A 57,671-nucleotide genomic window follows, 5' to 3' on the forward strand; every position below is an offset into this window, starting at 1 on the left:
CCCACTTCTTTAAAGCATAGAAGGTCAGTGCAATGCACTGACCCCCGCTCTGCTAAAGCACTAAATCTCCGTCACCCCTTTTACGATCTCCATACGTATCAAGACTTCGCACTTCTGATGCTTGTTCCCCCGCTTCTTTAAAGCATAGAAGGTCAGTGCAATGCACTGTGCACTGACCCCCGCTCTGCTAAAGCACTAAATCTCCGTCCCCGCTTTTACGATCTCCATATGTATCAAGACTTTGCAATTCTGATGCTTGTTCCCCCACTTCTTTAAAGCATAGAAGGTCAGAGCAATGCACTGACCCCCGCTCTGCTAAAGCACTAAATCTCCGTCCCCCCTTTTACGATCTCCATACGTATCAAGACTTCGCACTTCTGATGCTTGTTCCCCTGTTGCTTTAAAGGACAGAGGGGCAGTGCAGAAAAACTAACCTCATCGCAAGCTCTAGTGCAAAAAAAACAAACCTCATCACAAGCTCTAGTGCAGAAAAACAAACCTCATCACAAACTCTAGTGCAAAAAAAACAAACCTCATCACAAACTCAATCCAAATCACCCCCGCCCAGGTTGACCTCCATCCCGAAATGCGTTTTACTTAAGAGTATTGAAGAAATTTAAAAACAGATAGGTGAGAAGATGTCTATAAATCGAAATGCACCGTGCCCTTGCGGCAGCGGGAAAAAATATAAGAAGTGCTGTTTGTCGAAGGAGAATGTCGTTCAGCTGACGGAAGTGAAGCAGGAGCGGTTTATTCAGCAGAAGCAAGAGCTGATTTATATGATGAGTAAGTTTTTTCAAAAACAGTACAGCCGTGCAGATATGCATACGTATTTGATGGAATTCAGGAAGCGGACGGAGAATACGGTTCCCGGGCATATGGAGGATCCGTTCTTTGAGTTTTGGCTTTATTTCCTTCGGAAGCTTGAGAATGGCAAACGGGGTGTGGAGTGGTTTTATGAAGAGGCGAATGGCAGGCTGAATCGCGAGCAGCAGCATATGATTCAGACATGGATTTCCTCTAAGCCCCGCCTGCTTCAGGCCATTGATGCGTCTGAGCAATCCATTGTTTTTGAGGATCAGTTTACAGCTGAGACTTTCCAGGTGGTGCGGTCCAAGGAGAATTCCGGGGACTTTATTCCTTGGTATGGAACGCTTTCTATTTTAGAGCCGTTTGAAGATCAATATTTGTTCCATGGCTTACGGGCGTTTACGACTCCTCAAGGCTTAAGAGCGGCGGTTTCCAGAGCACAGGAACTGATGGCGGCAGAGAGTCTTTCCCACGGGGAGATTCTCCAGGATTATTTCCTTGAGCTGATGGCAGAAATTGTTCAAAAGGAACAGGGACATGCCGGCAGCCAGGAGAGTAAGACACTTGAGCAGGTCGAAGTGACGTATAATGTCCAGAATGAGAAGGCGCTGCTTGACTTCTTCCAACAGCATGATGAGTTTCTCATTGACCGCTGGGGTGAAGAGAAAATGGTGAGCTGGTCGGGAAATTGGAAAACGTTCAGGGATAGCGAAATGACGGGTTCGGCTCTAGTTGGGGATGTGTTCGGAACGATGGAAGTCGTTAATGGAATGTTAACTTTCTCCTGCATTGGCTCTGAGCATGCGGAAGGATTTAAATCGCTGATGAAAAAAACCGGAGTAGCGCTTTCGTATATGGATCAAACGTCCAAATCGATTACTCTTCCATTCAATGCGGAAATCAGCAATATGGTGTTCCTTCCTGAAGAGGCATCAGCTGAACGGTTCGGCCCTATTTCCCAAGCCTTTCTGAATATGGATGCGGATCAGAAAATTCCTGCTTATGATAACCTCTCTTTAAGAGAAATGGTTCAAAACGGCAGGAAAGCGGACGCCGAGCACTGGCTGAAAAATTATGAGCATAACTTTTCAAAACAAATCGAGGACGGCGATCTGACGCCGGATTTCAATACAATCCGCAGAGAACTTGGACTGCCGCTTTCTCCTTTTGTAACAGGAGGCGAATCCCGCACTTCCTCCCTTGAACCGGCTTCCGCGCCAAGAAGAGGCACGGAAATTAATCAGGAAGATATTCCATATTATGAGGAATTAGGTTTCCGGCCGGATACGGTGAACAACTTCTACGCTGAGGATCTCATGACTTTTTACAAAGAGAAATCGGCCGGCAAGTCTGCCAATACGGTAAGGAAATACCGCAACAATCTTCTTGATCTGCGCGATATTTTAGAACAAAAATCGCTTACACAGTGGAGCAGCTGCGACCAGACGTTCTGGAAACAGGTATTCGAGAAGGATCTTTTTGCCCTTTACACTTATACAAGCATGACCCAGCAAAAAGAGTTTGCCAGCACGATGAAAACACTGGCAAAATGGATTGATGACCGATATGATACATCGCTTTCACCGCTTGTTGCGGAAGCCATTGTGAAAACAGAATTTGTGTAAAAGGAAACCCTCTGCTTATCGGGCAGAGGGTCTTTTTGTATATTCCATTCCCGCACACACGGCAATTCCGAGAGCATAGGCCGCGAGATCGGTCCAAAGAAAACCGTATCCAAGGACAAGACCGCCGAGGCCTGTATTTCGGAGCTCATTGATCCATGATGCCTGATAGAGCTGGCTGCATTCGGTGAGCAGACAGTATCCGGCTGACAGAAACGCAATTACCATCGTTCTTCTTCTGCTGAAAACAAAGGCAAATCCAAGAAAAATCATTGCTGCCCAAAGTGCATCGCCAAGCCAGAAGTTGACGAAGCCCGGCAGGAAGACAGCGAGTTTCCTGGATAATAGGCCAAGTCCGATGACGGTAACAAGAAAAATGGCATAGAGCAGACGGTTTCGTTTCATCCTGCTTCTCTATTCCATATTTTCGACATCAGCTTGAAGGACGCCGGGCTGTTTTCTGATTTCATAGAAGATGGCCGTTGGACAATTCTCTGCTTCAGAAATGACGGAGCAATAAACAACAATCGATGCAGGCTCTTCCTTAATCCGGACCCGTTTTGTCCCGAGTCCCTTTTCTCTCAGGAATTGCAAAAGATTAGTCAGATCGGTGTTTTTTTCTGCATAAATCTTCACCTTGAATTCCTTTTGCTTTAAGCGCTTGATTCCAACCTTCCCAAGAGCGAGCGGGATAATCCGGACACCGAGGAAGATAAAGATGACACCGGCAAGTGCTTCAAAGTAAAAGCCTGCTCCGATGGAAATTCCGATGGCTGCCGAGGCAAAAACGAGGGCTGCGGTTGTTAATCCAGAAATCACTTCGTTGCTTCTCCGCAAAATAACTCCGGCTCCTAAAAAACCGATTCCGCTTAGTACATACGAAGGGATTCTTCCCGGGTCCATTGGCCGGGTATAGGCTTCAGCATAAAGAAAAGATGATTCATATGAGACAACGGTTAATAAACAGGCCGTAACGGATACGATGAGGCATGTTTTTAAACCGAGAGGCTTTCCTTTTAATTCCCGTTCCAGTCCAATGATAATTCCGGCAATTGCAGCACAGCTTAGCTTCAGCAGGACATCCAAATGAATGGACTCAACGATTGCTTCTTCCATTTTATGACCTCCTACTTGTTTCCTCTTTATTTTAGGATATCCTGCCGGTAATTTAAACGGGTAATCAGAAAACGGCTGGATATTTCGCCATCCGTAAGACTTTTTCCTTATTTTGTATATTTTGGTTGAATAATCTGAATTCACAGAATATAATTCGGGTAAGTTAGGAACCTTTACTAACCAACCTCAATGACCCTCTGAATAACGATGATGCTGCCCATTAACCTTAAAGGATAAAAAGCCCCATGAAGGAGACGAGAGATGAAGCCGATTCAGCTGGGCGGGATCGCCTACGTAAAGGAAAGGAATAAGCGATTGATCCTCCGGTGTGTGAAGGAAGAAGGTCCTGTTTCGAGGAGTGAGATTGCAGATCGTCTGCAAATCAGCAAGCCGACGGTCTCTGCTTTAGTGGAGGAGCTGCTGAGGGAAGGATGGGTTCAGGAAAGCGGGATCGGCCATTCCGGTTTACAGGGTGGACGCCGGCCGATTGAGCTTCTGTTTAATAACAGGGCTGCCTATGTCATTGGAGTGGATATCGGCGGGACGAAAGTAAGGACTGGAATTTGCGATTTGTCCGGCAAGGTTGTGGCCGTCGATGAGTTCCCGACCCAGACTCATCTTCTGTCGGGGATTTTAACCGCATTGGAGCTTTCAGCAGCCAAGCTCATGCGGGAACTCGGGCTAGTTCCAGAGAACATTCTCGGAATGGGGATCGGTGCGCCCGGGATGACCGATGTAAAGAGAGGGATTGTCCTCGATGCCCCAAGCCTCGGATGGAAGGATTACGAATTAAAGAAGCAGGCGGAAGCCATTTTTCCATGGCCTGTGGTGATTGATAATGATGTGAATGTAGCGGTGATTGGCGAGCAGTGGATTGGAGCGGCTAAAGGTCTCCGGAATGTAGTCCTGATTTCGATCGGCACAGGAATTGGCTGCGGGCTGATTATTCATGGCGAGCTCTATAGAGGATCGACTTGGGCTGCCGGTGAGATTGGCTATATGATTACGGATAAAACCAAAAGCCAAAGTGAGAACCTGCCTGCTTATCATAAGGGCTACGGATTTTTAGACCGGTATACGGGAGGCCCTTCCATCGTGCAGAAAATGGAGGCCGAATTAAAATCAAAGCCCGGTCACTTTCTCTCCTCTTCCCCGTTTACGGCTAAAGACGTTTTTCACGCTGCACAGCAGGGCGATGAAACGGCTCTGGGCGTTGTTCATGAGGTAGTTGATCATATCGGCTTTGCGATTGCCAATATGATTTCAATTATAAATCCGGAAGTCGTGCTTTTAGGAGGTGGAGTCTCAAAAAGCGCTGACTGGTTCATGCCGCGAATTAAGGAAATCATCACAGAATACGCATCCGTTTCTGCCCCGGTCAAACGGACAGCTTTTGCAGAAAACCTGGGGGTTGTAGGAGCGGTGTCTCTTGTATTAAGAGAAATTGAAAGCGCTTTAAAAGTGATGTAAAGGAGAGATTGGCTGATGAAACGATTGTTTGCTTCTGCTGTATCTGTCGTGATGGCCGCTTCACTCATTCTGCCCGCAAGTGCAAAGGAACAAGAATCCGACCCGGACCTCTGGAGTACACTGAAACCTCTTGGTACGATTGTCAGCTTTCTCAATACAGGAGCCCATCCGGATGATGAGCGAAGTGATCTGCTCGCCTACCTTTCAAGAGGAAAAGGCGTACGGACCGCAAGCCTCATTGCCAACAGAGGGGAGGGCGGGCAAAACGAAATCGGCGAAGAACTCGGAAATGCCCTTGGCATCATCCGGTCCAGAGAGCTCATTGAAGCATCGAAGGTAACCGGGGTGAAGGTGTACCATCTTAGCCGGAAGCCGAGTGATGAGATTTATGACTTCGGATTTTCCAAATCGAAGGAAGAGACCCTTTCCAACTGGGGAGAACAGACTGCCTATGAGCGAATGATCCGCCTGATCCGCACCTGGCGGCCTGACGTGGTCATGCCCTCTTTCCTCGATGTCGATACGGAGCATGGACATCACCGGACAATCAATTATCTGACCCTGAAGGCATTTGAGGATGCTGCTGATCCAGACATTTTTCCTGAACAGCTGAAAGAAGGGCTCGAACCGTGGTCCATTAAAAAGCTGTACCTCCCTGCGGATGCCAAGACCGCTACCACTTCGTTTGAAATTGGATTGATGGATGAGGTTTACGGAAAAACGTATCCTCAAATCGGCGAGCAATCGCGCTTCCTTCATAAGAGTCAGGGGATGGGCCGCGACCTTCCTGCAGAACCAAGATCCATCCACTTGAAGCTTACGAAATCCAGAACCGGACTGGCAGAAAAAGAAAGCACACTGTTTGACTCCATTCCTTACAATTTCACCGAATACGCCGATTCCCTTTCAAAAGAGCGGGCGCTTGCCGGCAAACTCGAAAAGCTTCAAGACCGTTTAGACGCTCTGATCGAACAGTATCCAAACCGTTCAGCGATTGCTGAGGAGGTATACCCAGCCCTCGATCAGGTACGATTGCTTGAAAAGCTGACAGACCGAAGCAAGCTTTCCAAAGAACAGAAAAGCGACCTTCTTTTCCGTCTGGATGTGAAGGAAAATCAGCTGATGGCTGTTGCGGCTGAAGCATCAGAAATAACCGTGAAAACAACGGTGAGCAATCCCGCGCTTGTACCCGGAGGATCTTCCCGCGTTCAAGTGAAGGTGACAAACAGCGGCAAGGAAACCATTAAAAACCTGAAAACCGCCCTCCGCGTTCCGCCGGAATGGAAGCGGACAGGAAGGACAGGAAAAACCAAACTGAATCCCGGTGAAACGGCCGTCTTCACTTACTCCATTACCGCATCAAGAAACTCATCCTACTACAATCCTTACGACCCATCCATTTTAAAAGCAGCCGTTTCCTTTCAAGTAAACGGAACCGATTCAGGCATTCTTTCAGAACCGGAAGAAACGGTTGCCGTACTGCCTGCCGTATCCATCAAAAGCGATCCGGACAGTCTTGTCATCAATACCGCAAAACCGAAATCATCTGTTGAAGTTAAAGTGACAGCCAGAAATCATACGGCCGGAAAAGAAAAGGCGGCGTTAAGCCTCGAGGTTCCGAGCGGGTGGAAGGTCACGAACAACGATCAGAAGGTCTCTTTTTCAAGAAAAAATGAAGAAAAAACCGCCGTCTTTACCGTACAGCTGCCGTCCGGCATAAAGGAAGGCAATTATGTATTGAAGCCTGCTGCAGAGGCGGACGGCCAAACCATCAGCACGACCGTTCAGGATATCGCTTATCCACACATCGGCACCTTTTATTCCTTATATGAAGCCGGAACGAAAGCGGCGGCTTTCCCGCTTGAATTTGATGCAGCGAAAAAAATCGGGTATGTGGAGAGCGGCTTTGACAATGTATCCGGCAAATTGAAAGCGGTCGGAATGAATATCACGAGCCTTGAAAAAGGACAGCTCGAGATGGCTGATTTAAGCCAGTATGACACCGTCGTCATCGGAATCCGCGCTTATCTCTCAAGAGAAGACCTTGTGAAAAACAATCCGAAGCTGCTGGACTTTGTGAAAAACGGCGGACACCTTGTCGTTCAATACCATAAGCCGGAGGACAAATGGAACCCGGACTCCTCCGCTCCATACAAGCTTGTCATCGGCAGTCCGTCGATCCGCTGGAGGGTCACGGATGAAAAAGCCAAAGTCACAATGCTTCAGCCGGAGCACCCGCTCTTCAATGAACCGAACAAAATTACAGACCGGGATTGGGAAAACTGGATTCAGGAGCGCGGTCTTTACTACCCAAGCAGCTGGGCAAGCGAATTTAAGCCATTTGTCCGCATGGCCGACCCAAATGAAGCCCCATTCGACGGAGGGATTTTAATGGCGGACTACGGGAAAGGCAGCTATCTGTATACAAACCTTGTCTGGTACCGCCAAATTCAAAGCAATGTTCCGGGAGGCTACCGGATCTTCACCAACCTGATCGATTATTCAAGAAAGTAAGAGATAAAAAGGTTCGGGGGGATTCCGTCCCCTCTTCCCTTCACTTTAACGGATGAGGAGTTGACCCATATGGGCAGAAAAAAGGCGTGGACGTATACAGCAGGTGCAGCCATGAGTTTATCCTTGATACTGAGCGGCTGTATGGCCGGGGGACAGTCGGCAAAAACAAACGGCGAAAAAAAGCCGGCCAATGATTTGGAAGAAAAAGTGGTGATCTATTCCCCGCACGGCAAGGACATCCTTCAGGAATTTGAAGAAAAATTTGAAGCCGAGAATCCGAATGTGGATGTCGAATGGCTTGATATCGGTTCGCAGGAAGTACTGGACCGGGTTCGTTCCGAAAAGAAAAATCCGCAGGCAGATGTGTGGTGGGGCGCTCCTTCTGTTATGTTCAGCCAGGCGAAGGCCGAGGATCTTCTCGAACCGTATGAGCCAAAGTACGCGGATGCACTTGGAGAAGAATTCCATGATCAAGACTGGGCCTGGAGCGGAACAAGCCAGACTCCCGAAGTCATTATGTACAACACGAAAAAATTGAAAAAAGAGGACGCTCCAAAGGATTGGGATGAGCTGCTTGATCCAAAATGGAAGGATCAGATTATTATCCGCTATCCGCTTGCTTCCGGGACGATGCGGACGATTTTTTCCGCGATGATCTACCGCGATTATACAGAAGCAAAGGATCCGAAAGCCGGGTATGAATGGCTTCAGAAGCTGGATGCGAACACGAAGGAATATGCAGCGAATCCTGAAATCATGTACAGCAAAGTAGCCAAAGGAGAAGGAAATCTATCCGTATGGGCCATGCCGGACGTTGTCATGCTGAAGGAAGAGAAAAACTATCCGTTTGACTTTATTATTCCGGAAAGCGGAACACCGGTTTTAACAGAAGGGATAGCGGTTGTGAAAAACGCCAAGCATCCAAAAGCAGCGAAGGCTTTCTATGAATTCGTCAACTCGAAGGAAGCAAACAAAGCGCTAGCTGAAAAGCACTACCGGATTCCGACAAGAACCGATATCGAGGATTTGCCGGCATGGATTGAAGAGACGAAGATCAAGCCGATGGAGATCGACTGGAAAGTATTCGAGGAAAAATCCGACGAATGGATGGAATACTGGGACAACAACATTAAGAGCAAGGAAAAAGAGCAAAAAGAGTAAGGCTCACAGAATAGGGGGAGCAGCATATGTCATCCGTTACGCTTAAGCAGATCACAAAATCCTTTAAAGACTTTCATGCAGTCAAAAGCTTAAATCTCGAGATCCAAAAGGGGGAATTTTTCACCTTCCTTGGTCCAAGCGGCTGCGGCAAAACGACGACACTCCGGATGATCGCCGGTTTTTATTATCCGACGACCGGTACCGTTTTCTTCGGAGACCGGGATATGACGAAGGTGACGCCGGAGAAGCGCAATACGGGAATGGTTTTTCAAAACTACGCGCTGTTCCCGCATATGACCGTTTTCGAAAACGTCGCTTTCGGCCTGAAGGTACGGAAGCTTTCCAAAAGCGAGATTAAGAGAAAAGTAGAAGACGCACTGGCGAAGGTCCGCCTGGAAGCTTTCATCAGCCGACAGGTCAGTCAGCTGAGCGGAGGACAGCAGCAGCGGGTGGCTCTTGCCCGCTCCCTTGTTATTGAACCGGAAATTCTTCTTCTCGACGAGCCGCTAAGCAACCTCGATGCACGTCTTCGGGATGAAATGAGGACAGAAATTCTCCGGCTGCAGCGTGACTACAGCATAACCACCATTTATGTGACCCACGATCAGGTTGAGGCTCTAACGATGAGTGACCGGATTGCCGTCTTCAATTTCGGAGAGTGCCAGCAGGTCGGAACGCCAAAGGAAATCTATAACCATCCGGCTAATGATTTTGTCGCGTCCTTCATTGGCGAGACGAATCTTATCCCGGTTGAATATCAAGAATCACAGGCCGGCGTCCTTCAATTTGTATGGGAGGAAAACAGGGAGCAGCAGCTTTTTGCCGATTCTTCTCCGGGGCTTAAAGAAACGGAGCCGCTATCCGTTTCCATCCGTCCCGAAGCGGTTGAAGTACTTGATGAACCTCCGCTGAACAGACGGAATGCCTACAAGGGAAAAGTAGAGATGGCCCAGTTTACAGGCGCTTCTCTTAATCTGTTTATTTCACTCGGCGGGCGGGTCATTCAGGCCGTTCTGCTGAACAATCTGGCACGAAGAGAGCCGCAGGAAGGCGATACGGTCTGGGTAAGGTTCCCTGAACAGCACTTGCGCATCGTGCCCCGCGTTCTAAAGTCTTCAGCCGGGAGCAAAATCTCATGAAAAACCGGGAACTGCGGTTCACTTTTATTCTGTTGATTCCTGTCGCACTCGTCTTGTTTGCCTATGTGCTTTACCCGTCGATCCGGACTTTGATCGAGAGCTTCTATTATAAAGGCGCGCCCGGTTTAAAAAACTATGCCGCCTTTTTCAACCCGGAAAGTCTGTCGAATTTAAAGGCATTATGGAACTCCGTCTATATCTCGCTGCTCAGCGTGCTGCTCTCTGCCTTAATCGGTGTGCCTCTTGCCTTTATTTTTAACAAGTATGACTTTCCCGGCCGGAGCTTTTTCGCAAGTGCCGCCATCCTGCCGATTGTCCTCCCTTCTCTTGTGGGGGTGATGGCCTTTATGTTTCTATACGGAGAATCCGGCCTTGTTCCGAATGCCATCAAGGATGTATTTGGGCTAAAGGAGCTACCTTTCAGCATCGGCGGGGTGTCAGGCATTCTCATTGTTCACGCCTATACCATGTATGTGTACTTTTATATGGCTGTATCCAGTACCATCCGAGGAATTGATCCGTCTCTTGAAGAGGCGGCGTACAATCTGGGAGCGAACCGCTTTACCGTCTTTACACAGGTAACCCTCCCTTTGCTTACACCGGCCATCGTCGGAGCTTCTCTGCTTGTGTTCATGACATCGATGGCGTCCTTCAGCGCGCCCTTTCTGCTTGCCGGGGGATTCCGTGTACTGAGTCTGCAAATCTACTTTTCAAAGGTAAACGGCAATCTGCAGATGGCGGCTACCCAGGCTGTCATCCTGTCCATAGTTTCCATCTCCTTTCTTTTGTTTATGAGGTGGTACCAGAATCGCCGCGATTACCGGATGGCATCTAAAGGAATCGGCGTCCACAGAAGTGAAATCAAAAATCCGCTGCTGAAGTGGACCATGGTCGCGGCCGGCGTACTCGGCGTGATCGCGCTGCTCCTGCCGCATGCCACCATCCTTGTTCTCTCGCTTGTGCCAGACGGAACATGGACGTTCCAGACGTATCCATCGGTCTTTAATGTTGAAAACTATCTGTTCCTGTTCACCGAACCGAAAATATGGGATCCGGTGCGGAACAGTTTACTATTGGCCTTTGCCGCAACGGCCGGAAATCTTGTATTCGGGGTGCTCACCTCTTACGTTCTCGTGAAACGGAAATTCATCGGGAAAAACCTGCTCGATATTATGGTTATGCTTCCTTGGGCTCTCCCGGCGACCGTTGTCGGGATGAACTTGATTCTTGCTTTTAATGAGCCTAGTGTTTTTACCTTTGGGAACATTTTAGTCGGAACGTTCTGGATTTTGCCGCTCGCTTATTTCACCCGGCATATTCCGCTCGTCGTAAGGTCCACGAACGCGGCACTCGAGCAGCTCGATGATTCTCTAGAGGAAGCAGCCCGAAATCTTGGCGCCAAATGGTTCTACTTATTCCGGCGGGTCATTCTGCCGCTTGTTATGCCGGGAATCCTGAGCGGAACGCTGCTCGCATTCGTGCAGGCCGTTGGGGAATTTCCGACCTCTGTCCTTCTGTACACGATCAGCAACCGGCCGATTTCCATTGAAATTATGAACCAGCTCCGTATGTTCAACCTCGGGCAGGCAGCTGCCTACGGCATGATTCAAATCACCTTGATCGGGCTTGTGCTTTTCATCTCCAATAAATTCTTTGGCGTGAAGGCGGAACGGTCTCTTTAATCTCAAAGGAGGAAAAAAAGCAGTGAAATCCAAAGAAGAGTTCATTCTTTCAGAAGGAAGCCATTTTCCCGGCAAAACATACGAGGAGCACCTGCTGAGACACGTGTTCAATGATCAAAGAGACTACCTCTTCAATGAAATGTTTGCGATTCACCGGGCGCATGTTGTCATGCTTGCGGATCAGGATATTCTGAGCCGAAAGGAAGCCGGGCAGATCCTTGCCGGGATTGAAAAGGTCCGGCAAATTGATTACCGGAAATTGAATTATGATCCGCTGTTTGAGGATTTATTCTTTATGATGGAGAGCAGGCTGAGCGAGGAAATCGGGGCGGACCTCGCCGGGAAAGTCCATATCGGTCGAAGCCGGAATGACATGGGGGTAGCGATGTACCGGCTTGTTCTGAGGAAGCATCTTCTCACCCTCCTCCAAAGCGCCCTCCTTCTCGGGGACGGCCTGCTGGAACAGGCAAAGGAGCACGCTGAAACGGTCATGACGGCCTACACGCATACACAGCCGGCCCAGCCGACCACGCTCGGTCATTATCTGCTCGCGATCTACGACGTCCTTATGAGAGATATAGACCGCCTTTGGCAGGCATACAAGGGAGTGAACCGTTCTCCTCTCGGAGCTGCCGCCCTCTCCACCACTAGCTTTCCGATCAGCCGCAGCCGGGTCGCCTCTCTCCTCGGATTTGAAGGACTTGTGGAAAATTCTTATGACGCTATAGCCGGGGCCGATTATTTAATTGAAACGGCAACCGCGGTTCTGACGCTCATGACGAATTCCGGACGATGGATTCAAGATTTGCTTCTTCAGGCAACACGGGAATTCGGTGTTATCCGGGTCGCGGATCCATACGTCCAAATCAGCAGCATCATGCCGCAAAAACGAAATCCCGTCTCCATCGAGCACTCCCGCTCCCTCGCAAGCTCAGCGGCAGGAGAAGCCATGTCGGTCATTCAAATGATCCATAACACGCCGTTCGGTGACATTGTCGACACCGAAGACGATCTTCAGCCGCACCTGTACCGAAGCTATGAAAAAGCATCTCGTGTCATGCAGCTCATGCATGCAGTCATCCGGACGATGGAAGTTGATACCGACCGGGTCGGGAAACGCGCCATGCAATCGTGCATCACGATCACCGAATTATCCGATGTTCTGGCCCGGGACAAAGGGGTGCCATTCCGTAAAGCCCATCAAATTGCGAGCTTAATCGCCCGGGAATGCACCGACGCCAAAAAAGAACTGCAGGATCTGCCGCTTCAAAAGGTGAATGAATGGATTCAGAGCATCACGCAAGCTTCCCTTTCCCAGGAAGAATGGGACGGAATCGTTAGCCCCATGGAATTTGTGAAAAGAAGAAAAATTAAAGGAGGGCCAAATCCCGCGGAAGTGGAGCGGATGATCACGGAGCGGGAAAAGACGCATCTGCACCATCAGGCCGGGCTGAACACCGCACGTTCAGCTGCAGGGGATGCGGAAATGCGGCTGAACGGGGCTGTGAAACAAATCATTCAGGGATGAGCCCGTCTCATCCCTTTTCTTTTTGGCCCGATACTTGGTATGCTTAGCAAAACAACCGCTGGAGGAATCAGGATGAGCCCATACAAAGCACTGTTCCTGGATATAGACGGAACGATCGTAAAACCGGACGATACAATCGATGAATCAACGAAAACCGCCATAACCGAAGTTCAAAAGAAAGGGCTGACTGTCGTCCTTGCAACCGGCCGGCCCCTTCATGAAATCTCGCCTATCGCGGAGGAACTGCAGGTCACCTCGTTTATCGGCTACAACGGAGCATACGCGATCCATAATGGCGAAGATGTCTTTAAATGGACAATGACCCGGGAAGACGTTCAGTATTTTATCATAACGGCTCAAAATAAAGGCCATGAGCTCGTCCTCTACACACACGATAAGAACCTCTTCACCTCACCCGATTCACCGAGAACAAAGCAGTTCATGGACAAATTGCACTTAACCAAAAACGAAACATGGTCAGACGCGGTTCTGGATGAGATTCTAGGCATAACCGTCCTTACAGACAGCCCGAATGGCTCCATCCACTACCAAACCGGCCGCATTCATCTGTCACAGGTCAATGTAGAAGAGCTGTACCACTGCTTTGACGTCATTCGGGAGGATGTCAACAAAGGCGTAGGCGTTACCCATTTCCTCCGGCAATTAAATCTGCCGGCAAAGACCGCGATTGCCTTCGGCGACGGGATGAACGACAAGGAGATGCTCTCTTCTGTAGGCGAAGGATTTGCGATGGGAAACGCCCATCCGGATTTGTTTGCTTATGCGAAGCATCGGACGGCGGAAGTGACGGAGTCGGGGGTTTATGAGGGATTGAGGTATTTGGGGTTGGTGGATTAGCTTTTTTTGTGTTTTAGGATGGACAATATTTTAAGGAAGCTTCTCCTTTAATTAGAGTATATGAATTACGAAAAAACTTTGAATGGCCTATAGCCAAATGCAGAAGCATCAAAAGAAAGTAGTTCCTAATGAAACTTACTCTTACTAAAAGACTTCCTTGTGCACAACAATTATCTAAAAGAAGCTTAACTTTATTAACATCTAAAGGAAAATACTCGAGGGTATAGACCGAATCATATATGTTTTCTATATGATTGAATAGGGTAGATACTGAATTAGAATTATGTATTTATTTTCCAAACTTAATTGAATTAATTTTTATGGAGGGAAAAGAATGAAGATTAAAAATGCGTTAGTTGCAACCGGATTATCATTAGGTCTGTTAGGCTCCACTTATGCTGTAACTGAAGTTATTTCCCCAAACGTAGCACAAGCAAAGTCTGTAAAAACGATTGCTGTGAATACAGTCCAGATTAATACAAAAGGAATTGAAAATTTTTACTCCAGAACATTTACCGTACGAAAAGGGATGTGGCTGTATGTAGATTCTTCTAAAATGCAGGGATATCCTGATGTATATATTTATCAACAAAATAAGTATTCAGATAAGCTGGTATGGAAAAAAACAATACCGGATGGTAATGCCAGCGGTATGTATGCTCAATTTGGGAAATTAAAACAAAGAGTTTATGTCAAACCCGGTAATTATTATATGGGATTAAAAAATTCGATGAAAGGGACCAGAGCTCAAGCAACTGTGAAGCTTAAGTTACAGTCTTATTAAGAAAACAAACTTAAATTTAGATCCTTCTAAATACGTGAGATCCTATAAAACACCTTCGAAATGGTTAAAGCATTACCTCTAATTTCGGGGTGTTTTTGTGTGCCTGAAACCTATATACAAGAGCTTTAACAGGTTTAATAACTCATCACCATCGCTAGTTATAAGATAATTGGATGCTACAATAAATATTCCTAAAGTTATATTTTCCTCTAAAAACGACAGATTTCCCCCGTTCTCTGCCTGTTTTTTAGGTAAAACGACCATTTTCAAAATAATCAATATATTCAAACAAATGATAGGATAAAAGGTGTAAGAAGCATACTCAGGCAAAGGAGGGACTACATATGAAAATCGTTGTTCGTAAATCCGAGAAGTTAGCTCCTACTCAGTACAGACCGCCTCATACTTCTTGATTCAATTAAAAAATGAACAAAAAGATAGACCATTCTATTCATTAGAAATGGTCTATTCTTACTTCGATAAACATGACCAGCGGCCTTTGCCGCTTATACATAGAGGGAGGTAATCAAAATGAACCCTGTTATAAAGAAAACGCTGCTGCCGATTATTCAGAAGGAAGGCTGTATCGAGATTACGCTCAATTATATAGCAACCGATATTGAGGATCCGGATGGCGGAATCTATCAGCTATGCGGGCTGCTGGACGGAAAGCATTCTATCGCTGACATATCAGCGGAGCTTTCCCTGTCGAAAGAGGAAGTAATGGATGCGGTTCAAGCGTTAGACAGTCTCGGATTTGTAGAATATGAGTACGAGCCGCCCGATTATACAGTGACAGAGCTCGAGCGCTACCGCTCAAATTTTAACTATTTTTCCGGTTTCTCCAATCTGGATGTAAGCAAATATGATATTCAGGATCGCCTTAGAAACAAAAAGGCTGTGGTGCTCGGCTTAGGAGGAGGAAGCCTTGCCGCATCTTTCCTCGCAGGGATGGGTATTGGGGAAATTGCCGGAGTGGACTTTGATATCGTGGAGCGCTCCAATTTGAATAGGCAGTGCCTGTATAATGAAGAAGATATCGGACGTTTAAAAACAGACGCTGCCCGGGAAAAAGTACTGAAAATCAACCCCGACATCAGGATGACGGTCCATAATCTTGAGGTTGGCTCGTACATGGATCTGCTCCCTATTCTTGAAGGAGCGGACGTGGTAATTAATATGATTGACCAGCCGGCAATCAGCTCATTGCGTTGGGTCAGCGCTGCGTGTGTCAAGCTGAATATTCCTTATTATACCGGCGGCGTGAATCACCAAATTGTCCAGCTTGACCGGGTCATACCAGCGAACGGTGACCCATGCTACGATTGTATGCTGATTCATACGATGTCACGGCATAAAGATTCCGTTTACCGCCTGAAGGAAAGCTATGGGCAAACCTTTTCCAACGTGAATACTGGTTTCGGTCCGAATGTATCGCTGTTAACCGGATTGATGATCACAGACGCAGCGAAGCTTTTGACGGGAATTTCCCCTGTATCTAAGCCAATGCTGACAATGGATCTCGCGAGTTTGACCATTGAGCAAAGTGAGTTCGGAACAGAAAGACTTGCCTGCTGTCCGACGTGTTCAGGCTCATTTGAACAGCTGGCTTCGTTTGAGGAGCTTCAAAAGCTTGCTGAAGGGGAGCTGGCAGAAGCATGAGCCATACACTTACTCTTCAATCCGTTGTCGACTGTTCCCATCTTTCCATCCAGCCTGAAGGCGATGAATTTTCCATTGGCGATTCATCGATCGGAGAATTTCTGCGTGTTCCTGAAGTTGCCGTTGATGTTGTAAGGCTATTGGACGGAAAAAACACATTGCTGCAGGTGAAAACGAAAATTGACCGCAAGTACGGAGAAGATGTGGATGTCCTTGATTTTGTGGAGATGCTGAAAGAATGCGATTTGATTTATAAAATCGATTCAGAGGTGCTGAACGATTCTTTTCAAAAAGAAGTAAATCCTGTTCTTTTTACTTTAGGCCGCATTTTTTTCAGCAGGGCCGCCAATCTTTTGTATGTGGTGTCTTTTGCCGCTCTTATTCTTTTACTCATTCTTCACCCTGCTCTCATCCCTACATTCCGGGATATGTTTGTCTTTGAGCCGGTGGGATTGAGCGGATTGATTTTCCTTGTAGTGGGATGGGGGCTCACATTGATTCACGAATTCGCCCATCTGCTTGCGGCCTCCAAAGAAAAAGTCCATTCGAAAATAAGGCTCAACTTACGAATGATCTTTCTTGTTGCCGAAACTGATATGACCGGGCTTTGGGGAAAGCCCAAAAAGAACCGCTACGTTCCATTCCTGGCAGGGATGGCCTGGAACACCGTCATCGCGCTCGGATGCTTTGCCGTCCAGCTGGTCTCAGCTTCAGAACTGGCGGTTGCTTTTGCAAGAATGATAGCCCTGATTACCCTATATGGATTTGTCTGGCAGTTCATCATTTTTCTCCGAACCGATGTTTACTATGTCATCTCAAATTGGAAAAACACATCCGCCATGCATGAACACAGTCTTCTGTTTTTGAGAAAAACGGTTCTGCGGAAAGACGCGGCAGAGTGGGAGGCCCTCCCTCTTCATGAAAAGAAGAATGCACAATGGTTTGGTATTCTGTATATCATTGGGGGCTTCATATCTGTAAGCTTAACCCTTTATCTCCAGGTTCCGGCCATTTGGTACACCATTTCCTATGCCGTCCGCTCGCTAAGCACCTACACCTACAGCTCCTACTATTTCTGGGACAGCTTGATGGTTGTTACCGTCGGTGTTATTGAACTGGCCATCTGGCTGATTGGGTTAAAAAATGCACGGAAAGACCGGATTGCGCGCCGAAACAATCCTCCCAATCAGGAACAGGAAGCTGTATAAAGACCATTTTCAACCGAAATAAAGCAAGAGATCCTCTTGCTTTATTTTTCTATTGGCAACTGATTTGTATTCCCATTCTCAAAACATACCGTTCATCTCCCTTTAGCCGCACCTCTTCTGTTATGTTAAGAAAAGAAAGGACGACTGCATGGACTTTTCAAAAATCGGAAAGGAAATCTATTTCTTAAGAAAGACAATCGGCATGTCTCAAAAAGAGCTTGCGGCCGGAATCTGTTCGCAGGCTCAAATCAGCAAGATTGAGAGAGGGGATGTCTATCCGTATGCCCCCACGTTATATTTAATCGGCCAAAGGCTGGGAGTGGATATCAACTACTTCTTCCATGTCGCCCTTACTTCCAACTATCATTATGTAAAGGAAGCCGAATCACACTTCACCACCCTCAGAAGGGAAGAAAAATACGAAGAGATCCTGAATTTTGCAGAAGCTGAAAAGAAAAATCCTCTCTATCGAACAAGCCGCTCCTACCAGCAGCTGATTATGTGGCACGAAGCCATCGGTCTCTTTAATCTCACCGGCAAACAAAGAGAAACGCTGGCGATGCTTGATGATGCCATCTCCCTTACAAGCTCCACCAGCAAGATCATGACCGAACGCGAAATGGAGATTTTCAACACGAAATGCGTGTTTCTCCTGGATATGCAGGACTACGAAAGCCTGCTTCAGCATCATCAAACCATCCTTCAGCACCTCGAACGTGCACCAAGTCTGTCTGACAAAACCCTGAAAACAAGGATTTATTTTAACTGTGCCAAGGCCCGGTCAAAACTCGGCCACCATAAAGACTCCATTCAGTTATGCCAAAAAGGAATCCAGTGGTGCTTCAGTGCCGACTCCCTTTATCTCCTGCCGGAACTTCATTATTGGATGGGACGAAACTATGAAGCTTTACAAGATTCGGTAAAAGCCATTCAATATTTGAAGAAAGCCGGGTATTATTTTAAGCTGCTGGACAGAGTGCCCTGTCAGAGGATGGTGGAGGAGGATTTGGAGAGGCTTGAGGGTTCATGCTGAGGTCCTTTCATTCCCGAATGAGAGGCTGTCCAGAAAGGGATATCTCCGTGAAGTCAAGCACCATCCGCTCCAACCAGCCTACACCAATGCTTTAGATCAAGCATTTCACACAAAAACCCCCGGTATGCTTCAAATCAAAGCAAACCGGGGGTTTTCGATATCCCATTAGACATTCTATCTAACGCTGACAGCCGGCTGTTTTTCAAGCATGGCTGTGATGTCTTCCGCTGCAATCGGGCGGCTAAAAAGGTAGCCTTGTGCTTCATTGCAGTTCTTGTTTTCCAGGAACTTCCTCTGTTCCTCTGTTTCAACGCCTTCTGCAATCACCTTTAAATTCAGGTTGTGCGCCATATTGATGATGGTGTCAACAAGGGACGCGTCTTTTGGGTCGGTGTAGATATTTCGTGTAAAGGTTTGGTCGATTTTCAGTGTATTGATCGGGAATGTCTTCAGGTAGCTGAGAGACGAATAGCCAGTTCCGAAGTCGTCGATGGACAGGTGAATGCCCATGTCTCTGAGCTGCTGCATTTTGCTGACGGCATGCTGGGAGTCCTGGATAATGCTCTCCGTCAATTCAAGCTCCAGATAGGCTGGATGAAGATCCGCTCTTGATAAGGTGTCTGTAACCATTTCCACGAGATTGCTTTGCTGAAACTGGCGGGAAGAAATGTTCACAGCCATGCGAATCGGGGGATAGCCGTCTTGCTGCCACCTTTTATTCTGAAGGCAGGCCTCATAAAGCACCCATTCTCCAATCGGCAGGATTAAGCCGGTTTCTTCGGCAATCGGGATAAATTCTGCAGGGGAAATCATGCCCCATTCGGGATGATTCCAGCGGAGCAGTGCCTCCACCCCAATGATTGTCCCCGTCGCCACTTCCACTTGAGGCTGATACACAACGGTAAATTCGTTTTGTTTCAGCGCTTTCCGCATTCCGTTTTCAAGCTGCATTTTCTTTGAAACGATTTCATTCATGCTCGGAGCATAGAACTGGAAGTTGTTTTTCCCGTCTTCCTTCACCCTGTACATCGCTGTATCGGCATTCTTTATTAACGTCTCAATGTCACGGCCATCTGCCGGATAGACGGCAATCCCAATGGACGGGGTGACAAACAGCTCGATGTCCTTGATCGTAATGGACCGGCTGAACAAATCGATGATCATTTTCGCCTTTTTCGTCAGCTCTGTCGTACCGGTGTTAGGAAGGAGAATAATGAACTCATCTCCGCCCTGCCGGCTGACGGTATCGGACGAATCAAGAGCCGATTTCAGGCGCTTCGCGACTTCCTTCAGCAGCCGGTCCCCCGCATCATGGCCAAGGGTGTCATTAATATTCTTAAAGCGGTCCAAATCCATAAACATGATGCCGATTTGCTGCTGAGCAGCATCCGCCTGAATGATTGCGGCCGACAGCCTGTCATTTAACAGCAGCCGGTTCGGCAAATCCGTTAACGGATCCCGGTACACCATTTGGTTAATACGTTTCTCATTTTTCTTCCGTTCTGTAATATCCCGGATAATGCTGCTGAAATAGACCTTGTTGTCTTCCTTCCAGGAGGCCAAGGACAGCTCAATCGGGAACCGGCTCCCGTCTTTTTTCAGCCCCTCAAGCTCCACGGTTTTTCCGACTACCCGCTCTTCTCCCGTGGAAAGGTAGCGATTCATCCCCTTTTGATGGGCTTCTTTGTACTCGTCCGGGATGATGACCTGCAGGTTCCGGCCGGTCACATCTGCCTCCCTGTAGCCAAACATCCTCTCCGCCCCCTCGTTCCAGGAAAGGATGAGGCCCTTCGCATCCGCTAAAATAATCGCATCGTTCGCCGATTCGAAGACGGAACGGAATTTTCTTTCGGACTGAATGGATTGGTGCTCAAACCGCTGATCCACGAACATGCTGATGAACATAATCCCGAAGATCACCAGCATGCAAAAGGCAATGGAATAAGCTAAGAGTGTATTATCCATGGCCGCTTCCATCGACATCGTATGATGGGCATGAGGAGTAAATTTTGCAGCCGCCATTCCTGTGTAATGCATACCGGCAATCGCGATGCCCATAATGAGCGCACTCCCCGCCTTAATCCGCCAAATACCAGGTTTGCTGTGATTCTGACTTACATACTGCAGCAAATACAGCGCCACAATGGAGGTTATAAAAGCAATGACAGCTGAAAGGGTCCACAAAAAGGCATCATACTCAATGACAGCCGCCATCTTCATCGCAGCCATGCCGGTATAATGCATGGATACAATCCCCACTGCCATGAGCAGTGCGGCCAAAACAATTCGCACTCTTCCAGCAGCCGTCTCTCTGCTGATGACATACAGCGCCAAACCGGAAGCAATAATCGCTGGAATAATGGAAAGGATGACGACCGTTAAGTCATACGAGACCGGCATCGACAAATGAAGCGCAAGCATCGCCACAAAATGCATCGCCCAAATTCCAAGGCCCATCGCAAAGGCACCTGACACGAGCCAAATAAAACGGGCAGGCCGCTTCGCTTTATTAATTTTAATACTGACATCAAGCGCTGCAAACGAAGCTGTAACAGCGATAATGATGGAAAGGATAACAAGTGGAATGTTGTACATGATTGGTGCGTGTTCCATTTATGGCTGGATCTCCTTATTGGGGGATTTTCATTGGTTTTTCTTTCTATGTATATCGGCTGGGGGAGGAGATTTTTGATAGATTGTGGAGAGTATTAGAGGAATTTTTAAGCCTCCTTAATCATGAACCCAGTATTGGATACCATATCCCAATGAAAAAACAATTGAATAAGGACAATAGTGGATAGTCAAGGAAGGATTTATTAATATTTATATTTCTGATTTTCTCTTGATTTTATTTAGTGCTTTTAACATTGAAGTCCAGTCTGCCTTATGGAGGCTTTTTGTATTATCAAAGTTTTTAAGCAAAAATTCCCTGTTCGAATATGATCATACAATATTAAAAGGGATGGCCTAAGCCACCCCTTTTAATTTTATACAAGCTATTCTTGAAGATTCTACCTCTGCTTGATAAGCCGATTATAAAGTTGTGCTGCGTCAACGGCTTCCCATATCAAACCACATGTCAGAAAATTGAACGGGACGTTTATCGACTCCAAAGATTTCGTTTTGCAGGCTTGCGATTTCAACTCGATCTGTTGCATCAAAAGCCCCGTTATAGCTGTAATTGATGCGGACCTGGTTTTCTCCGCCTGATAACGCTTCACCCGTAGTAGATGTAATGCTATCTACATGGAAATTGGAAGCTCCGCCATCCTGACCATCTGTATATGTGAAGGTGAAATCATCCAGCTTTAAAGCTCCAGTAAGTTGTTCACTGGTGAAAACCGGATAATTAAATGTTAAATCTATAAAACCTGTACCCTCTTGATTGTGCATGGAAGTTGACCGTATTGGTCCCTGATGTTGAAGAGCTCCAAACCGATAGTTTCTATCAGATATCATCATTCCAGGATTATGGAACCTTCCGCCAAATTCACCATCTTTATCATTCAGCTGGAATCTCAATTCAGAGCTTTCAATTACTCCAATGGAATATACTTTTAATGTCTTGTCTGCTTCTATTGGAATATTATGTTCTAAAAGGTTAATCCATTCTCCATTTTCAATTTGGCACCATAATTGCATACCTGCGTCCGCAGATAAGTCTTCCGTTTCGAGTTCCATAGCTCCTGTATAGACGCCAATACCATTTTCCCTTTCATGCACATCCAGTGAGAGCTCGAGTGGTGTAATATTTGGGAAAAGAACTTCAGCTTCTGTACCAGCTGCTGGGGCTTCACTTAATGGCGGTACTGTAAAATTATCACTTCCGGGTTTTGTCTCTATGATATAACTATGATAAACATAAACTTTTCCATTAAACGCATAAAAGGCTTCTTCAAGTGCCTTTTGAGCTTCTTTGTATTCCTCTTCTGTTTTCCCAAATGTATCCGCAATAGCTTTTGCTGCTTGTAAATCTAATGCAAACTGATCAACAGCTGCCTGAGGGAAATCACCGACTCCACTCCCTGTATGTATATTTTCTTTGAAGGAAGTATAGTCTTTAATCTTTTCCAATAAAAGACCGCGGTCAGTAATGACTCTTGTCTTCAAGAAGTCCCTTATCGCGTTATTCAGGGATTCGATGGCCTGTTCCATTGTCTCGTCACTAGGATTTTCACCTAGGCTATTCACATTCTCAAGTGCATCTTCCAACTGATTAAAAGAAGCCTGCGGATAGTTTCCGTGCTCTTTACCAGCGATTTCGTCCTTTAGAATGGATTTCGCCTGGTAAATAGTCTGACTGAATTCAATTTCCCGCGGAGCAGAAGATAAAATTCTGTTTACAGGAACTACCTCTACGCTTCCACCATTATTGGTTACCTTCAGCTCAAAAACGAACCAATAGTCACTTCCTTCTGTGTCTTCCGTTAATGGGGCAGTCGGAACTGAAAAAACATTATCTGCTGTCAGAGAATTACCTTTAAAGATTTCAACTTTTCCCTTAGATTCATTAAGTGGTCTTTCTCCTGAATAGTTATTTACGTAGAATCTATATGTTCCGTTAGTCAGTTTTCGGATAGTCGTTGTTTCTGGTCCGTAAGATTCCGTATCATCCCAGTCAAGGTCTACAGCATTTGTTTCTCCATTACCTGATACTCTTTCTGCATACCACGTATGAAATTTGCCGCCATCTGCTCTAGGCCCGACTAAGTGAGAATCTAAGTCTCTGGGTCTTTCATCCCAGGTAAGCATGATTTTCAGTTCATTGGAAGCGGCAGCTCTAATTGCTGTTTCATTTACTAGCGTATTAAATTTCGTTGTATTTGCTGCTCCTAATAAATAAGTCGTTACATAGCCTGATTTGGAAAGCTCTGCTGTATATTCTCCTTGAGGAACATTTACCCAGTAGTTACCATACTCATCCGTGGTAACCGTTTTGAATATTGCACCATATTTGGAGTCAAATCCCTCACGGATTTTCAGCTGCATTCCGCTGATCCCAACACCATAGATATCCGTTATTCTTCCTCCAAAACCTTGAGCAATCGTATATTCCTTTGTAATCCTTTCGCCCGAAACTTTTGAATCCGCTCTCGGAGTGATGCTGACCTCTAATTTTTTATCCATATTCCCTGTAAGAATGACAGGTGTAAAAGTAAACGTATTTCTAGCATTGTTGTATTGAAGGTTACTCAGGGTGATCAGCTGTCCATCTAATTTCGCTGTAATATCAAAGTCTTCCTGAGTAAGACCAGCTACATAGTCTTTCATTTGCAGAGTAAGAGAAGATGGTGATAAAACCACATCGGTCAGTGCCGTTTTTTCAACTTGAGAATAGCCGGTTGTGTGATTTTCATTATTAACCGTTACAATAGTTCCAATATCCAGTACTAAGTTCGCAGGTGGTTGTTCTATAGAGGAGCCATTTGCATGTGCATTCACAGCTGCATGTTCAATAACCCCTCTTCCAAGCACTGTCGCCACTGCATTGAGGACCAAACTCCTAATGTCTGTCGCCTGATCAAGATGAATCCTAACCTGAGTCGCTCTATTATTAACGGTTTCAAAATTTCCGATCAACTCTACCTGAAGTCCTGAGCCTGCTGCAGTTTGAACACTTTCTGAAACCGTTACATTGGTAAATCCGTCACCTCCTGCTGCAAGATCATCTTCCTCAATTTTAGCTGCAGATTCTAAATGAACCTCAGCAACTTGAGTATTCCCGCTTGCCACTATTCGAACTTTCCCATCATTCTTGTTCACAATGACAGTCGCAAGAACAGAATCCGTAAAATGAATACTGTTTTCCCCGCCGCCTTTTACGAGTGTTTTGCCTTCAACCTTTACACCATTTAAAAATACGTCTCCCTGTCCGATTCCTTCATCCAGGATCAGATCGCCTTTGATATGAAGATTTTTCAGATTCACTCCGGCAACCGATACCGTGACGTTTCCATCAATGGTTTCTACAGTATCTTTTCCGTAATCTCCTGCAGCAGTAATAGTTGAAGGGATTGCAGAAGCAGATGGGCTAGGTGATGGAGATGATACAGGTGTAGAAGCAGGGGCAGGATTCAGCTCCTCGCTCATTTTGGATTGGTCCAGTTCTAGCTGCTTGTTCACTTTTTCCAAAGTGCGGTACTTTCCAGGATGTAATTTCTCTCCCTTCTCCTTCACATCAAGAGCACGTTCAGCCAATCTTTCAAGCTTCGCAAATTCTTTTTTGGCTGTCTCAGTGTCTCCTGCTTTCACCAAATCCGAAATTTGTTTCTGAAGCTCGTACATTGATACTTCATAAATAATCGTTTCTTTTGCTATTTTCGAAGGAACCAAATATTTAGAAAGGAACTCTTTCCTTGTGCTAGACCCATAGACCTTTCCAAAAACCCGTTCCGTTTTTGCAAGAGTGTCTGAGAGTTTCTGATAATCAGAAACTGCATCAGCTGTAATGCTCTCTTCATCAAAATGAAGTTCCAGTACCTTACGATCTTCCTCCAGCTTCTGACCCATTTTCACTGCATCTATATATTTTGCCGCACGCATAATGTGTTCTTCTGCATGCAGAACCTCAGCGCTTAATTTCTTCTGATCTGAACCCTTATATCCTGCGAGACTTTTCTTAGCCTTAGCAAGAGCTGCCTTCGAATGACTGAATTGAGCGATAAATTCCGCACTCATTTCTATTTGACTGGACTGATAGAAAGGTTTCAATCCGTTTGCCGCACTGACTCCTTCACGGACTGCCTGCTGTGTTCCTGTCTGTTGAACTGCTGCCTGTGATGATACAGGACTGACAAAGGCACTGGAAGCTATTACTGCTGCCGTGACTCCTGTCATTAAACCCTTAGATTTCTTCCTCATTCTTTTGTCTCCCTTTAGATAAATTAATAGTACTAAAGTAGTATAAAGCATACACAAAGTAAAATATGTCGTTTTTTGTATTATTTTATCAATTAATGATAAAAAATACCCATTAACGTTACGTCGTTTTTTCCTACTCCAACCTAAAAGGCTCTGTAAAAACCATTTTTCACAAAACCTCTCTATCTCAAACAAGTCTTAGTGTCTCCGTTTTTTACCCCAAAATATTTGTTACAGTAATTCATTCACTTCCAGTCATCAATTGCTTTATGAAGGCAACACTTATTAATACCTCATTGGAGCTAAGCCGTCACTCTTTTTTCAAATGCGTTTTTCAAAGTTTTCTAATTGTGTTGTTCATGAGGCAGTAACAGTCTCCCCTTATGCTAAACTGGAATTATATGCATATATTAGACAGTTACCGATAAAGGAGAGATGAATGTGTTTCCAAAAGATCAATACATGAAAGAAGTGGAGAGCAAGTTTATTACAAGGAGACACCATCCGGAACATCCTCATATCGTAATCCTTAACTATACCGAGCACGCAACATATGAGAAACGTTGGAATGAAGTGACATTACATTGCAGGGGGTTAATTATTGATGAGGCATCCGGCGAAGTCTTAGCCAGGCCCTTCCCTAAATTCTTTAATCATGGAGAAATGCCGGAATTAGAGTCAGAGATTCCATTTTCGGAGACGCCGGAATTTACGGTTAAACAGGATGGCTCTTTGGGCATTTGCTATCGAGTGAATGATAAACTGTACTGGGCGACGAGAGGTTCCTTTGAATCCGAGCAGGCAAAAGCAGCACAGCAGATTTGGGACCGTCAATACGCCCATGTGCAGGTTCCTCATGAAATTACTTTGTTAGTGGAGATTATCCATCCTGCTACCAGAGTTGTTGTCGATTACAACGGCATGTCCGATTTGATTATCATTGGGGCCATTAACCGGTTTACGGGACATGATTATCCCTATAACGAGCTGCAGGAACTCGGAAAAGCACTCGGAATGCAGGTTACGGAACAAATCAAGTTAACGGTTGAAGAAGCGATCAAGTTAAAAGAAACCATTGATCATAATAGCGAAGGCTGGGTTCTTAGATGGCCAAATGGGATGAGGCTGAAGATTAAAGGCAGCAGCTATTTAGACATCCACAAAATTGCTTATGGACTATCAGACAAGCTGAAAACGGAATACTGGTCCCAGGGAAAAATGGATGAATTAATTCTAAAAATGCCTGAAGAGTTCAGAACAGAAATCGAGCGCTTTACATCCACTCTTGATCAAAACCTGAATGACCTGTCCAAGATGATTACCGATCACTATTCGAACGCGAGCGTAAATTCTTCCGATCGAAAATCGTTCGCGATGTATGTCAATCAGCATGTGCCGAACGAGCTTAAATATTTAGTCTTTAAAAAAGCAGATGCTAAATTACATGAAGAGATCCTGAAGGAGCATATATATAAACATTACTTGCAGTACATAGGGAGGCCAAGCGATGCCGTCCTTTAATATGATGATCGGATTGCCCGGGAGCGGTAAATCCACCTATGCTGAAAAACTGGCAAAAGAAATCGATGCCGTGGTCTTTTCCTCCGATTTACTTAGACAGGAATTGCTGGGAGATGTCCATGATCAGGAAAGCAATGAGTTCATTTTTGAAGAAATGCATAGAAGAATCATCCAACACCTGGATACCGGCGGAAATGTAATTTATGATGCCACCAACACGAACCGCAAACGCAGAAAACACTTGATCAACCATGTGATCAAATGCGAAAAGAAATCGGCTTACTATATAAATGAACATTATGATACCGTCACGAAACGGAACACGAATCGCGAACGAAGAGTTTCACAGCAGGTCATCGATAAAATGTATCAATCCTTGCAGATTCCATTAGTTAACGAAGGCTGGGATGAATTGATTGTTGTTTCAAGTGAAAAGAATACGTTGGATTCCAGACTGCCTCTGGAAAACATGATTACTGCTGAATTAGAGCATGATGTACTTTTCAGCCATCTCCAATCCCATATTCCCGACTTTCAATCCATCTATAATGTGCCCCATGACTCTTCCTATCATAGCTTCTCCATAAGCAGGCACACGTATCATGTTTGGGAGAGGATTTTAAATAATGATCACGAAGCGGATAAACTTCAACTGCTGTGGGCTGCCTTGTTTCATGATCTGGGGAAAGGATTCTGCAAGTCCTTTGTTAATTTTAAAGGGGAGTCAACACGATACGCGAGCTTCATAGGACACGAATACGTATCCTCCCAGCTGGCCGTATACTGGCTAACGAAACTCGGATACGACAAATCATTTATACAATTAACAAGTGATCTCATACAAATGCACATGGTTCCCATGAATGCATCTGACAAGAAAATGAAAGAGGTTAAGCAGCTGATCGGGGAGCATGCATTTAACCAGCTTATGATCCTTCATGAAGCAGATACTGGTGCGAAGTGAATTTTAGGGCAAAGGGACGGTTCTACTCCTTTGGAAGTAAGAGAACCGATATTCATACTTTTATCCCATTTATTTTCATATGATCGCTGCTCATGTAAGAGAGCTGATTATTAAAAAAGACTGCTGAAATTTCAACAGCAGTCTTTTTTACGATTCAATTAATTCCCATTCCCTTTAACTCTAAATTTTCTCCTATGATTCCTAACTTTTCTACATGCTTCCTTGCCTTTCCGTAAGAGGTCCCGCTAACGAGAGAATAAGGCTAAATGTGCTTATCTTGATTCCCTTTTCCATACCGAGATTTTCTATATTAACTTTATCACTTTCACCAAATAAACCCATTTACACAAAGTCCTTATGTATCTGATCTATTTTTGATAACTAGTCTGATTTAACTAAGAAATAAACATGTAACTCTTTATTTCTCATGAGCTTCTGCCCAAGCATCTAGCCGAAATATGGAGTTTTATAGGGGGAGAAACAAAGAATGTTCAGGACTATATCATGATATTCCAATTAAAAAAGGCACTTTTCACCTTATGGAAAGACTTATTTTTCTTTACAAAATATAGATTCTTTACAAATGTTTAACTTGAGGGGGAGGGAGAAGGTACACTATCATTTCAGGTAGACACGTGCTCTTATTCGTTTAGTTTTAAAAATTAGCTCTGTTAAACTTGGCTGTTGATTGCAGCTAGCAGTCGTTCGCTCCAATCAACAGGTGTTAAAAATCAACATAGCCAAAAAATTAAATACAGGAGGCATCTCACCATGCTTAAAAAATCAATGCTGTTTGTTTTTATCCTGGTTCTCTCATTTGCTGTTGTGAAACTGCCTGCGGCTTCGGCTGTTCCTTCCGTGACTCCTTCCAAGGCGACCGTTCAGTCGTACTTGAACTCTCTGACTGTGAAGAGCGAGGAGTCTATGACAGGCTACTCGAGGGACAAGTTCCCTCACTGGATTAGTCAAGGCGGAGGATGCGATACCCGCCAGGTTGTACTCAAGCGTGATGCCGACTCTTACAGTGGAAGCTGCCCTGTCACTTCCGGTGTATGGTACAGTTACTATGACGGTGTCATGGTTTACTCTCCGTCTGAAATGGACATTGATCACGTGGTCCCGCTCGCTGAAGCGTGGCGTTCCGGCGCAAGCAGCTGGACGACAGCAAAGCGCGAAAGCTTTGCCAATGATCTAAGCGGCCCTCAGCTTATTGCGGTAACGGCAAGCTCAAACCGCTCCAAAGGCGACCAGGATCCATCAACATGGAAGCCATCCCGCTCCGGTGCAAGCTGCGGCTATGCGAAGTGGTGGATTACAACCAAATACAACTGGGACCTGCATCTGCAGTCATCGGAGAAAACGGCGCTGCAAAGCATGCTTAACACCTGCTCCTACTAAGTCTGTTCCAGCACGTACGTACGGTATCACGTCCGTACGTGCTGCACATTTTTATTCAATAAAAGGAGGCACCAATATGGAAACAAAATCAACGATCTTCACCGCAACCCACGGAGTCATGACCACTGAAGTCGGTGTCATCAGCGGCGAGCTCGAACTGCGCACTACGTGTGATAACAACGGCGTGCTTACCCTCGCCATCACCTATGCCGGCGCCGAGGAGTGGTACACACTTCCCGGGGAAAGTTATACTCTGCATGATGTACGTGATCATGGGGTTGTTCACGAAATGGTGGTAAATGTGCTGGAGCGGGATTCTTAAAAGTATGGAAATCGTCCCCAGCCCAAGTTTCTACGTAATGGCGAAATCTTACTGATTATTTCTAATACTCTGTGTACTTTCAGGTGTTTAATAAAGAATGAAAAGCGGCTGGAATGAAAAACCTCCTCCCATGAAGAATTAGATGACAAGAATGGGGGGGATCTTGGAGAGAAATTAAAGCCCTATAAATGCGCTGCAGGGGAATTTCTTCGTTAATATTAGAAAAGGAAGGGCTCTTTCGGAAAAAGTTCGATTCGGCACCCCTCCTCATAAAAAAAACCTCAATAAGGAAATCCTTGAGGTTATCCACCAAATAGTGATAGATTTTTATTTAATAATTTTTTCTCCCAGTATCGGTGTTATACCATTGATTTCTTCAACTCCAAAGCCAAAAGACTTTAACTGAGACTCAATTACTTCTAGTACATCGTAATAGGAAAAATTCATACCTAGTCTATAGTTCTTTTCTTCAAGACTTTCCGTATCTGTTGATATCAATGATTGATTGTACTTTTCTTGTAATTCCATTATCAAATCAGCCAAAAAATTCTTCATCTCATTATTCAATGTTATTCCACCTTACTTTCCTCTTAATATTCCTTCAAGTATTCGTTTTTGTTCCATTTGCCTTTGAATATCAGATGGCCATTTTTTATTTATCAAAGCTTCCTGTTGTCTTGGATCTAAATTTTTAAAATTCGGAATGGACTTCTCAGGATTTTTTATTTTATCTTGATGCTCTGAAATCTGTTTATTGATTGATTGTATACCTTTCTTTATTTCCTCAGGGGACTTATTTATATATTGCTTATAAAAACCTGAATGTTTTCCTCCATTTTTTGCAATATCATATGCATTACCTATCTTCTTATCCAACGACCTATACGAACCAGTCTTCACATCAACCTTCCCTACCATATCATCCGCTTTCCGCACCAGCTGCTTCGGAATGTTTTTTATGGCCCTGATACCAGGTTTTAACGGACGGGTGTAAGCTCCGCCACCTATTGTGATGGCAGCAACGACTTTATCGAAATTGGATAGCTTTTCTTTGGTAATAGCATTTTCACCTGAGCTTAGTTCTTTGGCAGATTTAAAATTTGAAATTCCCGGAATACTGTCCAGCCATGCCGATCCCGCCCGTTTTCTTTCTAAATCAGATATTTTTTTCCAAGTAAGCGGATCACGCCCGGTTAGGGTTTTTAATTGGTCCAGGGTTCCCATTGTTGCAGGGTGAGTGTTTAACTGCATTTCTACAGAATCCCTCAGTGCCTCTGCTAATTTATTCTTTTTCTTTACGAGCTTGGTTTTAGGGAGTGTTCTTACTATGCTTTTATAATTAATTTTTGGACTGGTTTTCTTTATTGTAGATTTTGGTGTCTCTACATTCCCCATAGGATTAACTAAAACACCATTTTCAAAGTAAATATGTTTTCTTTTCCATTCAATGATGGCCATAGGGTTGTCCTTAATCGATTTTGGAACGTCCCATGGATTTTCTGCGTAGATGGCAGCACAATTTTTGTCCGTTCCGAGCATCAGCTCCCGCGCAATAAACACCTTCTGATGTCCATGATCTAATTTTCCGAGGTACGTTTCCAGTTGTTTCAATAAGTTCATTTTAGCATGTTCAATATCAGCGGTGGTAGCGTAGGAGGAGGCTTTGGTGATGATGGATTGGCCTTCCTGAGCGATTTGGATGGACTGGCCGATTTTCTGGGCGAGTTCCAGGAGTTCCTGCGGTTTGATTTGGATATCCGTCATAGGGAGGCCAGCTCCTGTAAGAGACGTCTGATTTCCTCATTAATGGCCTCAATGGTTTCCACCCCGGAGATCTCCATTTGCCCAAGTAAATGATTGAGATCCTCCGCAAGCTCCTTGTATGCTGTCCCGCCTTCCCCGGTCCATTGCCCCAGATAGGTATCGTGAGCATTTTTAAGGCCCTGTTTGGTTTTGCGGAGCTCATCCATTCCTTCCTGAATATCAGCCTTGTATTTTTGCAGGGACGCCATTTTTTTCATAATCTCGATTCGTTTAGCCAGTATGGCTGCCCTGGCTTCCATTTCTATTAAATCCGGCAAAAATTCCACTCCTTTCCAGTCACTCATGAATATAATGGTAAAATAATACATAAACTCTTTCCATCATCCAAAAGTCCTTTTCTTATCCTTCAAGGAGGTTCTCTTGAACCATTCTATTGTTATGGCACTTCACAAACAGAATCTTTTTCTTCACCTTCTTTCCCTTATAAAAGTCACAATAAACAAAATTATCCAATTTGTTTTTTCACTCTTTAAACATGAAAAAGAAGCGCGGGAATCACCCCAACGCTTCTTTTTGCATAGGAAGGAAAACTATTCCCCCATAAACTCCCTTAAATCCCGGATCATTGCTTCATTCGAATAAATATAACTGCCCTTATTTAAATGAAAAAGCACAATGAGCAGATAAAGCCGATCATCGTGCTTTTTTTGTGGAATGCTATCTGTTTGCTCCTATTGCATTACGCTAATTCTACCCTCTGTCTTCACATCGATTACCCCTAAATCTTTTGCGTACTCGATTAAAACTTCCGCATCGGTTCTGGCGTTTGCCTCATTAACGAGTAAAGAACTGTCTTTGAACATGGTGTATCCGTCCCCGCCATTGAATACATAGTTTAACATGGCTGTTTTGTATGTTTTTTGCATGTCAATCGGTTCATTGTTGACTAGAATATTTTCTACTCTGGATCCTGCTGGTTTAGCAGGGTTATAGGAATAGTTCATGCCTGAGACTTGCATAAATCCTCCGCCGAGATTTTCGACTCTGGATACACCGTTCTCAAGAGCAGCTTTAATGGTTTCTCCTTTTACGTCTGCCAGGATGACCTTGTTTTGAAAAGGAAGAATGGCGTAAGCATCACGCAGTGTGAATTCCCCGGCCGGGATACTGGTCCGGATTCCGCCGCCGTTCATCATGCCGATATCCGCTTTGTAAAAGGAGCGATAGCTGTCGGCTACAAAATTACCAATATTCGTTTCCTGAAATCTCGTTTCATGGTTATCTCCATAATTGAGAGGAGTCTCTAATTTGGCGATTGGTTCTCCAAGCTTCTCCTCCAGCTTCTTTTGGTAATCATCTGCGAGCTTTTTTAACTCCGGATCTTCAGGAACCGTATGATCGACCTCGATTACGGCCGGCTTCAGCACAACGTCTTTTCCGTCTTTTGTGATATCCAGTCGAATCATAGACCCGAGGTTTCCTTCCGGAGCAGCTACGTAGCGATTATTTTCGTATTCATGGATGAAAGATTGGTCCTCTGCCTGTTCTTCGGTAAACACGGCATTAATTTCCGGGACGGCTGCTAATAATTGTTCATCCTTCTGTAACGATTCCTGCGTCAAAGCAATAATCGCGTCTACTTTTTTTGTTTCGTTCACTTTTTCAACTGCAGCTTTAGCCGACTGAATCAGATCCTGCTGGACAACCTGGCCATCTAAAGATGTCGTATTCATGTCATCCGTCAGACTTATGACTCCAATTTTAATTCCCTGCTTGTTGATAATTTTATAGGTTGGAACATCGGCAAATGGTTTTCCTTCTGAATCTGTAAGGTTAGAAGAAATCCATCGAAAATCAGATTGCTCAACCAGTTTCTTTGTCACATCCGACCCAAAATCAAAATCGTGCTGACCGAAATTTGCAAGATCAATGCCGATTTTATTAAAGGCTTCGACCATTGGAAACCCCTGGTACACAGCTCCAAATAGGGCGCCTCCGCCTAAGTCTCCTCCAAATGCCACGGCCGTATGTTTATTCTCGCTTCTCACACGGTCAATGGCTGTTTTCAGCCTGGCGACGCCGCCTCGATCTCCAAACTTATTGACAACCGGACTCATTTCATGAGCATCGTTAAAGTACAATACCGTTGCTTTGCGAGGACTCTCTTTGGCATCCGCGCCTTCATGGCTGATCAGCAAAGATCCGACACAAACGAAAAAACTCAATAGGGCAAGAAAAAAGCGATTCATAAACACTCTCCTTCATTGTAATAGGATTCATACCTATTAAATGTACAAGGGAGGTGTGAAGGGGATGTTACGTGGGTGTTAAGATGCTTATAAAAATTGAAAATGACGGGGCTAGAAAACAGATATTGGATAAAGTGGAACAGTATGTATTCAACCTTGATTAAGGTATTGGTGAATAGCCACGGTGCTTTACTCGCCTTTGCTGATTAAATCCTATAGTCATTCACAAATGTGATTCCAAGATGGATCCTGGTTAATGCTTAAGAAAGAAACAATATAACTCTATTATTACTTTGTAGAATGGAAAAAGAAGCACGCAAACCGTCTTGATGCTTCTTTTTTACAGATATATTCTCAGATACCCGTGGACAGCAGTGAAAAATATGTAAATATTTGTTATAAATAGTATATAGACTATATAGCATAGAATGAAGTGCAACGGCTTTAAAACTAATCGCTGCGGAGGAATGATGATGGGTACCAAAGAAAAGATATTAAATCTTTCATTTGTGACTAAGGAGCTTTTTCATTATATTTATGAGCAATCTTCTGCTTTTCTATTTGTAACCTGCAGTAACGCGAAGGAAACCCTTCAGACCCTTCGAAGTAAGGAAGCTTTTCTAAATGGGGAAAAGTATTGGGGGGCAATTCAGTATGAACAGAAAGGAACCCTCGTTAGTTTCCGATTCAAACGACAGAACATTCCTTCTGAGTTAAGGATGAATCTGGAAGAAATCAAGGAATTCAGGAGGGATAAAAACGAAGGGCCAGAAATAAATCCTAAAGCTGAGTCAATCGCCTTTAAGTTTTCTGAACTAGATTCAAAGTCTAAACCTGTTATACAAGAAATAATCGCATGTTTGAAGGCAGAACAGGAGAGATTCCATGCAAGCAGAAATTCACAATAAAATCTCTCAATCCGGCAGCAATTTATCAGACAGGCTTGAAGATAAACTGACCGGTGATTTTTTTGGCGCGCTTCGTTATTTGCCGATTGAGATTGGGCTTCAATCCGTACTGTCAGGTGTTCGTTTTCAAACTGCTGCCGGCCAGATGCAATGGCATGAAGAAATGATGCAGCTTACCGGATACATGGAACAATTGAAATTCTGGCCAGCCCATTATGAGGGAGAGATTGATCTTCTTTTGGAATTTATTCAATCAAACATCGGGATAGAAATCAAGTACTTGAGCGGTATCTCTTCTGAGGATGATGAGTCGAATGAACTCATAGATGATACAGCAAGTATCCATCAGCTATCCCGCTATTCAAGAATGCTGGCTGATATAAAAAAAGAGAAGGAAGCCTTCTTAATTTTCTTGGCCCCTTACCCGATGATGCGGTCGGTGGAAAAATCTCTATCAGTAAGAAACATCATCAACCCGCATGTCCACCTTGGGTTTCTTTGCTGGCAGGATATTTATGATGCACTCATCAAAATCGATACTGCTTCACTGGATACAGGTCAGAGACTGATTATAGAGGATCTGACTGCCCTTTTAAATAAGAAAAGACTCTATCGTTTTAAAGGATTTGGAGAATTCCGGACGATTTCAAACGAAGCTTATGTATTTACAGGAGAACAGCCAGAAATCCAGCTTTGGGAATGGCCAGCCACTCAAATATCAAGGAGGAATCACTATGTCTGTAACACTTAATGAACAAGGTCAAAACATATCTGCAGCGGTAGAAGTTCTGCTAGAAACCTATAAAAATCTTGAAATTTTCTTCTCTGAGTTGGATCGAGTAGGGGAAGAAGAAGGATTTGTCACATTAACACCGAGATTTATGAGGTGGAAATCAGATACGGATTATACCGGCTGGCTAATTCAAGACTTCTTAAAATTATACCAGCTAGAAGCCGATCCAGTGAGTGAAACGTTTCCTGATTTGAGAATAGGAAATCTATTTGGGGTGGAAGTAAGATTAAATGAAAAATACCCAGTCCTATCATTAATTCGATATGATGTTGATTACTCCCATTGGACAAGAATGCCTGCTGTTTCAGACCATTGGGTTTTCTATGGTCCATTCAAGTATGAGAATTTTTTTGATATTAATAAAGTGGGTAATCGCTGGACTTCCACTACCCGGGAAAAAGGAATCAAACGGCATTGGGGAATTAAGAGAGCGATTGCAGTTGATCTTCAGTTAGTAGATGTTAAATCTGTGCAGGATATCCGATTGCAAGTTCTAGAGAAATTGAAAGAGCTAACATTTGATTAAATCTTGAATTAGATGAAGGCAGGAATTCACCTGCCTTTATTTATTACCTATTTCTCACTTGAATCCAAATTTCCGATGGCGAAGTGAGCTTTAATAATATCTTATTTAAGGGTTTTAAATAGGCAGATTCCATGTACTTAATAAATGACCTATATGATGAAAAAGAAGCCCGAGAACCGTCCAACCCTCCCAGCACCAGAACTTCAATATTAAATAAGGCTAACCCCAAAATTCCACTAAATCCCGATACATCGCTTCATTTGAATAAAAATACACCCCTTCCCATCACCAACCATCAACGAACTGATCCGCTTGCTCATTTCTATTTGTACTAGTGCATCCATATCCAGGTAGTCTTCGCCGAAATACACCGCATCACATGCTTTATTGAGACTCGCCACCAGTTTTCAATCTTTTGTTTTAGCAAAAGTAAGCTGGGGAGCGTGCTCAAATATTTTTTAATGATTTCTTCTTTAATGGATTCGGATTGAAACACTTCACGAATTGCGTTTCCAATCAACGGATTGATTCTCTTTTTATCCTTTGGCTTTTAATCCGTAAAGGACAATTGCGTAACGGTTTTTATCATTAGCAAGCACCAGAAACTTGTGCCTGCCGATCTTCAGCATGTTGGCGTGCCACGATAGCAGAGGATTTGATTCTTCAACCGGTTCAACAGGAGTTACCTTCAGATCATCGAGAAGTTTTTTCGTACATTGTATAAGTATTGGGTTCTCCTTTATGGATTGAGATGATTTAGGCTTTCTTTAAACGTAACATGAATAAAGAAAGAAGTAGAATACCACACTGACCATTTTCATCATTCTCAATCACTTTACATAACAGCCCGTCGTTCCCGGACGCTACAAGCTCCTCCATTTACTTTGCTTTCTCCAAATCAAACTGAATGGGCAGAAAGCCAAAGTGATGCCATCTTCTCTAGAAAAGCAAGAACTTGAAATTTCACAAAGGGAGCTCTAGGGAGGTAACACATTGGATGCGGAAATAAGGAGCTAGATTCAAAGGAAAATAAAATGCCCTGAAGAAATATTTTCCACAGGACATTAAACTGCCAAAATATTATTTTAGTAATAACGAGAGAAATTCTCCTAATGTTAAAATACTGAAGAAAATCAAACTGATTCTTTGATTTGATTTCATTTGGGCTGCTTGATTTTCAAGCTGTGTTACTAATTCCTGATTTTCAGATTTTATTTCACTAACAATCGATTTAAATTGGATAATCTGCTCATTATTAGTTTCATCAATGAATGTTCTTAATTGGATAATTGAATTTTCGTATTCCTCTTTTATATGCATTTGGCTTTCTGCATGCTGTTCAACGATCGTTTCCAAATGCTCATGTATGACTTTTAAATTTTTTAGTTCCAACTTTACTTTTTCATTGGAATTTTGTATCAATTTTATATGAGAATCATTTGTTTTTTCCACCAAATCGATTTTCTCTAGCAGTTCTTTTTTTACTTCATTAAATATACTTACACATTGTGTAATTTCTTCCTGAAAAGAAATTAATGCAGTCTTCAGCTTTTCATTTTCCAGTTGAAATGAATTATAAAATGAGTCGTGACGTTCATTAAATTTATTTAACTGCTGATAGGATAGTTGGAGGGACATATCAATATTTTGTAGTAAATCCCTATGGTTATTTTTGTCGCTTTCTAATGTTTCAGTGATTTTCATATTAAAATAATGAACAAGATCTTCTAAGTATTTCTGAATAGTACGATCCTGTTCTTCTAGATTATCTTTTGTCCTTTCTGTAAACTCCGTTACACTGCTGTTTACCATATTTACACTAGCGCTTGTAAACTGTATGTCCTCTTTTAATTGCTCTTGTAAATCAGACAGCTCTTGAGTGACCGCTATTATAAATTGTTTTAATTGTTCATTTAAATCATTGATAAATACCTCTTGATTTAGCTGTTTTAAGGAAATTAGTGCCTCTTCATATAATTTATCTTCACTTGTTTTAACTGGCGTTTTAAGTTTAGTCGTCATAATTAAACTCCATTGAATCAATAATATTTGCTGCATCCGTTCCTAACGTGTATAAAAATAAGTTGGCTAAGTATTGATCTTGTAAACTGGCAGATGCAGCCATTTCCAATAAGGCATCCTTGCGACGAATAAAATGTTGTATAAAGAAATGTTTATATTTCGCCGCATGTTCTAAATCTTTATTCCAATATTTAACATCAAGCTGCAGTTCTTTATCTAACTTCTGAATCTGCTCATTTTTATGTTGTAGGAGTATCTTTTTCTCCTGCACTTTTACATTTAATTGATTTTCTAAGCTTTTCTTTGATTCTCTCAATTCTTCTTCCAGGAGAGAACATCTTATCCTCAACTTTTGATAAGCACCGGAGATATTTGAACAAGCAGTATTAATTTCTTCAAGCAAACGTAATAATATTTCTTCTTTTTTGGCATAAAAATGTTTTTGAAAGAAATACAGATCAATTTTGGAGTAATCCCAGTATAGAAAGTTGATCTCAATATTTGCATCTATTCTTAAACTTTTATAACTTGGCAGTTCAAGATTGTGGTTTATTTTTTCTAAAAAACCATTTATTTCATCCAAATGGAGTCTCATACTATCTTGAATAACTAAGATTGTATTAGAAGTAAGTTCATTTAGTTTGCTTGCTTTTCGTTCTATAGAGGCTTTTTCAAATAGTTTCTGGACCCTGTTCTTAAAATAGTCCGATTTGATTTTTTTTACATAAATTTCATCTGCTTTAACTAAGCTTTCATTTAAAACTTCTATTCGTTCTGTGACTGCTATAAGTTCGTCAGTTTGTTTATCAATAATCGTTTTAAAATTTTTTTCTATCCTCTTAGACTCTACTTTTTCTAAAGCAATTTGATTTTCAAGATGTCTGATTTCCTGTTCGCTTTGTTTTAATATCTCCTTGTAATAGCCCGTTAAGAATCCAAAGGAGATTTTTTGGACATCCACATTATAAATTAGATTTTTAAAGGAATATAGTATGTCACTAGCAAAAAGGCGTTCTTGTTCAGTTAAGTTTTTAAAACTCCCACCTATTTCGACTGGATAGATCGTTGGCTGATTTATCTTTAATATTGCTTCAATCTCCCGCTGATAATAGGCCACAACATCATATGAGCTCTCAAACTCCTTATTTTTAATCCTTTTATTTACAGATTCAGGTGAAAAAGCACGAGTTAAAATGACAAAATAATTCTCTGGGTGTTCATACCATTTCAATAGCTGAGGCATTTGAATGTCTCGTAAAAATGTTAAATCTGCAGCTCCATTAACGATTAGACATATATGTGAATTTGGAATCCAAAATTTCACACATCGTTCAACATGCTTTATCTCGTTTTTTTCAGCAGATTCGATACCAGGTAAATCAATTAACTCAATAGAAACCACTTGTTCGTCAAATTTTGATTTAGGAATCGCAATAACTACAGGATCTACATTTTGTATAGATCCTGATTCAACTAGATATCTTACATGTGCCATTTGATCTTCTAACTGCTGTGTAGTTTTTATGATTTTTTCTTTTTTATTAGGCATTTTTATCATATACTCATCGGTTGGAGATATTTGATATTTTGTTACGGTAGCAGTAGCCGATTCACCTAGCTTTCTTTTTCCCCGTAAAAAATCTGATATTTCCTCTAAATACTCTTCTTTAACACCAAGTAATGTTAAAATAAGCGTTGTTTTTCCTACCTGAGTTGGTCCGTACACTGAAATAATAAGTTTTTTACTGCTCTTTGCATTTTCCATCGCTTGAAAAACCTGAAAACGAGACAAAAAGTCATTTTTTGCTTCAAACGCCCAATCCAGGCGGTGCTGCTGAAATTCACTTAATAAATGCTGCATTTCTAAAAGCCACTTCTCTTAATTTTCCGCATTCATTTTTCAGTCGAGCAATGCGTGAATCTATTTCTTCGTAAACAGATAAATTTTCGTTATTTTTTCGACGTGCTTGATAGGCTAGGGCTAACCTATCTTCCATTTCATCCATCACTTCCCCAATTAATTCTAGGGTTGATTCTACTTGATAATTTCCTGCTGCAGTTAAGACATTCCGAGCATAATCTTGACGCTCAAATTTATATTTTTCAATTTTTTCTGCACCCTTTTTGATAGCAAATGCTGTTGTCAAAGCAGCAATTGATCCACCTGCTAATCCTGTAGCTGCACCGGCAGATAGTCCAAGAGATTGCAAAGCCCCTACAATAGCACCAAAACTATTAAATTCACCGTCTATTGCATCGATACCGAAGAAAATCGCTGTGCCTGCTATCATTTGCTTCATATCAACTGCTAAATTTTCCACTTCTCCTTTAAATGATTCTACATTTCCAATTTTCTCTTTTAACAACTGATAATCATTCATTTCAGTTTCACTTACATCATATTGCTCTATAATTTTTTTTGTCGCAATTATCTGTTGAGTAATCCCACCAGCGATAATTGGCATGTAGCGTAATTGTTGATCAGATAATGTAATATCCAATTCATTAGGGTCCAAATACTTTTTGACTTCAATTAATGCATGATTAATGTCTTGATTAAATAAATCCTTTTCATCAATTTCAGAATAAGGAATTTGATTATTGATTACGTTCGTTTTTATAAAGCTTAATTGCATCTGGGAAGACGTTGTGTCTTGCTGTCCAATTTGCCCCATTTGTTGAGTCCTTACAGATTTATATTTACTCGCATTCTTTTTGGTGATTGCATCTATTGATTTCAGCATCATCTGGTCGAGTTTGTGGGGATCATTTGTTGCGTAAATATGCTTAATCCAATCCACAATTTCTTGCTTATCATTAAAAGTTAAATCGTTTTTAAAAGCAGCTTTTATTTTCTGCAGCAAATTGTGTTTTTCATTTCTCAAATCGTTATTTACCATCCCAAGGCAATGGCTAACATGCTGATCCATTGATTGATCCATATTCTTTTTTATTTCTTTTAAGTATTGTTCTCTGTATTTATTAAACACTTTCGAAATAAGCCGCAATTGGTCCGAATTATCTTCTGTATCATATTTAGCTTTAATAGAGCTTTCAATTTTGCATATCTCTTGAAACAGGGACTGGCTAATTTGTACTAGTTTATTATAATGAAGCCCTAAAGAATCATAAGTAAAACGACTGTTTTGCATAATTAATCTTTCTATCTCAGCGGGAACATTTTCAAAATCTTTATCGGAATAGACTACTTGACTTTGATCTTCAATATTAAATTTTTTAACTAAATTGTTCACAATGGTTTGTCTTTTATCGTCATTCAATTCACTGGCATGGGTTAAAACAAAGCCTGGTGCTTTGTCTTTATATACATTCGATACTTTTTGCAGGAGGATCTCCTGATCCATTTGGGCAAGACGCATATGATTCAATACTAAAATCATTCCGGTAGAACAATTTAAAAATAGATCCAAAAATTTTTGAGAATCTGATTTAGCACTTCTTTCAAAACCGGGTAATAAAGCTAACGTTAAATGACCGAGCTTTTTTTCATCTGGTAATACAACTTCAAACCAAAGCATATCACTGCTAGGATTTTGCACACCTTGATTTAGTTCAACTTTGGAAACTCGTTCAGTTACAACTTCCCAACTACCAGATTCATTTCTTACAGATTTTGCAGAATGAAATTGCATTTCATGAATATGAGAATTTGAAGATATTAGAACAGGACGTTTCTCACCGACCCCTACCTCCGATAAAAGTAAATCTTCAGGCAAGCCTAAAGTGCGCTTTATTAAGTACGTTTTTCCAACACTTTGTAAGCCAGCCACCGAGATAATATGCCGTTTTGTAAATAAGTTCAGCACGTTTAATTCATTATAAAAGGACTCTATTTTTTCAGTATTCTCATTTACACGATTTAATTTCGCAATCAATTCATGCAAATCTTTTACCATCCTGTTAATTGTGAAGTCTGAATTAAATTCAATAGGCTGCATAACCTTCTCCTTAACCTTATATAATATTTCCTTAATTATAACAATTTAAGGAACTAATATACTATTTATAAATTATTTTACAATTTTTTTATTGATCTTGCTGTTTAATGCTTCTTATACCCTTAAATGGCGAAAGCTTGCGAAGCAGGGTGACGGTTCTCACGCTTTCCTGCCACCTCAAGCCTTAAACATTACATTCGGGAAATCCCTAAATTTCTTGCAGCCTGCCTCTGAGCCAACCCTCTGATTGCTTTAATCTTACTCAACACGTTATTTCACTGTTCCCGGGCAAACACTTGAAATTAGAAGCAAGGTATTGCTTCCTATTGCAGAGGCATTTAATAGTCTTTTTTAACCAACATACATAGCTTTTTTAACATTATATCTATTTATTAGCAGCATGCTGCTCATACCTTCACTTTGCACCTTGTTTAACAATTGAAAAGGAGTAGATTATTTAGATACAAAACATTTTTTGGTAGAAAAGCGGTATAAATGTATTATTATTAAGTTACGAAAGTCCCGAATTACAGAAAATTACCCTAAAGTCCTTCTAATAAATAATTAGATATTCTTACTTGAAATTGATATAGAGGTGTTTTTATGGAGGATCTACAATCTGAAAAGGAATATTTAAGAAAGGTAAACAATATTTTAAGTGGAAAACTACGTAACTTAGAAGCAGAGTATAGTTACCATAGTCCATATGTTTATGCGATCGGTGACATGGAGAATAATTGGGAGTTTGAAATAAAAAAAATGAACGCTCTTCAAGCTAAAAAGACATTACCTCCTAAAATAGATCTTTTAAAAAAAATATTAGAATCTCCATATTTCGGTAAGATTTATATTGAAGATGAAATTGGTAAAAGAGAAATTTATATAGGAGAAAATAACATTGATCATGAAGATGTAAATCTTGTCAGCTCTTACAGTTCAAGCTATGGAGATATTTTCGCTAAGAAGTTGCCGATATTATCAATAAATGGCAATAAAATCAAATTGTTCAAGACAAGACATTTCAACATTCATAATAGACGATTATGCGGGTATAAAGACTATGAAGTTTTACATACAGAAAAGAAAACTGACTTACTTGAAGCCTACAAAAAATACATTACAAGCGATTTTCTTAGAAATCAATTACTAAATAGAGGTACGAAAGGACTTAAACCTATATTTCAAACAATTGATCAGCTGCAAAATGAAATTATCCGTATGCCTGTAAATCAAAATGTACTAGTGCAAGGTGTACCTGGATCTGGTAAAACAACTTTAGGATTACATCGTTTATCTTATATTATTTATCAGTTGGATAAAGAGAAGATGTTTACTAAAATATTAGCTATTTGTCCGAGTAATTTATTCTTAAGTTATATCCAAGAACAGGCCCCTAACCTCAACCTGAAAAGTGTAAAATTTCAATCAGCACGTGACATTTTTTTCAGCATTCTACCTAAAGGCATCAACATAGCCAAACCTAAAATAAGAGATGACTTAACCTATTTTTTTAATAATAAATTTAATATTGATAAAAGAGGTATGTATGCCAGTTGGTTTAGAAATAAAGGATCTAAAGGTTATGTTGAGCTAATGGAGATTTATTTAAAAGGAATAAAACATCAATTATTTAATAGAGATTATTCTAAATTACACCCTTTACTAACAAATTCATTTATGCTGCATGTATTAAAAAAATATGAAACATTACCATTTAACTCCATGCTTCTAAGAGCTGCTAGCTATATAGAACAACGGTTGGAAATTATAGCAAAGGATCAGGTTGACTTTATACTACCAGTTATTAAAAGAGATCTACTTAAATACAAATTAAATACTGAGAAAGTTTACCAGGGTTTTTTAAAGACGAAACGCTTATTTTCAAACAGAGAATTTGCAGAACTTAATTTTAATCAAAACAAATGGTATGAAGAAGATATACCGGCTCTTATCTATTTATCCTTTTTGATAGATAATGTTCCTCAAAAAGAAGTTGATTTTAATCATATTTTTATTGATGAGGGACAAGATTTAACGTATGTACAATACGTTTTACTAAAGAAGGTTTTTAAAGAAGCAAGTTTCACTATTGTTGGGGACTTAAATCAAGAAATATTTTTACAAAGAGGAATAGAATCATGGGATTTCATTATACCTTTATTTAAGAGCAGGCTACTTAAGTTAAACTATAATTATCGATCCTCTAAGGAGATTATGAATTTAGCGACCAGTACTTTAATAGCCCCCTCTTTCACAGGTATCGGTGTAATTGAAACCGGTTTAAAACCTAAAGCATTAAAGTTTGATGGTTATAAATCTGACATTTATAATTGGGGACGTATTTATAAAGAACATATAGCAAAGTGGCTCCAGAAAAATGAATCCATTGCTATTATCACTAACTCTATAGGAGAATCTGAAAACATTTCAATTACCTTAAACGAGATTGGTATTAAAAACACAAATGTAGTTGGGACATCTGAATCAAATTTGTATATTGCGAATATCACAATCATCTCTGCTTTACAAGTAAAGGGATTAGAATTCGATAATATCATTGTTTATAACCCTTCAAACAGAAATTATCCACATGATGTTTATTTTTCGAAATTACTTTATATGGTCTTAACAAGAGCACTTCATAATATAATAATTGCCTTAGTAGAACCTCCATCCAAATTGCTATATAAGGCAGAATCAGAGTTCCTAATTGAAAATAGAAGAATCTGAAAATATTATAATAGGACTCTTCCATGATAACTATATTTAAAAACTAATTGAAAATGAAAGTGTCCATCTCTGCATGATTTGTAACTCGTAAGGGAAGCAACGAACTGCTTTCCTTTCTTGTTGATTAGTTTATCCCTCAGTTTCAGGACAGATAGTCACTTTAACATCCTTCCCATTCAGTCCTTTTTTTGATTAATGTATCCACTATTAACGACCACGGGGCCACACCGTAAATTCGCCTTTCGCGCACTGGAACAGAAGCTTCTCGCCATCGATCTCCCATTCTATCCCTTTTATTTCAAGCATCTTGCCCACCGCAGAGGATAATTCTTTTCCATAGGCATTCTTCCAATTTTTATGTCCATTTGATTCACGGTCTGCAGCAAACTCTTCTCTCGTTTGAAACCCTGCCTTTAGAGCGATTTCATCTAATTCATGTCCTAAAGTGTGACACACCCCGCTCGAATATGGTTTGGTTGGTTCCACACATCCCGAGTCCTGACCATTGGCGTAAAAACCGGAAACTCCGTCCTCTATATCAGGAAAAACCATATACCTAACGGTGATTTCTTTTGGGTTGTTTCCTTCGAATAAGCTCTTAAACATACCTGCTTACTTCCTTCCATATCCCATCTGATACAGGTGGTGTGAATTTTTCCATAGTATTTCTTAAAATTTTAGAAAAGGAAGGGTTTACACCTTTAATAATGCCAAGAAGTTTTTTATTAGGGATTTCAATCACATATTCATTAAAATCCTGCAATTTCATAAAATACTCTGCGTCTTCCTCACCCAAATCAGGCTTCCTGTTCACGATTCCATCTGCCCTACCGCTAGCAATAATTCCCCTCTCATTGCTATAAAGCAGCACTATATCGTTCTTTTGAATGTGCTCTATATCCGTTTTCGTAGAGCGATAGGCTGCACACTTTTGTTCCTCGAGCATCTCTATTTCGTATCTTGTATTCGTTGATTTATTCGTATTAATTATAAAAAGATTCATATGAAGTCATCCTTCCTTCTGGATTTTCAGTTGAATGCTCGATTCGGCTTATTACACATGCGACACAATCAACTCCATCTCCCCCACAATCGTAAAGCTCCCCATTTCCGCCGGCAGGATAAAGTGCGCTCCGAGTTCGAGCGGGTATTCGGTTCCGTTGTGTCTCATGGAGCCGCTGCCTTTGATGACGCTTGCCTGCATGAAGGGGTGGCCTTGGGAGAAGCTGGCTTCGCCGGAGATTTCCCATTTGTGGACGGTGAAATACGTATCCTGGACAAAGGTCGTGATGGTGACATCCCCTGTTTGGATGGTGATGGGCTCGCATGCTCCATCCTGATGGGGAACGCTTGTGACCTCAAGGGCTTTTTCGAGATGCAGCTCGCGTTTGGCCCCTGTCGGATCGGTGCGGTCATAGTCATAGACGCGATACGTAATGTCGCAGCTTTGCTGGGTTTCCAGGACGAGTGCGCCTTTGCATAGGGCATGGATCGTTCCGCTTGGGACGAAGAAGAAGTCTCCGGGCTTGATTTTGACGCGTTTCAGTAAATCGGACCAGTAATGGTTTTCAATCATATCCAGGAGCTGTTCTTTGGACTGGGCGGTGTGGCCGTAGATGATTTCTGCGTCTTCTCCACAGTCGATGATGTACCAGCACTCGGTTTTACCGAACTCGCCATTCTCCAGGAGCCTTGCCTTTTCGTCATCAGGATGAACCTGAACGGAGAGGTCCTGATTGGCATCGAGAATTTTCGTTAACAGAGGAAAGGACGTTCCTTCGATTCCCCCAAAGAGAGTGCGGTGATGTTCCCATAGCTCACAAAGCCTTCTTCCTTCATACTCTCCTGATGCGACAAGGCTCGTGCCGTTTGGGTGAGCGGAAATGGCCCAGCATTCTCCGACCGTTTCGCCCGGAATCTCATAATTGAATCGCTCTTTCAGCTGTGTTCCTCCCCAAATCCGTTCCTGAAAAACTGGTTTCATAAAAATCGGTGCTGTACTCAACGTTTCCCCACTTCTTTCCTATTAAATTGATTGGCTGCCTTCCAGATGGCTGCGGCCAGCTGTTTTCCTTCGTTTGGTCTTTTTGCTGCATATGTAAAATCACGTTCAGATAACGTGAAGGTACTCAGTTCACTCCAGGACATGGCCCGGCACAAACCCTTTTCTTTTAAGTAGCGAATGGTGTTCTGGTCTTCCTTCATGGACTTCCGGTCAATGACGAGAAGCGGAGTCCTGCCGCACACTGCTTCCGCGACTGTCCCCCATCCTGCCTTCGTAATGGCGAGATCGGCTGCCGCGATGTAGTGATGAACATCGTTCTCCCATTCAGGAATCCTCCAGACATTTGGATGATGAATTTCCACATTGGAAGACACGATGAACCGGCATCCCGGGCTGTCCCACAGTGGAAAATCCCTTACGTCCACTCCATCGATTTTCATCCCAAGCCCAAAGAAGATGAGCTTTTCAGAAGGAATCCGCTTCAAGTGTTCATGGATTTGGTCCACTCTTTCCTGCTGATGAGCTCTGGAAAAAAAGCCAAAATCCAGCTGCCGTCCCCATTCCGGTTCACTGGATCCGGCAAGCACGAAAAAGAAGTCCATCTTTTCATAAGCCTGTTTTAGAGGGTGCAGATCTCTTTCGAGAATCAACCCTTGATAAGCGGTATACCAAGTGAAGTTTGAAAGACCGGCCGAACAAACCCCTGCCTTCGCTGCTGCTGCAAAGGCAATCGGAGAAATGTCCGACAGCACCAACTCGATTTGCTCCTCCTTCAAAAACCGTACTTCCTCCTTCACCCGCTCCTCCCATCTATTCATAAAGATGGAGTACGCCTTATAAAGAGCTGGTACATCCGGCTCGAGGGAATGAGGTTTCAGCACATATCCAATATCCGTTTGTAATTCTCTAAAACGAACACCCGAACCGCAAAGGATCTCTTTCAAAAAAGAAAGAACAAAGGAATGACAAATGGTGATCTCGGTTCCTTTATATAAAAGAAGCTCCTCGATAACCGCTGCACTCCGGGAAGCATGGCCAAACCCATAATCCGATATATAATAGGCAATCCTCACCCTTCTTCCCTCCGCAACGCAAAAAAAGGGAGAAGCCGAATGCCTCTCCCTGTTAATAAATCACCTTAGACTTTGACTGCTGGAACTGCGCCAAAACGTCCTCCCACTTAAAGTGAAGCCGGTGGAAATCCTCATCGCTAATCCCGAGCCCCGTCTGAACCTCCACAAATTCAAGCGCCGAAATCGCCCGGATCCCATGCTTCTTTCCAGCTGGAAGGTGAACAATATCTCCCGCCTTCACCCTCGTAATCTGCTCATCCAGCGCAAGCTCGCCTTCCCCCCGGACAATCGTCCACACCTCATCCCGCATCAGGTGATGATGGTAGCTCGAATTCTTCCCTTCCAGAATACAAATCCGCTTCGTCACCATCTCCTGGCCATCCTCATACTTCGCATAATCGAGAACGCGTGACCAGCCCCATCGTCTTTCCTCATACATAGGGGGATGGTTAAACCCGCTAATCAATTCCTTCACCTTCGGACTCGCCGCCTTATCCGCCACTAAAATCCCATCCGGACTCGCCGCCACAATGAGATCCTTCGTACCAATGACCGTAACCGGAATATCCAGCTCATTAATCAAATGCGTATTCACATTATCCTCAGCCAAAATTCCCTTCCCAAGCTGATTCGTCGCCATCTCTTCAGTGAGCGTATTCCACGTCCCAAGATCCTTCCAATACCCGTCATAAGGCAAAGCGACAATCTTCCTCGCTTTCTCCACGACCTCATAGTCGAAGCTGATCTTAGGAAGCTCCTGATAATTCATCTCCAGCTCCCGATAATCCAAAGAAAACCCCTTATCCTTCAAGATATTCAACACATACTTCAACCGGAAAGCAAAAACCCCGCAGTTCCAAAGCGCTTTTCTCTCGATAAGAGCTGCCGCCTCCTCTTCACTCGGCTTCTCCGTAAAATGACCAACCGTCACATATTCGCCATCTGATTCCCCTGCTGCAGGAACAATGTATCCGTACTTCGAAGACGGATAAGTCGGCTTCACACCCATCAGAGCCAAATCCGCATCAGTTGCTTCCAACACCTGCTCCAGCTGTTTTACCCCATAAAAAAAATCGACCTCTACATAAGGATCGACCGGTAAAATAGCTATGATTTCATTTTCGTTTACATGCTGTTCAGAGTATAAATAGGATGCTGCAAGTGCTATGGCTGGAAAGGTATCCCTTCGTTCTGGTTCGATGATGATGGGCGTATCTTCTCCTACTTGGGTGTGGATCATGTCGCGCTGCATTTTGGAGGTGGCTATAAGGGAAGAATTGGCTAGTCCAGAAGTGTTTAATTGACTCCATACGCGTTGAACCATAGATTGTGTGTTATTATTAACTGCTTCAAGTACCTTTAAGAACTGTTTAGAACGCGTATCATTGGATAATGGCCAGAGCCGTTTGCCTGATCCACCGGATAGTAATACCAGTTTCATTAAATCCCTCCCAAATAAAAAAAGCAGACCTAAAAAGTCTGTTTACTAAATACACACTATTAAATAATTCCCAATTAAGAAGTGGATATATTGTGTATATTGTGTTATTAATTAAATCCGAATTGCTAATATATTACTTTTTCAGCATGGCTTAGTTGCTCTTTCTTATTATAATAATCCACATACCAATCAGTAAAATTTTTTAGCCCTTCCTCTATTTTGGTTTTAGGTTTAAATCCAATTACCCCCTCGAGCCTTTTTGTGGATGCATAAGTAGCAGGCACGTCACCTGGCTTAATAGGCTCAAAAATTTTTTTGAATATTACTTCTTTTTCCAATGAAAGACTTAGACACTTTTCTAAAGTATTAATAAAATTCATTAATTTCTCTGGACTATTATTACCGATGTTGAACACATTATGAGCAACATCTCCTTCCAACTCTGGTGAGTAACTCAAGAGTCGTTCAATTCCTTCAATAATATCATCAATATAAGTAAAATCACGATATAAGTCTTTGTCAAAATCGCCATTATTAAATATTTTAATAGGTTCACCCGCAAAAAATTTTTCAACAAATCCAAAATACGCCATATCAGGACGTCCTAAAGGACCATATACAGTAAAAAAGCGAAGCCCGGTTGCAGGGATTTTATAAAGATGACTATAGGTGTACGCCATTAATTCATTAGTTTTTTTAGTTGCTGCGTATAATGATACAGGATTGTCAACCATGTCAGTTTCTTCAAATGGTACTTTTTTGTTTGCACCATATACAGAACTAGAAGATGCATATAATAGATGATCAACCGGATTATGCCTACACGCCTCCAAAATGTTATAAAAACCTGTAATATTACTTTGAATATAAACATCAGGATTTTCTACAGAGTATCTAACACCAGCTTGAGCAGCCAAATTTATAACAATGTCAGGCTTATAACCCTCAAATACAATATTTATCAAAAGTTTATCTGAGATGTCTCCTTTTATAAAGGTAAAATTATCAAATGGGGTAAGTAACTCTAAACGCGTATATTTAAGATTTACGTCATAGTAATCATTAATATTGTCTATGCCAATTACTCTACAACCTAGTTGTAATAATTTTTTAGATAAGTAGAATCCAATAAAACCTGCTACTCCAGTAATAAGGTATATTTTTCTATTATCAAAAGTTTCGTATGTCACAATGAATGACTCCTTTACATTAAAAAACATTCGGCTATTGGCACCGAATGTTTTAGTTGATTTTAAGTTATATATTAATTATTTAATGTTGAATACATAATTGACTTTAGTTGATTTCAGATACTTTTCTTAATACTTCCCTATATTTATTAATAGATATTTCACGCTTTAAATGTTGATCGAGATAGTCTCTTCCATTTCGGCCTAATTTTTTTAATTTTTCTGAATCCATATTATATAAGTTTTGTATAGTTTCTATAATTTTAATGTATTCTTTAGGTTCGACTACTAGACCACAGTTGCTTTTACTAATAAGCATCTGTGCCTCACTACCTTGCTCTAAAACTCCTAATATAGGCTTACCTGCACCCATCACACCATAAATTTTACTAGGCACAGAAACTCCCTTAATTCCCTTTTGGTTTACAACTAAATGTACATCTGCTGCATTTAGAGAATACTTAATAAATTCTTTCGGTTGATACGGCAAGAAATATACGTTCGAGACATTTTTTTGTTGTACGAACGTTTGCATCTCCTTCTTAACTGCACCCTCCCCAATAAAAACAAATGCAAGATTTTTATACTCAATAAAATGTTCTGTAATTCTAATGATATTTTCTAAATCATAGTATAGACCAATATTACCAGAGTACATGACAATAAATTTTTCTTTTAACCCATTTTGCTCAAGAAATTGTTGTATATTAGAATCAGTCTTTTCTAGCGGAATGATCTCTTTTTCGTTAGTCCAATTATTAATAACAACATAATTCGGTACCTTCTTGCCAGAAAATCTACTTTTAAGTGTTTCACTCATATCGTTACCGACCACAATAATTTTATCTGAAAATTTACAGTTCCACATATCAATTTTCTTAGCAATTTTGTATATGAATTCTTTGTTTGTATAACCAATAGCAGCTGCTTGCTCAGGGTTAAAATCTTGTACGTTATAAATATGTTTAGAACGTTTTAAAAATTTCCCTACAGTACCAATTAATCCCCCTAAAACTGGTGGTTGTGAGATAGTATAGATAACATTTACATCTCTTTCTTTTAGTAAAGCTAAAATGGCCAATAAAAAATAAGAGAATATATATTTTATCCGGCTGACCTTAGAAGTTTTATCTACTTCAGGCAAACGAATACGTATGATTTTTATGTTCTCCAAATAGTCTTTTTCAAAAACTTGATTAACTATTTTTCTCTGACCCGCATATCCTGGTTGGGCTGCAATAACTGTGATATCAAAGTCACTTTGTAAATGTTTACAGAGTTCTGTCATTAACTGACCCGTTGAAGCAACATCAGGATAAAAATAATTTATAATAAAAACTACTTTTTTCACTGTATCGATCCTTCCTTAAATCATTTCAAAAAAATACTATTTTGATTTTAATTATAAAGAGGTTCTCAAAAATAATTCGACATACATTTGGGTCAAAAAAAAAAAACCTTAGCTCAGTTCAAATTTTTTACCCCCTCCGACTAAATAATTAAAATATTTTTCGATACCTCAATATCCAAGAAATCGCGATATTTCTTTCCTGAAATTTAATAACTATTAGTTTTTCTGTTTTTCTAAAATAGTACGTAATTGGTTATAGTAGGCTTTGTAAAGCCAATTACCCCTCCCTGCTACTGTTAAATATGCAAATTTAATAATTTTAATTAGACTTTTGATTTATTTTGCTTAATTTCTTTCAGTAAATAAATCACGATTATTTAGTTTTAGCGAACTTGTTTATTATTGTTAAAATTTTTAAGGTCTCTAATTAGGTCTTTATTAACGTATAAAGCAAATAAACTAGCTAACAAACCTATAAAAATGCTAAAAGCAAAATCTTTACTACATATAACCACTACTATTAAGTATATGGCTGTTAAGTAGATAATCTTATCCCATTTTACAACAAGTTTTATCATTTTTTTTGCTAATAACCACCTAAATACTAGCATTGAAAGCGCTCCAACAATCTGAGCAAATAAAACACCTAAAACTCCTAACTTATTTATCATTAATAACGCAAGAGAAATGGTTACAAATGCTCCAATTACAGTTGTATAAAATAACATATTAGTTTTGCTCTTAGCTTGAAAAATAGCTCCTATATTTGTAGCCATTGTCATAAAGATTGCATAAACTAAAAAAAATGGTACAAGATTGTAAGTCGAAAAATATTCAGTGCCGGAGATAAAATAGTAAAATAATTTTATAAAAGGAATTGCTAGAATACATATAAATAAAAATAATTTAAATACTATTTCAATTACTTTAGAAAAATATTTATCAATACCTTCGTCTTTACTTTTTATAATTGATTCTTCAATTAATGCCATTGAAATTACTGTTCCAAGCATAGAAACTACAGTTCCAAACTTCATTGCAAATGAAAACAACCCATTGTCATAAGTACCAAGCTTGTTAGTAATTATAATTCTACCAAATCCTGAGATTATCCAATTGGATGCTAGATTTAAAACTAAAGGAATTGAAAAAATCAACATATGTTTAAGTATATGCCATTTGAAATTACCAATTCGGTTATACTTTAATATGCGTAATTTAAATTCAATTATTATAACTATTGTTGATTGCCCAATAATAAAAGACCAAAAAAGTCCTGTACCTCCCATTTTAAGAAAGCAGATCATCACTATTGAAATTGCAAAGTTTAATACCGTACCCCATATACTAGCCATAACATAAATATGATTAAATTTTAATGCTCTAGCGTAATATTGCCATATTTGAGCAATTCCATATACACATACCATCAATATAGTATACATAGCAATTTTATTATCACTCCAAATTGCAGTTGCAACAATTGTAGCTAGGAGAATAAACATAATAATTTGTATGGTTCGTATGGAAGTGGCAATAACATTTTGACGCTTTTCTATATCTGTCTCAGCTAATAGAAATCGAAGGATTGACTCCCATAATGCTACGAAGATTACAGGAGAAACTGTATACATTATTGTTTGAGAATAGTCGAATACCCCTAATTCTTCAACGGTTACAAAATAAGCGTAAAAAGGGATCATTGCTGCCATAGTGATTTTGGAAGCAAAGTTACCAATAAAGTATAAACCAGTCTTTTTTACTATGCCCTTATCTCCTTTACTCATATTCAATATTTTTCCTTTTATAATCTTTAACACATCTTGCCGGTATCCCTACCCAAGCAGAATCTTCCCGTGTATCAGATGCAACTAAGCTATGTGCACCTATTGTACAGCCTCTCTTAACGACACACCCTCCTATTATTATAGAGTTTGAATACACAGTTACATTATCTTCTATAAATGGATAAACAGGAATTTCTTCTTTTACCCTACCGATTGTAACATTTTGATATATAGTTACATTATTTCCAATATGAACTCCCTCTCCTATAACGATTCCAATAGGATGTGGAAAGGTAATATTCTTTCCAATAGATGCATACGGAGAAATATCACAATTAAATTTCTTATATATTAATGCGTTGATGATTTTCATTAGTATATAAAGCTTCTTTTCAGCTGCTGTTGATTGGACTCCAACTAAAAATCTAATTTTTTCACACCTTCCTATAAAAGGAATAAATATTTTAATTATATCTTTCACTATTGTCCCCCCAAAAATTAGCTCTGCTTTTTTTATTTTTTCTACTAATTATTTCGAGCATTTTAAGAGTAACTGTAAATAATAAAATTTTCATTTGAGCCTCAGGTTGAAATATTTCTAAAACAGGTAATATTAATAAAGCGTACATACATAAAAGCATTACACTTTTTCTTTTTTGGACAATTTTATAGAAATAACTAACTATAATGCCTGTAAAAAAACCACTTAAGATTACACCAACATATCCAAAATTAAAATATGCCCAGCCATATGCATTTACTGGTCTACCCGTGTCTCCTTTAAAAAAGACTGAATTACTTACTATTTGAGCTGAGTGTACCAGAGGTTTCTCTGGCCATAAGTTACGAGGTATATAATATTGTACTCCACGATAAATATATTCGAATTTTTGGAAATCTAGCGCCCCGCTATCAATTTTACTAATCATTAGAGGTATGTTATCTCCATATCCGTTATACCTCGCTAATATGGCCAATTGTGATACAAAATAATTATCTGTATATGTCTCCGAAAAACTTGGGTTATCAGCAGTCCTGATTGCACCTACATACATTATGATAATTAATAAAGGGACTGCTATAATAGCTATGTTTAATAACTTAATTTTCTTTACTTTGGAATTCCAATAAACACAAAGCGGCAAGAATGCTGTAAGGATGGCCATACTTCTTCTACCCGTTATTACAATACTTATAAAAACTAAAAGAGCATAAATGACCGCTCTAATTTTTTTCCCACTATATAAAGCTAAAACAGGTAAACAGCCAGCAAACCCTAATAACGCAAGCAAATACCCCTGATCAGCAAAAGCTTCCCCTCCACCACTCATTCCCTCAACCAATCCACCCAATTTTAATGAATTCTTCAACGTAGAAAGGAAGGAAAAGGAAAATACCACGCAACAAAGTGTAAAAATCACCCATGGATAGATGTCATTTTCTTGCTCATTGTCTAAATTTCTAAAGTGTTTAACTTTAATTGTTATTTTAACTACACAAAGATATCCCAAAGTAAATGTAACCAACCATATTAACATTATAAATAAGGATTTATTATATATGTAATTTGGCACGTCATATAAACCATTACGAACGCCACTTGCAACCATTGTTATATCTATAAAGCCCAAAAAAGTATATATAAAGAAAAAATTAAATGGATTAAATATATTTTTGCTAAAAAAAACTATACTAAGAAAAAAAACAGAAATAACACTTATAAGAAATATAGTTACAATTGGTAAGTCACTTAAGGTAAATATACCAGCGAATAATAGCACACCTAATAGCATTATTAAGTAAGCCCTAATTAAATTATTTTTTCCGTTTTTTTTCTTTAATATGTTCACAAAGTAGTTTCCTCCATAATAACTTACTTTTAAATTTTTATTGAAGAAAGGATTATATAACTTAAGAATTACCTTGAAGATAACTTAAAAAGTGTGTTTAATAATATAAGGCATAAATTATAATATTGGTAGATTTCAACTAATTCGAGTTATTATTTATATAAAGCAATTCTTACCTTCTACCTGGGTATAACACTCTCACAGTATTTTCTTAATTTTTCATAAAAATCTTTTCTCCTCACTTGAAGCACGTCTTCTCTATACTGCTGAGCCTTATATACTGAATTCTGACTTATTTTAGTCATTACGTCCAAGTTACATATTAAATATTCTACTTTATTAACTAATCCCTCTACATCTCCTACTTCCACCATAAACTCTTCTTCTAATAATTCTGGGATACCGTTAATCTTAGTAGAGATACATGGTAAACCAACAGCCATAGCTTCAATTAATACACGTGGCAAACCTTCTCCGTGTGTGGGAAAAACGAATAAATCACTATCTCTCAAAGTTTTTCTCATTGTTTCCTTATCTGGTATATATCCAATAAAAAATACCCTATCTTGTACACTTAACGATTTAGCATATTCTTGAAACTGCGGTACAAGCTCTCCATCACCAACAAATTTCACAGATACTTCAAATCCTTTTTCTTTTAAAATACTAGCTACTTCAATTAATTCCTTATGACCTTTAACAAAAGAATTAATTGCATTAGCAACATGAATAATTTGAAAATTACTTTGATTAGATGGGTATATTTTGGGCTTCATAAAAAAGTCTTCTTTAATGTTGGCAGAAGAGTAGTAAGATTCAAAGTACTGTAGAGACTCTTTATTTAATTTTGCTTTAGACGGGTAACGGTTTTGTAAAGCAAACTTTGTAACATATGACACTCCATTTGCATCTTTACACAATTTTTTTAATTTATGTGTCCATAGTACACGAATTAACGGACGAAACTTTGATTTCAACATTCCAGGAGCTGCAAAATCCCATGGGTCTACTACTACCTCTAAAGCATAGGGCATTTTCCTACGTATATTTGAAGCAAATTGAAATCCAACTGCACTTGGTATCCTAATAATTGCACAGTTACAATCATTACAAAATGATCTGATAGCTTTATTTACCAAATAAAAATTTTTAATGTATCCTTTTAATCCGTGAAAGTCCGGAATAGGTAGGAATTTGAGATTTGGCCCACTGCACAAATTTGGATAAATATTACAGTTTTCTTCAATCTCACTTATACGAATTGCAACGTTTACCTCATCAAATATCTCTAAATAACGAGCAAAAAAAGAATAATCATAAATTCCTTTACTCCATATACGACCATCTTTAGTACGCCCGAGATGGTTATCAACAACTAAAAGAAGTCTCAATTTCAATCTCCTTTCTTTTATTTTACAAAAATACATTTTACCCCCAAAAATTCAACTGCGTATATTACTTGAAAGAAGATTACAGAACAATATATAAATAACCGTGATTATCTTTAGATTACATGATGTTTTTGTTTGAAAATTTAAAAAACTTATTATATTAAAATGCGAATATAAAAATATAATCAAATGGATATTATCCTCTATAAATATAAAGTATTTATTGTTTTTTAATCAAACATCTCCTTAATTTTATCTTCCTTATAAACTTTCTTCATATCCTCATCAACCATAATTCTCACCAATTTTTCAATAGAAGTGTTCGTAGGATTCCAGCCTAGCAGCATTCTTGCTTTTGCAGGATTACCTAATAACTGGTCCACCTCCGCCGGACGGAAGAATTTCGAATCCACTTCGACAATGATTTCACCTGTCGCTTTATTGATTCCTTTTTCTTCTATACCTTGACCAGTCCATTCGATTTCTGTGCCTGTGTGTTTAAATGCGAGTTCCACGAATTCTCGGACGGTGTGCATTTCCCCTGTAGCGATAACAAAGTCTTCCGGTTTGTCGTGCTGCAGCATGAGCCACATGCATTCTACATAGTCTTTTGCATAGCCCCAGTCACGCAGGGAGTCTAGATTTCCGAGCATGAGTTTTTGCTGTTTGCCCTGTGCGATTCGGGCTGCGGCTAGTGTGATTTTACGGGTGACAAATGTTTCCCCGCGGCGCTCGGATTCGTGGTTGAAGAGAATGCCGTTGACGGCGAACATGCTGTAGGATTCCCGATAGTTTTTGGTGATCCAGAACCCGTAGATTTTGGCAACTCCGTATGGAGACCTTGGATAGAATGGAGTGGTTTCGGACTGCGGTACTTCCTGGACTTTGCCGTACAGCTCGGATGTAGAGGCCTGGTAAATGCGTGTTTTCTCCCCTAATCCGAGAATGCGGACCGCTTCTAGTATGTTGAGTGTTCCTT

The 57,671-nt window shown here is 41.1% G+C and carries 44 protein-coding genes (1 of these 44 cut by a window edge); 20 read left to right on the forward strand and 24 right to left on the reverse strand.

Annotated elements, in window-relative coordinates; translation table 11 throughout:
- Positions 1 to 638 precede the first annotated feature (638 nt).
- Positions 639 to 2,435, forward strand: a complete 1,797-nt coding sequence (locus tag CEF21_RS20890) for a YecA family protein (RefSeq protein ID WP_123919759.1) — start codon at positions 639 to 641, stop codon at positions 2,433 to 2,435.
- A gap of 15 nt (positions 2,436 to 2,450) precedes the next feature.
- On the opposite strand, the gene CEF21_RS20895 is transcribed toward CEF21_RS20890, so the two are convergent.
- Complete coding sequence (locus CEF21_RS20895) at positions 2,451 to 2,837, reverse strand: ribosomal maturation YjgA family protein (RefSeq protein WP_123919761.1); 387 nt, start codon at positions 2,835 to 2,837, stop codon at positions 2,451 to 2,453.
- 9 nt (positions 2,838 to 2,846) lie between these two features.
- On the reverse strand, positions 2,847 to 3,548 hold the full coding sequence (locus tag CEF21_RS20900) for an MgtC/SapB family protein (RefSeq protein ID WP_123919763.1): 702 nt from the start codon (positions 3,546 to 3,548) through the stop codon (positions 2,847 to 2,849).
- A 261-nt stretch (positions 3,549 to 3,809) separates the two neighbouring features.
- Between CEF21_RS20900 and CEF21_RS20905 the strand changes: the two genes are divergently transcribed.
- The 11 genes from CEF21_RS20905 to CEF21_RS20955 all read left to right on the forward strand — a co-directional run bounded on the left by CEF21_RS20905 (position 3,810) and on the right by CEF21_RS20955 (position 18,587).
- Positions 3,810 to 5,018 carry an ROK family transcriptional regulator gene (locus tag CEF21_RS20905; RefSeq protein ID WP_123919765.1) on the forward strand — a complete coding sequence of 403 codons (1,209 nt, stop codon included), beginning with the start codon at positions 3,810 to 3,812 and terminating at the stop codon, positions 5,016 to 5,018.
- A gap of 15 nt (positions 5,019 to 5,033) precedes the next feature.
- The gene (locus CEF21_RS20910; protein ID WP_123919767.1) at positions 5,034 to 7,532 is read left to right on the forward strand and encodes an NEW3 domain-containing protein; all 2,499 of its coding nucleotides are present in this window, start codon (positions 5,034 to 5,036) and stop codon (positions 7,530 to 7,532) included.
- A gap of 69 nt (positions 7,533 to 7,601) precedes the next feature.
- On the forward strand, positions 7,602 to 8,693 hold the full coding sequence (locus tag CEF21_RS20915; RefSeq protein WP_123919769.1) for an extracellular solute-binding protein: 1,092 nt from the start codon (positions 7,602 to 7,604) through the stop codon (positions 8,691 to 8,693).
- 26 nt (positions 8,694 to 8,719) lie between these two features.
- Positions 8,720 to 9,832, forward strand: coding sequence for an ABC transporter ATP-binding protein (locus CEF21_RS20920; RefSeq protein ID WP_123919771.1), 1,113 nt, complete (start codon positions 8,720 to 8,722; stop codon positions 9,830 to 9,832).
- A complete protein-coding gene (locus CEF21_RS20925) occupies positions 9,829 to 11,514 on the forward strand; it encodes an ABC transporter permease (RefSeq protein WP_123919773.1) in 1,686 nt (561 codons plus the stop codon). The genes CEF21_RS20920 and CEF21_RS20925 overlap by 4 nt, the downstream gene beginning before the upstream one ends.
- A 22-nt stretch (positions 11,515 to 11,536) precedes the next feature.
- Positions 11,537 to 13,042: an argininosuccinate lyase gene (gene argH / locus CEF21_RS20930; RefSeq protein WP_123919775.1), complete on the forward strand. Its 1,506-nt coding sequence runs from the start codon at positions 11,537 to 11,539 to the stop codon at positions 13,040 to 13,042.
- Positions 13,043 to 13,114: 72 nt separating this feature from the next.
- Complete coding sequence (locus tag CEF21_RS20935) at positions 13,115 to 13,900, forward strand: HAD family hydrolase (protein WP_123919777.1); 786 nt, start codon at positions 13,115 to 13,117, stop codon at positions 13,898 to 13,900.
- A gap of 334 nt (positions 13,901 to 14,234) precedes the next feature.
- Complete coding sequence (locus CEF21_RS20940) at positions 14,235 to 14,684, forward strand: hypothetical protein (protein WP_123919779.1); 450 nt, start codon at positions 14,235 to 14,237, stop codon at positions 14,682 to 14,684.
- 531 nt (positions 14,685 to 15,215) lie between these two features.
- The gene (locus CEF21_RS20945; RefSeq protein WP_123919781.1) at positions 15,216 to 16,346 is read left to right on the forward strand and encodes a HesA/MoeB/ThiF family protein; all 1,131 of its coding nucleotides are present in this window, start codon (positions 15,216 to 15,218) and stop codon (positions 16,344 to 16,346) included.
- Positions 16,343 to 17,554, forward strand: coding sequence for a PqqD family protein (locus CEF21_RS20950; RefSeq protein WP_123919783.1), 1,212 nt, complete (start codon positions 16,343 to 16,345; stop codon positions 17,552 to 17,554). The genes CEF21_RS20945 and CEF21_RS20950 overlap by 4 nt, the downstream gene beginning before the upstream one ends.
- A gap of 148 nt (positions 17,555 to 17,702) precedes the next feature.
- The gene (locus CEF21_RS20955; protein ID WP_123919785.1) at positions 17,703 to 18,587 is read left to right on the forward strand and encodes a helix-turn-helix domain-containing protein; all 885 of its coding nucleotides are present in this window, start codon (positions 17,703 to 17,705) and stop codon (positions 18,585 to 18,587) included.
- 174 nt (positions 18,588 to 18,761) lie between these two features.
- On the opposite strand, the gene CEF21_RS20960 is transcribed toward CEF21_RS20955, so the two are convergent.
- On the reverse strand, positions 18,762 to 21,200 hold the full coding sequence (locus CEF21_RS20960; RefSeq protein WP_241156734.1) for a bifunctional diguanylate cyclase/phosphodiesterase: 2,439 nt from the start codon (positions 21,198 to 21,200) through the stop codon (positions 18,762 to 18,764).
- 438 nt (positions 21,201 to 21,638) lie between these two features.
- A complete protein-coding gene (locus CEF21_RS20965; protein ID WP_123919787.1) occupies positions 21,639 to 25,643 on the reverse strand; it encodes a DUF2135 domain-containing protein in 4,005 nt (1,334 codons plus the stop codon).
- Positions 25,644 to 25,889: 246 nt separating this feature from the next.
- Here CEF21_RS20965 and CEF21_RS20970 point away from each other — a divergent pair, with 246 nt between their 5' ends.
- The 4 genes from CEF21_RS20970 to CEF21_RS20985 all read left to right on the forward strand — a co-directional run bounded on the left by CEF21_RS20970 (position 25,890) and on the right by CEF21_RS20985 (position 29,653).
- Positions 25,890 to 26,969 (forward strand): RNA ligase, encoded by a 1,080-nt coding sequence (locus CEF21_RS20970; RefSeq protein WP_164462271.1) that lies wholly within the window; start codon positions 25,890 to 25,892, stop codon positions 26,967 to 26,969.
- On the forward strand, positions 26,956 to 27,933 hold the full coding sequence (locus CEF21_RS20975) for an ATP-binding protein (protein ID WP_123919791.1): 978 nt from the start codon (positions 26,956 to 26,958) through the stop codon (positions 27,931 to 27,933). Before CEF21_RS20970 ends, CEF21_RS20975 begins: the two co-directional genes overlap by 14 nt.
- Positions 27,934 to 28,704: 771 nt before the next feature.
- A complete protein-coding gene (locus CEF21_RS20980) occupies positions 28,705 to 29,331 on the forward strand; it encodes an HNH endonuclease family protein (protein WP_123919793.1) in 627 nt (208 codons plus the stop codon).
- A gap of 76 nt (positions 29,332 to 29,407) precedes the next feature.
- The gene (locus CEF21_RS20985) at positions 29,408 to 29,653 is read left to right on the forward strand and encodes a hypothetical protein (protein ID WP_123919795.1); all 246 of its coding nucleotides are present in this window, start codon (positions 29,408 to 29,410) and stop codon (positions 29,651 to 29,653) included.
- Positions 29,654 to 29,980: 327 nt separating this feature from the next.
- On the opposite strand, the gene CEF21_RS20990 is transcribed toward CEF21_RS20985, so the two are convergent.
- The 4 genes from CEF21_RS20990 to CEF21_RS21005 all read right to left on the reverse strand — a co-directional run bounded on the left by CEF21_RS20990 (position 29,981) and on the right by CEF21_RS21005 (position 33,666).
- Entirely contained in the window at positions 29,981 to 30,220 is a 240-nt protein-coding gene (locus CEF21_RS20990; RefSeq protein ID WP_123919797.1) for a hypothetical protein, read from the reverse strand.
- A gap of 12 nt (positions 30,221 to 30,232) precedes the next feature.
- Entirely contained in the window at positions 30,233 to 31,417 is a 1,185-nt protein-coding gene (locus tag CEF21_RS20995; protein WP_123919799.1) for a pre-toxin TG domain-containing protein, read from the reverse strand.
- Complete coding sequence (locus tag CEF21_RS21000) at positions 31,414 to 31,734, reverse strand: hypothetical protein (RefSeq protein ID WP_123919801.1); 321 nt, start codon at positions 31,732 to 31,734, stop codon at positions 31,414 to 31,416. Before CEF21_RS21000 ends, CEF21_RS20995 begins: the two co-directional genes overlap by 4 nt.
- 414 nt (positions 31,735 to 32,148) lie before the next feature.
- Complete coding sequence (locus CEF21_RS21005) at positions 32,149 to 33,666, reverse strand: bifunctional metallophosphatase/5'-nucleotidase (RefSeq protein ID WP_123919803.1); 1,518 nt, start codon at positions 33,664 to 33,666, stop codon at positions 32,149 to 32,151.
- Between the two features lie 473 nt (positions 33,667 to 34,139).
- Here CEF21_RS21005 and CEF21_RS21010 point away from each other — a divergent pair, with 473 nt between their 5' ends.
- From CEF21_RS21010 to CEF21_RS21020, 3 genes are read left to right on the forward strand one after another with little or no spacing between them, the layout of a single operon-like run.
- Positions 34,140 to 34,574, forward strand: a complete 435-nt coding sequence (locus CEF21_RS21010) for a hypothetical protein (RefSeq protein ID WP_123919805.1) — start codon at positions 34,140 to 34,142, stop codon at positions 34,572 to 34,574.
- Complete coding sequence (locus CEF21_RS21485) at positions 34,552 to 35,325, forward strand: hypothetical protein (RefSeq protein WP_206427791.1); 774 nt, start codon at positions 34,552 to 34,554, stop codon at positions 35,323 to 35,325. The genes CEF21_RS21010 and CEF21_RS21485 overlap by 23 nt, the downstream gene beginning before the upstream one ends.
- Positions 35,309 to 35,893 (forward strand): hypothetical protein, encoded by a 585-nt coding sequence (locus CEF21_RS21020; protein ID WP_123919807.1) that lies wholly within the window; start codon positions 35,309 to 35,311, stop codon positions 35,891 to 35,893. Before CEF21_RS21485 ends, CEF21_RS21020 begins: the two co-directional genes overlap by 17 nt.
- Before the next feature lie 536 nt (positions 35,894 to 36,429).
- Here the strand turns inward: CEF21_RS21020 and CEF21_RS21990 are convergent.
- The 4 genes from CEF21_RS21990 to CEF21_RS21035 all read right to left on the reverse strand — a co-directional run bounded on the left by CEF21_RS21990 (position 36,430) and on the right by CEF21_RS21035 (position 41,874).
- Positions 36,430 to 36,636: a DUF6933 domain-containing protein gene (locus CEF21_RS21990; protein ID WP_481747689.1), complete on the reverse strand. Its 207-nt coding sequence runs from the start codon at positions 36,634 to 36,636 to the stop codon at positions 36,430 to 36,432.
- A gap of 337 nt (positions 36,637 to 36,973) precedes the next feature.
- Positions 36,974 to 37,915 carry a hypothetical protein gene (locus tag CEF21_RS21025; protein WP_123919809.1) on the reverse strand — a complete coding sequence of 314 codons (942 nt, stop codon included), beginning with the start codon at positions 37,913 to 37,915 and terminating at the stop codon, positions 36,974 to 36,976.
- The gene (locus CEF21_RS21030) at positions 37,905 to 39,776 is read right to left on the reverse strand and encodes a hypothetical protein (protein WP_123919811.1); all 1,872 of its coding nucleotides are present in this window, start codon (positions 39,774 to 39,776) and stop codon (positions 37,905 to 37,907) included. Before CEF21_RS21030 ends, CEF21_RS21025 begins: the two co-directional genes overlap by 11 nt.
- Complete coding sequence (locus CEF21_RS21035; RefSeq protein ID WP_123919813.1) at positions 39,757 to 41,874, reverse strand: hypothetical protein; 2,118 nt, start codon at positions 41,872 to 41,874, stop codon at positions 39,757 to 39,759. Before CEF21_RS21035 ends, CEF21_RS21030 begins: the two co-directional genes overlap by 20 nt.
- A 603-nt stretch (positions 41,875 to 42,477) precedes the next feature.
- Between CEF21_RS21035 and CEF21_RS21040 the strand changes: the two genes are divergently transcribed.
- Positions 42,478 to 44,604, forward strand: a complete 2,127-nt coding sequence (locus tag CEF21_RS21040; RefSeq protein WP_123919815.1) for a UvrD-helicase domain-containing protein — start codon at positions 42,478 to 42,480, stop codon at positions 44,602 to 44,604.
- Positions 44,605 to 44,811: 207 nt separating this feature from the next.
- Here CEF21_RS21040 and CEF21_RS21045 read toward each other — a convergent pair whose 3' ends face one another.
- From CEF21_RS21045 to gmd, 12 genes are all read right to left on the reverse strand, one after another.
- Positions 44,812 to 45,210 (reverse strand): hypothetical protein, encoded by a 399-nt coding sequence (locus CEF21_RS21045; protein WP_123919817.1) that lies wholly within the window; start codon positions 45,208 to 45,210, stop codon positions 44,812 to 44,814.
- Positions 45,203 to 45,607 (reverse strand): hypothetical protein, encoded by a 405-nt coding sequence (locus CEF21_RS21050; protein WP_123919819.1) that lies wholly within the window; start codon positions 45,605 to 45,607, stop codon positions 45,203 to 45,205. Before CEF21_RS21050 ends, CEF21_RS21045 begins: the two co-directional genes overlap by 8 nt.
- A 51-nt stretch (positions 45,608 to 45,658) precedes the next feature.
- Positions 45,659 to 46,609, reverse strand: coding sequence for a mannose-6-phosphate isomerase, class I (manA, locus tag CEF21_RS21055; RefSeq protein WP_123919821.1), 951 nt, complete (start codon positions 46,607 to 46,609; stop codon positions 45,659 to 45,661).
- Complete coding sequence (locus CEF21_RS21060; RefSeq protein ID WP_123919823.1) at positions 46,606 to 47,682, reverse strand: glycosyltransferase; 1,077 nt, start codon at positions 47,680 to 47,682, stop codon at positions 46,606 to 46,608. The genes manA and CEF21_RS21060 overlap by 4 nt, the downstream gene beginning before the upstream one ends.
- A 52-nt stretch (positions 47,683 to 47,734) precedes the next feature.
- Positions 47,735 to 49,123: a sugar phosphate nucleotidyltransferase gene (locus tag CEF21_RS21065; RefSeq protein ID WP_123919825.1), complete on the reverse strand. Its 1,389-nt coding sequence runs from the start codon at positions 49,121 to 49,123 to the stop codon at positions 47,735 to 47,737.
- Positions 49,124 to 49,248: 125 nt separating this feature from the next.
- A complete protein-coding gene (locus CEF21_RS21070) occupies positions 49,249 to 50,313 on the reverse strand; it encodes a GDP-mannose 4,6-dehydratase (RefSeq protein WP_123919827.1) in 1,065 nt (354 codons plus the stop codon).
- 106 nt (positions 50,314 to 50,419) lie between these two features.
- Positions 50,420 to 51,664 carry a glycosyltransferase family 4 protein gene (locus CEF21_RS21075; RefSeq protein ID WP_241156735.1) on the reverse strand — a complete coding sequence of 415 codons (1,245 nt, stop codon included), beginning with the start codon at positions 51,662 to 51,664 and terminating at the stop codon, positions 50,420 to 50,422.
- A 383-nt stretch (positions 51,665 to 52,047) separates the two neighbouring features.
- Entirely contained in the window at positions 52,048 to 53,451 is a 1,404-nt protein-coding gene (locus tag CEF21_RS21080) for a lipopolysaccharide biosynthesis protein (RefSeq protein ID WP_123919829.1), read from the reverse strand.
- Positions 53,444 to 53,932: a serine O-acetyltransferase gene (locus CEF21_RS21085; protein WP_123919831.1), complete on the reverse strand. Its 489-nt coding sequence runs from the start codon at positions 53,930 to 53,932 to the stop codon at positions 53,444 to 53,446. The genes CEF21_RS21080 and CEF21_RS21085 overlap by 8 nt, the downstream gene beginning before the upstream one ends.
- Positions 53,916 to 55,301 (reverse strand): O-antigen polymerase, encoded by a 1,386-nt coding sequence (locus CEF21_RS21090; RefSeq protein ID WP_123919833.1) that lies wholly within the window; start codon positions 55,299 to 55,301, stop codon positions 53,916 to 53,918. The genes CEF21_RS21085 and CEF21_RS21090 overlap by 17 nt, the downstream gene beginning before the upstream one ends.
- Before the next feature lie 179 nt (positions 55,302 to 55,480).
- On the reverse strand, positions 55,481 to 56,692 hold the full coding sequence (locus CEF21_RS21095; RefSeq protein ID WP_164462273.1) for a glycosyltransferase: 1,212 nt from the start codon (positions 56,690 to 56,692) through the stop codon (positions 55,481 to 55,483).
- Between the two features lie 230 nt (positions 56,693 to 56,922).
- Positions 56,923 to 57,671: the 3' portion of a GDP-mannose 4,6-dehydratase gene (gmd, locus tag CEF21_RS21100; protein ID WP_123920485.1), read on the reverse strand. It continues 331 nt past the right edge of the window; 749 of the gene's 1,080 nt are visible here — the last part of the coding sequence; its start codon lies off the right edge, out of view; its stop codon occupies positions 56,923 to 56,925.

The organism is Bacillus sp. FJAT-42376, assembly GCF_003816055.1.
Classification (GTDB): Bacteria; Bacillota; Bacilli; order Bacillales; family Bacillaceae; genus Metabacillus_B.

What these genes read in the sequence shown, in the direction of transcription:
- CEF21_RS20935 (WP_123919777.1), top strand. Translation starts at nt 13,115, where the DNA reads ATGAGCCCATACAAAGCACTGTTCCTGGATATAGACGGAACGATCGTA.
- CEF21_RS20975 (WP_123919791.1), top strand. Translation starts at nt 26,956, where the DNA reads ATGCCGTCCTTTAATATGATGATCGGATTGCCCGGGAGCGGTAAATCC.
- CEF21_RS20900 (WP_123919763.1), bottom strand. Translation starts at nt 3,548, where the DNA reads ATGGAAGAAGCAATCGTTGAGTCCATTCATTTGGATGTCCTGCTGAAG.
- CEF21_RS21035 (WP_123919813.1), bottom strand. Translation starts at nt 41,874, where the DNA reads ATGCAGCCTATTGAATTTAATTCAGACTTCACAATTAACAGGATGGTA.
- CEF21_RS20955 (WP_123919785.1), top strand. Translation starts at nt 17,703, where the DNA reads ATGGACTTTTCAAAAATCGGAAAGGAAATCTATTTCTTAAGAAAGACA.
- CEF21_RS21005 (WP_123919803.1), bottom strand. Translation starts at nt 33,666, where the DNA reads ATGAATCGCTTTTTTCTTGCCCTATTGAGTTTTTTCGTTTGTGTCGGA.
- CEF21_RS20925 (WP_123919773.1), top strand. Translation starts at nt 9,829, where the DNA reads ATGAAAAACCGGGAACTGCGGTTCACTTTTATTCTGTTGATTCCTGTC.
- CEF21_RS21045 (WP_123919817.1), bottom strand. Translation starts at nt 45,210, where the DNA reads ATGTTTAAGAGCTTATTCGAAGGAAACAACCCAAAAGAAATCACCGTT.
- CEF21_RS21050 (WP_123919819.1), bottom strand. Translation starts at nt 45,607, where the DNA reads ATGAATCTTTTTATAATTAATACGAATAAATCAACGAATACAAGATAC.
- CEF21_RS21030 (WP_123919811.1), bottom strand. Translation starts at nt 39,776, where the DNA reads ATGCAGCATTTATTAAGTGAATTTCAGCAGCACCGCCTGGATTGGGCG.
- CEF21_RS20945 (WP_123919781.1), top strand. Translation starts at nt 15,216, where the DNA reads ATGAACCCTGTTATAAAGAAAACGCTGCTGCCGATTATTCAGAAGGAA.
- CEF21_RS21025 (WP_123919809.1), bottom strand. Translation starts at nt 37,915, where the DNA reads ATGACGACTAAACTTAAAACGCCAGTTAAAACAAGTGAAGATAAATTA.
- CEF21_RS21020 (WP_123919807.1), top strand. Translation starts at nt 35,309, where the DNA reads ATGTCTGTAACACTTAATGAACAAGGTCAAAACATATCTGCAGCGGTA.
- CEF21_RS20980 (WP_123919793.1), top strand. Translation starts at nt 28,705, where the DNA reads ATGCTTAAAAAATCAATGCTGTTTGTTTTTATCCTGGTTCTCTCATTT.
- CEF21_RS20985 (WP_123919795.1), top strand. Translation starts at nt 29,408, where the DNA reads ATGGAAACAAAATCAACGATCTTCACCGCAACCCACGGAGTCATGACC.
- CEF21_RS21010 (WP_123919805.1), top strand. Translation starts at nt 34,140, where the DNA reads ATGGGTACCAAAGAAAAGATATTAAATCTTTCATTTGTGACTAAGGAG.
- CEF21_RS20995 (WP_123919799.1), bottom strand. Translation starts at nt 31,417, where the DNA reads ATGACGGATATCCAAATCAAACCGCAGGAACTCCTGGAACTCGCCCAG.
- CEF21_RS21065 (WP_123919825.1), bottom strand. Translation starts at nt 49,123, where the DNA reads ATGAAACTGGTATTACTATCCGGTGGATCAGGCAAACGGCTCTGGCCA.
- CEF21_RS20940 (WP_123919779.1), top strand. Translation starts at nt 14,235, where the DNA reads ATGAAGATTAAAAATGCGTTAGTTGCAACCGGATTATCATTAGGTCTG.
- CEF21_RS20905 (WP_123919765.1), top strand. Translation starts at nt 3,810, where the DNA reads ATGAAGCCGATTCAGCTGGGCGGGATCGCCTACGTAAAGGAAAGGAAT.
- CEF21_RS20890 (WP_123919759.1), top strand. Translation starts at nt 639, where the DNA reads ATGTCTATAAATCGAAATGCACCGTGCCCTTGCGGCAGCGGGAAAAAA.
- CEF21_RS20915 (WP_123919769.1), top strand. Translation starts at nt 7,602, where the DNA reads ATGGGCAGAAAAAAGGCGTGGACGTATACAGCAGGTGCAGCCATGAGT.
- CEF21_RS20960 (WP_241156734.1), bottom strand. Translation starts at nt 21,200, where the DNA reads ATGGAACACGCACCAATCATGTACAACATTCCACTTGTTATCCTTTCC.
- CEF21_RS20950 (WP_123919783.1), top strand. Translation starts at nt 16,343, where the DNA reads ATGAGCCATACACTTACTCTTCAATCCGTTGTCGACTGTTCCCATCTT.
- CEF21_RS21040 (WP_123919815.1), top strand. Translation starts at nt 42,478, where the DNA reads ATGGAGGATCTACAATCTGAAAAGGAATATTTAAGAAAGGTAAACAAT.
- CEF21_RS21080 (WP_123919829.1), bottom strand. Translation starts at nt 53,451, where the DNA reads ATGAGTAAAGGAGATAAGGGCATAGTAAAAAAGACTGGTTTATACTTT.
- CEF21_RS20895 (WP_123919761.1), bottom strand. Translation starts at nt 2,837, where the DNA reads ATGAAACGAAACCGTCTGCTCTATGCCATTTTTCTTGTTACCGTCATC.
- CEF21_RS20910 (WP_123919767.1), top strand. Translation starts at nt 5,034, where the DNA reads ATGAAACGATTGTTTGCTTCTGCTGTATCTGTCGTGATGGCCGCTTCA.
- CEF21_RS21485 (WP_206427791.1), top strand. Translation starts at nt 34,552, where the DNA reads ATGCAAGCAGAAATTCACAATAAAATCTCTCAATCCGGCAGCAATTTA.
- CEF21_RS20920 (WP_123919771.1), top strand. Translation starts at nt 8,720, where the DNA reads ATGTCATCCGTTACGCTTAAGCAGATCACAAAATCCTTTAAAGACTTT.